This window comes from Cylindrospermum stagnale PCC 7417 (assembly GCF_000317535.1).
GTDB classification, from domain to species: domain Bacteria; phylum Cyanobacteriota; class Cyanobacteriia; order Cyanobacteriales; family Nostocaceae; genus Cylindrospermum; species Cylindrospermum stagnale.
The window spans coordinates 3805172-3862842 of the sequence record NC_019757.1 but is presented as its reverse complement, the minus strand read 5'-3'; the positions used below and the strand labels follow the sequence as shown (position 1 = coordinate 3862842).

The window sequence follows — 57671 nt, the reverse complement described above, 5'->3', positions numbered from 1 at the left end:
AACCGCTATAAGCTAATAGTATTGCTTTGTTAAAATTGTATTCTCTAGTTAGATTGGTTTAAGCTGCGGTGACTGTTTTGGCAACGATGTTAACTTTCTGCTAGCAGCAAAACCCTAATATTCGTTCACATCTCGATTAATTTATTTTGTCAAAGCCTATGAAACCTGCCCTTACCCAATTTGGCGCTCAAATGTCTAACCTGACTGGCGTTAGAGCAATTATGAAGGACATTAACGAAACCCTAAAAGCTGGTGCAGGGCAGGAATTAAGTAATTTGAGTGCTGGAAACCCGTTGATTTTACCGGAGGTAGAACAGTTGTGGCGGGATTGCACGGCGGAACTTTTAGCTAGTTCAGAATATGGTGAAGTCGTTTGTCGTTACGGTTCAAGTCAGGGCTATGCACCATTAATTGATGCGGTTGTCAATGATTTTAATCAACGCTATGGGTTAAATTTAACCGATGCCTTCGGCGGCGGTTTAACCGAACGCAATATTCTGATCACCCCCGGCAGTCAAACCCTCTACTTCTATGCTGCCAATAGCTTTGGCGGTTACACCAAAAGTGGCGAACTTAAGCAAATTGTTTTGCCTTTGAGTCCTGACTACACTGGTTATGGCGGTGTTTGCTTGGTTCCTGAAGCCTTAGTTGCCTACAAACCAACTTTGGATATAGATGCATCTGCCCACAGATTTAAATATCGCCCCGATTTTAGCCAACTATCAATTACAGAAAAAACAGGTTGCGTGATTTTCTCTCGTCCCTGTAACCCTACAGGTAACGTTCTCTCAGATGATGAAGTGAGAAAAATTGCTGCCCTGGCTGCGCCTTACGATGTGCCAGTGTTGGTTGACTCAGCTTATGCTCCTCCCTTCCCAGCGTTGAATTTTACGGATATGTCGCTGATTTTTGGGGAAAATATCCTTCATTGTACGAGCTTATCGAAGGCAGGGCTACCAGGTGAAAGAATTGGCATTGCGATTGGTGATGAAAAGCTAATTCAAGTCCTGGAATCCTTCCAAACCAACATTGGTATCCATTCTTCACGTTATGGGCAAGCGATCGCCGCTAGGGCAATTAACTCTGGTGCTTTAGCAGACATTGCTGAAAAAGTCATCCGTCCCTTTTACCAAAATAAATTTGCTGTGCTGGAAGGTACTTTAGATGCCGCTATGCCCAAAAATTTACCTTGGTTTCTCCATCGCGGTGAAGGTGCAATTTTTGCTTGGTTATGGTTGCAAGATTTACCAATTACTGATTGGGAATTTTACCAGGAACTCAAGAAAGTTGGTGTCATTGTTGTGCCTGGTAGTACTTTCTTCCCCGGTTTAAAGGAAGAGTGGCAACACAAGCACCAGTGTCTACGCATCAGCTTAACAGGTAGTGATACAGAGATTGTGACTGGTATGCAACGTTTAGCAAAAGTGGCTGAACAGGTTTATCAAAGTTCTGCTGTGAGTGCATAAGAGGAATGAACCACGAAGACGCGAAGAACGCGAAGAAGAAGAAAAAAAAGGCAGTGGTAGGGGAAAAGGTCAAAATTCCCCCATCCGCAATCCCCAGTACTGATGATTGGTTAGCAATTGGGAAGATTGTGGCACCTCAAGGATTAGCTGGGGAGGTGCGGGTTTATCCTGAGTCCGATTTCCCCGAACGCTTTGAGGAACCTGGAACCCGCTGGTTATTGCGTCCCGGCCAGACGCAACCGCAACCGATAGAGTTGTTGTCAGGACGTTACATTGAAGGGAAAAATTTGTATGTTCTGCAATTAGCTGGTGTGGAGAACTGCAACCAAGCAGAAGCGTTGCGTGGATGTAAGTTAATGGTTCCGGCAAGCGATCGCCCCGAATTAGGCGAAGATGAATATCATGTGATCGATTTGATCGGCTTGGAAGTCTTTATGCAAACATCTGGGGAACTTGTGGGGGTGGTAGCGGATATCATCCCCGCTGGTAATGATTTGTTAGAAGTGAAGTTAGATCCGTCCTATGCCAGTGATAGCAAAGAAAAAACCGTTTTGATTCCCTTTGTCATGGCGATCGCACCTGTGGTAGATTTACAAAATCGTCGCATTGAAATTACACCACCACCAGGGTTACTAGAAATCAACAATTAGTTTAGAAATCCCCAGCGCTAATATCTAGGCAGCGTTGGAATTCTTCCCTTAATGTTTTATTGTTTAGACATCTCCGGTAAATAACGTAGAGCCAAAAATCCCTACCCATAAAACGGCTCTACAAGGATTCTAGAAAATGCACATTTAAATTTAGTTGATGTCTAATCATCGTTCATGTCATCAACGAAAACATCATCCGGTTCTTGGCTCAATAGTTCGGCTATTTCTGGAACTATTAAAACATACATATTATCTATCCAATACTCTAGTTGTCGCTCTATCAACTCTAAATTAACTTCATCAGGATAATTCCAAATCTCCTTTTCTCTGAGCCATTTTACCACCTCTTCCCATTCTCTAGCAAAAACAGCATATCCCGCTGCGTTAAATACAGGCATACGGTCTTTGGGAACATATTCTCTTTTTTGGGTCTTTTCCCACGCTTCAGGATCGTCAGCTTCCCACACATTAGTTCGACGAGCATCAATTACAGAGTCAATAGCGCAAGTACAAGATGAAGTGACTGTAAATAAATCGTTTTGATGAGAATAAGCCAGCAAGACACCATCACAGCTAGTTACATAGAGACCTTCTGCTGTAAAGGATTTTACGGTACGCATATCTACTCCTCTAGCAAATGTCTCAAAATATTTGGAGATATCACTGGTAATTTGCCTTGGTACTGTGATATCAGGATACTTCCTCTCAAAGATAGGAAGATAACGTAACATCATAAAGTAGGCAAGTTCTAGTTGCAAATCTGTAGGTAGACCATAAAGAATACGAAAGCAATTTTGGAGGCAAGTACCTCCATAAGGGTCATCGATACCTGCGATAATATCATCAAGCAATTTTTGTCTTCTTTGCATGGTTGGCTAATTAATAAAAATCGGCTTTTCATGACCTGCTATGCCAAATATTAGCTTATTTAACCGCGAAAAATTTATGTATAACGGTATAACCCAAAATTCTCAATAAATTTGTAGGGAAACAGCAATGCTCATTGGTGTCAACTTAACGTTAAAACCTGGTAACGGCGGTATAACAACATTTACCCAATTACCAATTAATCCAGAAGAACCCCACCCCGGTTTTGCTGGCGCAAAACCTCCCCTCCCCTCATGAGGGGAGGGGATTGAGGGGAGAGGTCAAACGGCTGTGGGAAAACGGTTTGAGCTTAAGTTGACACCAATGAGCAATGCTGTCTCCCTACGAAAATCTGCAATTAAACCGCAAACATCTGTTTCAAGAAAGCGATTATTTCCCCCCAAGCCGCAGTGGTAGCAGCAGCATCATAACGATATCCATCATCTCGCATAAAAGTATGTTCTGCTTCATAAGAAAAAACTTTGTGAGGTATTTTCCCATTCTCTAAAGTGTTAATTATCATCAGACGGTCATTTTCGGGAATATGTGGGTCTTGAGTACCAAAAACTAACAGCATCTCTCCCTTAATTTCTCCTATTCTGTGAATAGTATCCGCTACTCCCTTACCCAATTTACCGCTAGGAATCCCAGTAGGGTAACAGCAAACCGAGGCTTTAATTTCATTTTCAAAAGCTGCCCTAAAAGCTAAATGTCCACCAATACAAAAACCCAAAGTTCCGATTTTATCAGCAATAACTGAATTATCACTTTTCAAAAAATCAATCACCGCTCGACAATCAGCATCATATTCAGATATAAGCGTGCGTCGTGCATCATCATTACCTCGCATTCTGCCAAGATCATCAGGTTCAATCACAGAACCCACAGGTTCAATCCGGTGAAAAATTTCTGGTGCAGCCACAACATAACCAAATCCGGCTAAGTAGTTAGCTAGACGCAGTATTGCCCCACCTAACTGATAAATATCGCTGTAAAAAACAATGCCTGGATATTTTCCGGCTGCTTTAGGAGATGCGACATAAACACGCATTAAACTATCATCGACTCTCAATTCAATATTGCGTTTAACGATTTGCATTTTTTATCTTTTGCTAATGTGTTAACTTCTTTTTCCAAAGATTTAGTAATAATCAGCAAATTTTACTAAAAAAATAGCAATTATCTATCATTCGTGGAGAACAAGATCCCCGACTTCTCTAAGAGGATGTTTTAAAAGTCCTTGGTGATGTATCAAAAATATTGAGATCCCCCTAAATCCCCCTTAAAAAGGGGGACTTTGACTCCAATTCCTCCCTTAAAAAGGGGGACTTTGACTCCAATTCCTCCCTTAAAAAGGGGGACTTTGACTCCAATTCCCCCCTTAAAAAGGGGGGCTAGGGGGGATCTCGATACGACTTGATACTTTACAAACATCCTCTAAGAAGTCGGGGATCTGAAGAGAAAAATATTTAACTTCCTACAAGGAAAATTTATCACAGGTAAGATGACGCTAGAGACATGGACTGACATACTGAACCCATTGGTGCAGATACTTTTTAATGGAGTTGGATATGACTTTAGCTAGTACAACCCAATCAAAGCCTTTAACAGATCAAGAATTACATAAGATCAACGCTTACTGGCGTGCAGCTAACTATCTTTCAGTTGGGCAAATATATCTATTAGACAATCCACTGCTGCGAGAACCGCTAAAGCTAGAACACGTCAAACCCCGACTCTTGGGACACTGGGGAACAACTCCAGGGCTAAACTTTATTTATGCTCACCTCAACCGGGTGATCAAAAAGTATGACCTGAATACAATCTACATTGCTGGGCCTGGTCATGGAGGCCCCGGACTCGTCGCCAATACCTATCTAGAAGGCACTTACAGCGAATACTACCCCAATATTTCCCAAGATGCCGAGGGGATGAAGAATCTCTTCAAACAGTTCTCTTTCCCTGGTGGTATTCCTAGTCATGTTGCACCAGAAACCCCTGGTTCTATTCACGAAGGGGGAGAACTCGGTTATGCTCTGGTTCATGCCTACGGTGCTGCTTTTGACAATCCTGATTTGATTGTTGCTGCTGTTGTTGGTGATGGTGAAGCGGAAACTGGCGCTTTAGCTACTAGCTGGCATTCTAACAAGTTTCTCAACCCTGTTCATGATGGCGCAGTTTTACCCATTTTGCATTTGAATGGGTATAAGATTGCTAACCCAACCTTACTGGCAAGATTGCCTCATGATGAGTTAGAGAGTTTATTTATCGGCTATGGTTATAAGCCGTATTTTGTGGAGGGATCTGATCCCGCAGATGTACACCAGCAAATGGCGGCGACTTTAGACACAATAATTGTAGAGATTCAAGGTATCCAGCGGGAAGCACGGGTGCATGGTTTTAGTGGGCGTCCCCAGTGGCCGATGATTGTTTTGAGGACGCCCAAAGGTTGGACAGGGCCGAAGGAAGTTGATGGGAAGAAAACCGAAGGTTATTGGCGATCGCATCAAGTCCCCTTTGGGAATATATCTGGACAACCAGAACACCTGAAACTTCTAGAAGATTGGCTGAAGAGTTACAAACCAGAAGAACTCTTCGACAGCAATGGTAGACTGGTTTCTGAACTCGCAGAATTAGCACCAATTGGCGATCGCCGCATGGGTGACAATCCCCACGCCAACGGCGGCATTTTGCTGCGTGACCTAAAAATCCCCGAATTCTCAGAATATGCCGTAGATGTTCCCCAACCAGGAAAGGTAATTTCTGAAGCCACCAAAGTCACCGGCAAATTCTTGCGGGACATCATGCAACTTAACCAAGAAAGCCGCAACTTCCGCCTTTTTGGCCCAGACGAAACCGCATCGAATCGCCTAGATCCCGTATTAGAAGTCACAGACCGTACTTGGGTTGCCCAGATCCTCCCAGAAGACGAACACCTATCCCCCAACGGTCGGGTGATGGAAATTCTCAGTGAAACCAATTGCCAAGGATGGTTAGAAGGCTACCTACTTACGGGTCGTCATGGTTTATTCTCCTGCTACGAGGCATTTATCCACATAGTAGACTCGATGTTCAACCAGCACGCCAAATGGTTGAAAACTACCCGTGAAATTCCCTGGCGTCGATCTATTGCTTCCCTTAACTACCTACTCACCTCCCACGTTTGGCGGCAAGATCACAACGGCTTCTCCCACCAAGACCCCGGTTTTATCGATCATGTAGTTAACAAAAAAGCCGAGATTATTCGCGTCTATCTCCCCCCCGATGCCAACACCTTGCTATCAGTAACAGACCATTGCCTAAGAAGCCGCAACTATGTCAACGTCATTGTTGCTGGGAAGCAGCCAGCATTACAATACCTGGATATGGACGCAGCGATTAAACATTGCACCAAAGGCTTAGGTATTTGGGAATGGGCCAGCAACGACAGAGACAGCGAACCAGATGTAGTCATGGCCTGCGCTGGGGATATTCCCACCTTAGAAACCTTAGCCGCTGTCGATATTTTGCGCCAAAATTTCCCAGATTTAAAAGTGCGGGTAGTGAACGTCGTAGATTTAATGACACTACAGCCAAAAAGCGAACATCCTCACGGTTTAAGCAGCAAAGACTTCGATACAATTTTCACCACCGACAAACCGATTATCTTTGCTTTTCACGGTTATCCTTGGCTCATTCATCGCCTCACTTATCGTCACACCAATCACAATAATCTACACGTGCGCGGCTACAAAGAAGAGGGAACCACCACCACCCCCTTTGATATGGTCGTCCTTAACGATCTCGATCGCTTCCACCTGGTGATCGATGTAATTGACCGCGTGCCGAAATTAGGTTATAAAGCGGCTTATGTCAAACAGCAGTTGCAAGATAAACTAATCGAACACAAGCACTACATCGAAAAATACGGCGAAGACATGCCAGAAATCCGCGACTGGAAGTGGCCTTACTAAAAATACGGGTTTTTGCTTCTGGCTAAAGACAAAACCTTAAAAGATGCCAAGTAAATGAGCTTTAGGCGTCTGGTGACTGTCACGATCATCTCAGTCAGGCCAAAATTAACCCATCTAAGTGCAGCATTAAAGGTAGGGTAATAGCCTTGGGCTGAGATGACAACAACAGGAGGTTTAATTTTGACGAAGTTAAAAATCGGGATTAATGGATTTGGTCGGATCGGGCGACTTGTACTTCGTGCTGGCCTCAATAACCCAAACATTGAGTTTGTGGGCATTAACGACCTAGTACCACCAGATAATCTCGCTTACCTATTAAAGTACGACTCTACCCACGGTAGGTTAAACAACAAAATAGAAGCTAAGGAAGACGGCATCCTCATTGATGGACACTTGGTTCCTTGCGTGTCGGTAAGGAATCCGGCAGAACTACCTTGGGGTAAATTAGGCGCAGATTATATCGTGGAATCTACAGGGCTGTTCACCGACTATCAAGGAGCCGAAAACCATCTCAAGGCTGGTGCAAAGCGTGTAATCATTTCTGCGCCCACCAAAGAGCCAGATAAGGTGAAAACTTTGCTCATGGGTGTTAACCATCACCTATTTGACCCAGCGAAGGATTTGATTGTTTCTAATGCTAGCTGTACCACAAACTGTCTGGCTCCCATAGCTAAGGTGATCAACGACAACTTTGGCTTAACCGAAGGGTTAATGACCACAGTTCACGCGATGACTGCCACCCAGCCAACCGTAGATGGACCCAGCAAGAAAGACTGGCGGGGCGGTCGGGGTGCATCTCAGAATATCATTCCCTCTTCTACAGGTGCAGCGAAAGCCGTGGCATTGGTTTTACCAGAGTTGAAGGGAAAGTTGACTGGTATGGCCTTTCGAGTTCCTACTCCCGATGTCTCGGTGGTTGATTTAACTTTCAAAACTGCTAAAGCTACCAGTTACAAAGAAATCTGTGCTGCTATGAAGCAGGCGGCGTCAGGCTCGTTAGCAGGTATCTTGGGCTATACCGACGAAGAGGTGGTATCTACTGATTTTCAGGGCGATACCCACTCGAGTATTTTCGACGCAGGTGCTGGCATTGAACTGAATGCCAACTTCTTCAAGGTGGTTGCTTGGTATGACAACGAGTGGGGCTACTCCAATCGCGTAGTTGACTTGGTGTTGTCGATGGCACAGAAAGAAAAACTGTATTAGTCCCTGGTCAGTAGTCAGTGGTCAAATGATCACTGACTGTTGCCTCGATATTGATCACAGGCTTGCCGGGGTGCGTTCCGTTGTCGTTACTCCCTACGCCTTATGCGTCGAACCAAAATTATCAAAAGTGTAAACTAAACACCGTTGTTGAGATGAATCTGGTCAACCAGGGGGATAAGGTGGTAATTACCTCCGGCGTCCCAGTTGGTAAGTCAGGAACAACAAGTTTAATTAAAGTGCATTCTATCGGACAGCCAATTACAGCAGAGCACACCTAAAATAAGGCTGAGGCTGAAGAGGGCACGCAAACTTAGGCAGCGGTGAGTATAATTTGCCAGAATTGAAAATTCATGAACCGCAAAGAAACAAGAGGGGAATAGGTACGCCCTCAGCAAATCAAATTCACGGAGAATTATAATATGTCTAAGAATTTACTGGAACAATTGCGGCAAGTAACCGTTGTGGTGTCAGACACAGGCGATATTCAAGCAATTGAGCAGTTTAAGCCCCAAGATGCTACTACTAATCCTTCCCTGATTACTGCTGCGGCGCAAATGCCGGAATATCAGGGAATTGTTGATCAAACATTACTTCAGGCTAAAAAGGATGCTGGAGCCGGAGCAAGCCAAGCACAAATAGTTTCTCTGGCTTTTGACCGTCTGGCAGTTTCTTTTGGGTTGAAGATTTTGCAAATCATCCCCGGTCGCGTTTCTACGGAAGTCGATGCCCGTTTATCATACGATACGGAAGCGACTGTAGCTAAGGCGCGAGATTTGATTGCCCAGTACAAAGCTGCTGGAATTTCCCCAAATCGAGTGCTGATTAAAATAGCTGCTACTTGGGAAGGGATTTGTGCGGCGGAAATTCTGGAAAAAGAAGGTATTCACTGCAACCTGACTCTTTTGTTTGGACTTCACCAAGCGATCGCCTGCGCGGAAGCTGGTATCACTCTAATTTCTCCTTTCGTCGGTCGGATTCTCGACTGGTACAAGAAAGACACCGGAAAGGATTACACGGCTACGGAAGACCCAGGCGTGTTGTCAGTGACTAAAATCTATAACTACTACAAGAAATTCGGCTATAAAACCGAAGTTATGGGAGCTAGCTTCCGCAACATTGGCGAAATTACCGAACTTGCTGGTTGTGACTTGCTGACTATTTCTCCGGGGCTGTTGACCGAATTGAAGTCAACTGTGGGCGAACTACCACGCAAACTTGACCCCGCTAAGGTAGCAAGCTTGTCTATTGAAAAAATCTCCGTTGATAAAGCTACCTTTGACAAGATGCACGCCGCTGACCGGATGGCATACGACAAACTGGCTGAGGGGATCGACGGCTTTACCAAAGCTCTAGTTGCTCTAGAAAAACTATTGGCAGAGAGACTAGCTCGTCTTGAGGGAGAGAACCTAGTAATAGCTGGTTAAAAATCTGAAAGGTGAAAGTAAAAAGTCAAGGAAATTTCTTTTTACTTTTTACCTTTTACCTATAAATAATAAAATTTTTTGGTTATTTAGATTACTACAATACACATTTACGACGATTCGTCAATATGGCAAACCATAAAAATCCCGTCTCCCCCCACCTCGGTAAGGTTGACTGGGTTGCTCTGGTTGCCTCATCCCTTCGGTGCTTGGATGATGAGGTTTTTGTGCGAATGAGGGGGCAGCCACTGCAATCAATAGTGGCACGGCTAACGCTAGAATTTTCATGATTGATTCCTTGGCTAGGGGTTAATTAGGGGCGATCGCTAAATTCTTGGACGGAACTGCGATCGCTTCTCTCATAATTCAATTATCGCTTTTTGGCGGTTAATCGATATTGATTTCTGGGATGGACGCCACGATCAGAGCGGGGAACACTTCCCACGGTCGGTATTGCAGCGCAGTCTAGGTATCGGAAATCTTGAAATTAGCCCATAGCCTTTAATTATCAAGACGTTACTCATTTCAGGGATCACAAGAAGCAGGAAAATTAGCGTTTTCAGGATACTTTATCCCCAAATTGGCAAGGCGTACTTGCTAGGCGATAGCTTAGGATAGTACATCTATACCTAGAAAAGAAATCCTCCACCCCTCTAAGCTGTGGGAGCAAATTTTCCACTTTTGCTTGTAATTCCTCGTCTCAAACCAGTTCAGACAGGGCAATAGTCACTTTAATATGAGAAGTCGTTGCCATTCTGAAGCGTCCAAATACTGTCAACAATCTGTTTGATCAAGTGTAATCAAGAACCAGCTAAAAAATTAGTAACACTAGGCACAAATAGAATTTACTTAAAGATTAAGTAAAATACCAGACTTTTCACACCAGCACAATACCTTCGCAACAAAAGCATCAAAAATAATATCTACACTATTAGTAACTCTAAATATCCTTCCAGACAGCAATGCAAAACCAACCACGGGACGGAGAAAATTTATCAAACAGCACTTCATCCAACATCGCTAACACCAAAAGCCATGATTATGCACCCTGGAAAAAGGCAGCCGCCTCTCTATCGTTGGTGTTGCTGGGATCGGGTATGACCTTGTCTGGTGGCTATCTAGCTGGTCACAAACAGCAGATATCTGAGAACGCATCTAGCTTGGCAGTGAGTCGAGTAAATGCTGCCCCCCCAATCACAGCCGCCACAGATCCCAACTTTATTACCCAGGTTGTACAAAGAGTCGGGCCCTCTGTAGTGCGGATTGATTCTTCCCGCACCGTCAAAACCCAGTTACCAGATGAATTTAACGATCCGTTGTTCCGCCGCTTCTTTGGCTCCCAACTACCTTCCCCAGGACAAAATCGGGTGCAACGGGGTTCAGGATCAGGTTTTATTATTGGTGGTGATGGTCGGATTCTCACGAATGCTCACGTAGTTGATGGTGCTGATACGGTGACAGTAACCCTTAAGGATGGGCGCAGCTTTAAAGGTAAGGTGCTGGGGAAAGACGAGTTAACAGATGTGGCGGTGGTGAAGATTCAGGCAGACAATCTGCCAACAGTTAGCTTGGGTAATTCCGACCAACTGCAACCAGGACAATGGGCGATCGCGATCGGCAACCCTCTCGGTCTAGATAATTCCGTAACTACAGGCATTATCAGCGCCACCGGACGCACTAGCAATCAAATTGGCGCACCCGATAAGCGAGTTGAATATATTCAAACCGACGCAGCCATTAATCCCGGTAATTCCGGCGGACCCTTACTCAATGCCCGTGGCGAGGTAATTGGCATGAATACAGCCATCATCCAAGGGGCCCAAGGATTAGGCTTTGCTATTCCCATCAACACAGCGCAGCGCATTTCCACTCAACTAATATCTACAGGTAAAGTCCAACATCCTTATTTGGGAATTCAGATGGTGGGGTTAACACCTGAGTTAAAGCAAAACATCAACTCAGACCCCAACAGTGGATTGAGTGTGAATGAAGATAAAGGTGTGTTAGTTGTGAAAGTTGTGCCCAATTCCCCAGCTGCTAAAGCAGGAGTACGTGCTGGTGACGTTATCCAGAAGCTCAACGGTCAATCAGTCGCAGATGCCGCTAGTGTTCAAAAGGCAGTAGAAAATAGCCAAGTCGGGGGAGATTTGCGCCTAGAGTTGCGTCGCAATGGGCAGAATATTAACTTAGCTGTGCAACCTGGTGCTTTCCCCACGCGAGTGCAATAAGTTTTTTACTTTTAATTTCTGTAGTTGCATTTCATGGGATGGGTATCTTAACCTATCCCTATTTTTTGCATTGTAATTCAAGTCTAATCTAGAATTTGGAACCGCAAGTGGACGCAGATAATCTTTAATTTTTAATTTTTAATTTTTAATTCCCCGTTCGCCTTTGGCGTCCCGTAGGGAAGGGGTTGACCACTATAGTTATGCTATCAAACAATTTGCCAACAAGGTGGTAAGACGATATTGTTTTCTACAAGGTGAAGAGGTAGATGCAATTTTATCCCTGGATAGAATCGATTTTCTTTCTTTTATTGGGTGAGATTTATGACTGGGGAAATTTTGAATTGATTGAGGAATAGCAATACCTCAGCGTTTCAGTAATTTTACTAATTGAAAATGGCATCTTTCAGGCATCTATTCCAACAAAAAAATCCTCCCATCATGAGGCATAAGGACAAAGTAAATCGTAATAGCACAACCAATTTACATGCCAATAACTCAAATAGTAGGAAATACTAAAAGCAAATATTGTCAAGAGAACAGGAATCACAGTATTAAACTCCAGCCTTCGCTGCTGAAATATTTCCAAACAAGAAATGGGAATAATTAATGGCCAGAAAATAGTAGTTATCAAAAACATCACAAAAGATAAAAATGTATCTTCTGGAGAAGATAAAGGGTGACTGATAGTAAACTTTAACCAGGTGCTAAAAAAATAGCATGTCATGAGCAGGTAACTAATTACTAAAGCCAATTGGATCTGACTCACTGTTAGCACTCCTTAAGTTATGTGAGATTCAGCAAAAATCATTTGCATGAAGTTATTACTATAGTTGGTTCAATGGAGATGCAGATAATTGAACAGCAACTTTCAGAGTTAATAACTCTAATGCCAGCTAGACGTCTCTCAATGAGATAAATCTTAATCGAATTCTGAAAACACAGTAATCAGTACACCCCAATTTCAAATAGAAATGCATAGGCTGGCAATTATACTTGTCAATTTCAGCAATTCTGCCCCTGGTATAGCATAGATCTTAAAACATTGGCAAATAAAATGCAGCCTATGTTACATACAGCATTAAAGGTAGTGTAAAAAGTATATGTAGAGAAAGTAAAATAACTGTGAATTATCCAAATGTGCTCAATCTCGTTGGGTTTGCGATCTGGTCATCTCAAGACTTACTAGTACAGCACGGCGCAAATAAACAGACCATTCCAAATTAACAAAACGCTTACGCTGTAATCATTTTGAATTTTGAATTTTGTATCCCTTACGGGAGCCGTAGGCTCTATTTTGAATTCTGCCTTGCGGTACTAGCCTATAAAAACTAGCATGGGGGAAGTCAACGTTATTACTGCCATGTTCAACAGTAGACATTCCACAACATCGATATTTGCTTAGTCTTGAGAATTATTTTGCAGAAACAGGTAGGTGATCGCAGCGTAACCAGAAGTTGTAAGTAAACTGACCAATCATGCAACGAGTAGATAAGCTAATCATGCGGTCAATTTCCTCACCCTTAGCTGTCAGCATCAAAATATAGGGATCTTTTACACCTGGTTTCTGGCGAATTCTGGCGCAAACTTCTAGCCCATCCAAACCGGAAAGTATTAAATCTAGGATAATTAAATCTGGTGGTTGCTCCTGAAATAACCGTAAAGAGTTGATCCCATCACGGCTAATGCGATAGGAAAATCCTTCTTTTTCTCAAGAAAGTTGGATTAAATGACCAATTTCTGGTTCATCTTCAACTATTAAAATATCCATCTTGATCAGGGTTAAACAAAAAATGTAGGATCATTTTCTGGCTTGTTATTTTACTCCAGAAAGCTACTACAGGTCTTGTAGTAATTCAGTGTAGACTTTGATGGATTTGAGATTTGAATTTAAAAGCTAGAGTTGGACGGCGTGCGATAACTATAGCCGACATGGGAATCTTTTTGAATGTGTTGTTTAATACTGTCAAAGTCAATGAAGTAGTCAGCAACATCAATTAGGCTGTCACTGGTGATTGTTCGCAGACTTACCACTTCCACGCGAGATCCCAACCTGCTAACAGCATTCACCGCATAGGCTAAGTCTCCATCCCCACTGACTAAGACAGCAGTATCATAGTAGGGAGCTAAAGTGATCATATCTACAGCTATTTCAACATTCAAATTTGGTTTTTTAAAATTCTCTGCAACTGGCACTATATCTTTGGTAACTACACGATAGCCATTCCGACGCATCCACAATAGAAAACCCTGTTGTTTTTCATTACTGCTATCAACTCCAGTGTAGAAAAAAGCACGTAACAGCCGCGAACCATTAGTTAAACGACATAGCAATTTAACATAGTCAATTTCCATGCCGAGTTGTAAGGCTGTATGAAAGAGGTTTATACCATCAATAAAAATTGCCACTCTACCGCGATTTAAGCCATCGAAAATAGCACTGTCATTTACAGTTTCTTGAATTTTAGTTTCTCGCCCTTTGACACTAGGATTTGTCAATGCTGGCCCTTGCCAATGGGGTTTCTCCCTAAGTTCTTTATATTCATTTGTTTTTATGCTAAGGTTAGTAATACTCATTGATACCTCTGGATGTTAAATTTAGGAAAGCTTTTGGTTAAATTGGCAATAAATAGTCGGTGCTGATTTATAACCGTAGCAGGAAATGGTATTAATACACTAGATGCAAATAATCTTAACTAGATGAGACTGTGCAGAATTCCAAATCTGGTGGTTAATGGGTTCCCTCGTCTAGCCAGAGTGGATTTAACGATATAGCCCCTATACCTAAGTCAGATGCTGATCTCTACCCGCATCTACTATACGCAAAAAGCAAGTGTTTGGACAATAACAGCTTCCAAGTTGAACTGATAATGCAATTGTCTGCGGTACACCGATGCGATTGGTTGCGCCAGTGCCGCCGGAGGCAATCGCCATTTTCCCACCGCTAACATCGTCAAATCCGAACTGGGAAAAAAATGAGGGTAACCCTGGCAAATCCCAGAATTACCCCGAATTTGGGTTTTAGATTGCAACTACAAGCATTTATGCGAATGCAGCAGTTTTTACATCGTTATTTCCTAGAATTTCTTGCAATTCTTCGGCGTCTACGGTTTCTTTGTCAACCAGCATTTGCGCGATTTGATCGAGAATGTGGCGGTTGTTAACCAACACTTCTTTAGCGCGTGTGTAGGCTACCCGCACTAGTTTGTCTACTTCATCATCAATTGCGGCTGCGGTTTCTTCTGAGAAATCACGCTCTGACATAATATCGCGACCGAGGAACATATTGCCTTGCTGACGACCAAGGGCGACTGGTCCCAAGCGATCGCTCATCCCAAAACGAGTGATCATCTGTCTAGCAACTCGCGCTACCTGTTGCAAGTCGTTGGAAGCGCCGGTGGTAACTTCTTCGTCACCAAAGATTAATTCTTCAGCAATGCGACCACCTAAAGCCACTGCCATTTGATTTTCCAGATAAGCGCGGCTGTATAAACCGGTATCCATTCGGTCTTCGCTGGGGGTAAACCAAGTTAAACCACCTGCGCGACCACGAGGAATAATGCTAATCTTTTGCACTGGGTCATAGTCGGGCATCAACGCACCAACTAAGGCGTGACCAGCTTCGTGGTATGCCACCAGGGTTTTGCGCTTTTCGCTCATTACCCGGTCTTTCTTCTCTGGCCCAGCTAGTACGCGGTCGATGGCGTCGTTGATTTCGTCCATCGAAATTTCGGTCAAGTTACGCCGTGCTGCCAAAATTGCGGCTTCATTCAGCAGGTTGGATAAATCTGCGCCGGTAAAACCAGGGGTGCGTCGGGCGATTTTATCCAAGTCCACATCTTTGGCTAAGGTTTTGCCACGGGCATGAACTTTGAGAATTTCGCTGCGTCCGGCATAGTCAGGACGGTCTACCACGACTTGACGATCAAAGCGACCAGGACGTAACAAAGCTGCATCTAGAACGTCAGGACGGTTGGTGGCGGCGATGATGATGATGCCGGTGTTACCTTCAAAGCCGTCCATTTCTGTGAGCAACTGGTTGAGGGTTTGTTCCCGCTCATCGTTACCACCGCCTAAACCTGCACCCCGCTGACGTCCTACGGCGTCAATTTCATCGATGAAGACGATGCAGGGAGCATTGGACTTAGCTTGCTCAAACAAATCGCGGACGCGGGATGCACCCACACCCACGAACATTTCGACAAATTCTGAACCAGAGATAGAGAAGAAGGGCACACCTGCTTCCCCAGCTACAGCACGAGCTAGGAGGGTTTTACCAGTACCGGGAGGTCCAACTAGCAGTACACCTTTAGGAATTTTTGCGCCCACTGCGGTAAAGCGATCGGCGTTTTTCAGAAAGTCTACAACTTCGTTTAGTTCCAGCTTGGCTTGGTCGATGCCAGCGACATCACCAAAGGTCACCTGGGTTTGTGGCTCCATTTGCACTCTAGCTCTAGACTTGCCAAAGTTCATGGCTTGGCTGCCTGGCCCATTTTGAGCGCGGCGGAGCAAGAAAAATAAGCCTACAAGAAGCAATACTGGGAAAAATAAGCTGCTGAGTGCCTTAACCCAAAATCCTTCGTCGGTTTGTGGCAATACAGAAATATCAACGCCTTTGGTGGTGAGTGTGTTGATCAGGTCAGGGTCGTTGACCAAGGTTACCAGCTTTTTATTGGGGTCATATTTGGGTGTTACCAGTGCTGTAGAACGGTCTGAACTCAGACTGACTTTTTCAACTCTGCCTTTTTCAACTTCTTGAATAAATTGACTGTATCGCCATGTTTCTCGGCTACTTTGAGGTTTGTCAAAGAATGCTGTGCCTAGGGCAATGACAACAATAAACAGCAGCGCATATAGCCCCGCATTTCTCCATCTTTTATTCACCGAGGTCAATCCTCCCGTATTTTTTGTTTGTTCGCGTAGTGTCTCTAGTCAGAGAGGGCATTATTAAGAATTATGTTAACTTATCTTAAGATATACCAAAATCCCATTCCTGTCATGGTACAAATAACCCTCTAAGTAGCCGAAAACTCGGATGGTAAGGATTATATTGTAGCGACCCTGTTGGCTGCTTAACGGTATGAATGGGGATAATTTCTACCACACTATTAGTGTAGGCGATCGCATCAAACTCCTGGACTAACGCCGCACTCCAAGGTTCCTCCTGCACTGCCAGTTGGTGGTTTTGCAGCCAGTGGATAATTTGCTTTCGCATCACTCCCGGCAAAATCCCCGCAGTTAAGGGCGGTGTCCACCAACTGCCATCCCGCCAGCCCCAAAGGTTACCTGTGCTGGTTTCTAGCCAATTGCCTGCGGTATCCACTAAAATCGCTTCTTGGGCATCTAAGGGTTGGACACTAATTTTTGCTAACCAAGGACTCAGATAGTTACCAGTTTTATGAGAAGGAAGAGAGCGAGCCAATTCTGGTGGAGCTAGGGCGCACATAATACCATTTTTTTGCTGTTCTGTCAAATTTGGGGGAATGAACCTGCCAATTATCCACTCGCGTCCATCTGCAAAGAGGGTGATTCTCAGGACGGGAAAGTGTGCCAACATAATTTGTGCGCCTTGACGGACAAGGTTCCAGTCTGGTTGCTGCCAACCAAAAGTTTGTAAACTAAATTTTAGGCGATCGCAGTGCGCTTGCCAGTTAGTTAAACGACTATCGAGGGAGTTGCCATAAACCCGCAGCGTGGTAAAAATTGTTGCTCCATAAAGTAACCCCGGATCGTAAATATCTAATTCCAGAGTTTGGGACTCGATTAATTTTCCGTTGTACCAAAAAACTTTATTAGTCATTATGCTATGAGTTCTTATGACCTTTTTTGAATTGGAGCGAAGCGACTTGACTCTTGAGAGTTCCTTTGCTCCCATTCAAAATTCAAAATGGATTGACTAACTGATCAATCTTTTGGGGGAAATATAATTTTTGAATTCCCTTCAGGAGTTTGAACTACCTTCCCTCCCAAAACCTCGATTTCGCTGATTGCTCTTTTACGAGTTTTCTCATCAATCTTATTATTTAGAACCATTGCCCAAGTAGAAATTCGCGCAGATTTGCTATCAGGATTGCGCTTCAAAAATTCAGCAGTTTGTTGGGAAAGAAAAGCTGTGTTTCTACTCTCTTCATCAGTAAATTTACTAGACCAATTTGCTGCCTTAGTAAATGATTCTTGGGCGGCTTGAGCATTGCCTAAAAATAATAACTCATCAATTGCTTTATAACGCCATACATAATAAGACTTCTCAGGAATCCCAGGAGATAGTGATTTTAAACCTTCTTCCATTATTGCTATAGACCGTTCTGGCATACCAGCATATAACGAAGTACTGGCAGAAAGATTAATATAAGCTTCTAAAAATCGTGGGTCACGAGTTAATATAACTTCAAAGTATTCTGGACTTAGGCTGTAACCTGTTTTTTCACGGACTTCATCATCACCGAAGTATTGTAAAAAATTAATAAATGTCCAATCTGCAATGAAATTATCATAACCAAAACTGGGCAGTTTTTTGAGTAAATTGAGATGCAGATTCTCAGATTCAATATCTTTTTCTAGAGTTTCTAAAGATGCAGATTGTTTACCAGTTAAGAGTTTTTCCAGTCGGGGTAATTGTATTAAACCAACTCCCAAAATACACAAACAGAATATTACTGGTGTAACCAACCCTTGACGAGATACCAACATATTTTGTTAAACTTTATAAAATAGATGTATATTATACAATATAATCAATATAGCTTACTTGTCCAGAACATTTCCTAGCATATATATTGCCATTTTAATGTTTGATAAAGGCGTCTGCATTTCCTGAGAGATGGGCAGCAAAAAATCATCTTTCAACTGTTTTAATTTTTGGAGTTCTGCCATTTGAATTTCCAGTTGACGGGCGCGTTCAGCGGCGCGATTTTCATCTTCAGTTAGCCGACGTTGGGTGTCGTCTCGGAAAAGCATTATGGCTCCTGTAATTAGATTGCTCTTGTCTATTAGAGGAGTAGCGCTATGAGCAACTGGAGTTTTTGTTCCATCTCTAGCAACAAGTAGGCAGCGTTTGCCTTGACAGATAGTGGTTTCTTTTTGGAAAGCTAAGATGATGGGATTATCTGCTCTCATCTGAGTTTGTTCATCAATGAAGTTGAAGAGGTCATCGGTTAATATTTGGTCTTTCACTTCATCTAATCGCCACCCTGTTAGCGCTTCAGCTACCCGATTCAGGTACTTGACGCGCAACTGACTATCAACTATGACCACTCCGTCCCCCATTCCTCTCAGGACAGAACTCAAGAATTGCTCACGTTCATAGCGGTTGAGTGCTGTTTGAATAGCGACATAGAGTTCTTGTTCCTTGATGGGTTTGAGGATGTACCCAAAGGGTAAGGTTAGCGTTGCCCGCTCTACAGTACTCTTATCAGAATGTCCTGTGATGTAGATAATGGGGATTTGGAGCCGATTCCAGATTTGCTCTGCTGCCTGGATACCGTCCATCTCGCCCCGCAGCCGGATGTCCATCAAAATCAAGTCTGGGAGCAGTTCAGTTGCTTTCTCAATTGCTGCTTCCCCAGAATCTACGATATCGATAACTGTGTAGCCTAAGGTCTCTAAACTTTCTTGTAGGTTTACAGCCAGGATAAACTCATCTTCAACAATTAGGAGCCGAACTATCTTTAGTATGTGCGTGTTTGATGAAATGCCCATGATATAGCTGATGATTGTTACTTTAGTCCAACAAAAAACTCAAGAAATCGCTGAATTAGGCAGCGACTAAACTAACTAAAAAATGGCAAGAATCATTGATGATGCCAAGTAACTTGAGAAAGGGCCTATTTAAAATATCCGGAACGAAGGTTGGAGAAGAGTTTGCTTGATCTTACTCTAATCAAAGTACAATACGGCAGGATGTTCATACCCTGTTTTTGGTGAAAGTAATTTTGAACTCTGTTCCCTCCTGACGGTTAATCTCGATTATGCCCCTTAGCTGCTTGACTAAACCCTGAACAAGGGTTATACCAAGTGTTTTAGCCTTTTTGCTATCAAAGTCTTCAGGTAGCCCAACACCATTATCTCGAATAATGAGTTTCAAAGTGCGATCGCATTCTTGATAGAACCTGACTTGAATTTTACCTTCACAATTACTAGGAAAAGCGTATTTTAAAGCATTGGAAACCAGTTCATTGATAATCAAGCCACAAGGAATAGCGGTTTCAATGTCTAGGCTAGCATGATCAACTTGAATATTCAGTTGGATCAGGCTATTACTGACATTATAGGAATCAAATAAATGAGTTGTTAAATCGGGAATATATTGTGCGAAATCAATATCAGAAAGTTCGTCAGAACGATAGAGTTTTTCATGAACCAGGGCAATTGAGGAAATTCGGTTTTGGCTATCGCGCAGGATGGCATTTGCTTGAGGATCTTGTGTACGTCTGTACTGCATCTGCAACAAACTGCTAACAATTCCTAAGTTGTTCTTAACGCGATGATGAATTTCCTTGAGTAATACTTCCTTTTCTTTGAGAGATGCTTTAATTTTTTCCTCTGCTTGCTTGTGTTCGGTGATGTCTTGTTGGACAGCTACAAGGACGGTGCCATACTCAGTATGCTCAAAAACGGATGTGGTCGCACTACACCAGAAGGGAGTGCCATCTTTCTTAATATTGTGGATTTCATAGGTTGCCTCACCTTTTTGGGTAACGGCAGATGCGATCGCTTGGTGAACTGCTTCAGGATTAATATTTTCGTTGGTATAGTTGACGATAGATATATGCTGACCGACTAATTCATGAGAGTCATAGCCGAACATTTGCTCGAATTTAGGGTTGGTATAGACAATCATGCCATCAGCGCGGCGAACAAGGCAAATGCCCTCTGCCATGTTCCGGGTAATCACTGCTTGCAGATCTAACATCTGTTCAGCGCGGTTGCGATCGGTGATATCTCTAATGCTCAGTACGACGCCTGAGATGGTTTGATCTACTTCTAAATACGGTGCATAGGTAACACTCAAAAATTTAGCTTCTTTGTCTGGATTGTCAAACCACATTTCGTACTGAATCTTCTGTCCAGCCAAACACTGATCGAAGCGAGGTTTGATCACCTGCTCAAATACCTCCTGTCCCAGAATGTCACTCATAGAATAGCCGACAATTTCGTCACGAGATTTGTGACGCCAGGTCTGATACGCCTGATTAACGACCTGATAAATGTAGTTGCGATTAACCAGTGCCATCCCGTCCATCGTTGTGGAGACAATTCGCTCATATCTCCGTAGTGATGCTTCTGTCAGTTTCCGTTCGCTAACATCAATGATCACACCCAGCATCCGGACTGGGTCATTTACTTCGTTGTAAATCCCTTGTCCTTTGCCAATGAGCCAGTGAATCTTGCCATTGGGATGAATCACCCGATATTCAGCTTCATAGTTAGTATGCTGTGCCAGGGCGTTTAATAAAGCCTGTTCAACTCGGTCAACATCCTCTGGATGAATAGAATTGAGCCATAGCTGATACATATCTGTTGAGGTTTCTGGTACTAACCCTAGCAAGCGATAATGGTTGTCGTTCCAGATGACTTCACCTGTTTGAACATTCCAGTCCCAGATACCGATGTGGGTAAATTCCAAGGTTAATCTCAGTTGCTCTTCACTTCTGGCTAAGGCTGCTTCTGCCTGTTGGTGCTCTTCTTCGACACGCTTACGGGCGGTGATATCCTTGACTCGTAACAAATTCATCGCCTGACCAGCAACCTTAATTTGCTTAATGGCGATGCTTCCCCAAAAGGAATTACCCTGCTTGGTGAGGTATTCGATTTCTCGACTCCAAAGCCTTTGCTGCTGAGTTGCTTCTATAATGGTGGCTAACTCATCGGGGGTGAATGGTAGTTTATGTAGAGTTGAACCCACAATATTAATCAGTTCAGCTTTGCTAGCAGCTTCAAATAGTTCCACTGCCCGATCATTGCAGTCAGTGGTGACTAATGTTTTTGTATCCGCCAGAAACAGAGCATCAGCAGATTCGTTATAGACGGCTTCTAGCAGGTCGCGGCTGTGGATGATTTCTAACTCGGTTTGTTTGCGCTCTGTAATATCCAGAATAGCTCCCAACAGCTTAACTGCTTGCCCTTGAGCGTCCTTAGCTATCTCTGCTTTGGACTCAATGTAGCGCACAGAGCCATCGGGTCGAACTACTCGATATTCAATATTGTAAGGAGTTCCGTCAGCGATCGCTAATTCCAGGTAGGTCTGTAACGGTGAACGATCATCTGGGTGAACCATCTGGAGAAATTCAGCTTGGGTTGGTTCTGGTTGAGTCGGATTTAGACCAAAGATGCGAAAGGTTTCGGTTGACCAGGTGCGCTGCTGAGTTTCCAAGTTCCATTCCCAACTGCCGATATGGGCGATCTGTTGAGCAGAAGCTAGCTGGGCTTCACGCTGGCGGAGTTTTTCTTCAGCCTTTTGCCGTTCGCGTAGGGCGGTTTGCCGTTCGGTGATGTCTTGGGCAGTTCCATAGAGACGAATCACTTTTCCCTCGGCGTTGAATTCTGCATATCCAATGCCCTCGAAATAGCGATCAGAAGCATCAGGCTGAGGCACACGGAGAACCTGTTTGTAGGACTCACCAGTGGCGATCGCGATCTCGACGGCTTGGGCTAATTTTTGCCGATCCTCTGGGTGGTACAACCCAAGATTTTCCTCATAGTTCGGCTCCCCTAGGGCTAAATCTCGGTTGAAGAGGTCGAATAGCTTCTTTGACCAGCTAATTTTGCCAGTGGTCAGGTCAAACTCCCAGTTACCAAGACGAGCGACTCGCTGGGATTCTTCTAGCAGGGCTTCACTTTTACGTAGTGTCTCTTCAGTGCGCTTGAGGTCGGTTACATCTACAACTAGCCCATTCCAAGCTACACGACCATCATGTAACTTTTGCGGGGTGGAACGAAAATGGAACCATTTAAGCTGACCACTGGGTGTTCGGATTCGCAGTTGAATATCAAATACAGATAGATGACGGTGGGACTGATCAACGGCTGCCTGTAAGCGGAGTGAGTCCTCTGGGATAAACTGGCGATAAAGTAGAGTTGAATCTCTAAGTGCCTCTTGGGCGCTGACTTCCATTAATCTTTCAATCCCAGCACTGAGGTAGGTGAAGCTATCACACCCATCCAGTTCACGGATCACCTGATAAACTGCGCCATTGGGTAGGTTATCACCAATTACCCGCAACATCGCTTCCCGCTCTTGTAAGGCTAGTTCTGCCCGTTTGCGTTCGCTGATATCTGTGACTCGTACCAAATTCATCACCTGACCGGCAACCTGGATTTGCTTGATTGCTAAATTTCCCCAAAAGCAATTGCCCTGCTTGGTAATATATTCAATTTCTCGACTCCAAAACCCTTGCCGATTAATTGCTTCCACAATGGTGGCTAACTCATCAGGGGTGAAAGGTTGTTTTTGCAGGCTTTGACCCTCAATATTAATCAGTTCAGCTTTGCTAGAGGCGGCAAATAGTTCCACGGCGCGATGATTGCAATCAGTGGTCAGCAATGTTTCTCTATCCACTAGAAAAATCGCATCAGCAGATTGGTTAAAAATAGCTTGTTGTAAGTCTCGGCTGGGAATGAGTTCTAACTTGTCGGCTGTTTTACTTTGGCGCAGTGCAGCTTGTTGTTCGATCTTTAACAGACGCAATTTAGGAAGATTCATTTGCGTGATTACTCTGTGGCATTTGTTTCTTTTGTAACTTATATTGTTAGTTTTTTAACAGTTGCCAACATTGTTGCGCGATCGCCCAATCTTCTTGCGTCTGAATCACTAATACATCCACTGCTGAGTCGGGTGTGGCAATATTCTCATCCATCGGCTGCTGCTGATTTTTCAGAGAATCTATGTTTAACCCCAGAAATCCCAAACCTTCACAGACAGCTTGGCGAATTCCTGGAGATTTTTCGCCCACACCTGCGGTAAAAACTAAGGCATCCAATCCCCCCAGGCTGGTAAGCATCGCCCCAATACCAGCCCGCAAGCGATGCACATACATATCCCAAGCCAGTTGAGCGCGTTCATTACCTTGTGCGATCGCCTCTATGACTGAGGGTAAATCGCTAGATACCCCCGAAATTCCCCGTAATCCTGAGGCTTTATTTAAAACATTATCTAACTCTTCAATCGAGTAATGAGATTCCCGCAACAGGTAAATTAAAATCCCCGGATCAATTGAGCCGCAACGACTACCCATCATCAAACCATCAAGGGGCGTGAATCCCATAGTGGTGTCAATACTGAGACCATTTTTAACTGCTGCCAAAGAGCAACCGTTGCCCAGATGGCAGGTAATTATCCGCAAAGATGATAAATCTCGACCGAGGATTTGCGCCGCACGGGCCGATACGTATTGGTGACTGATGCCATGAAAGCCATAACGGCGGATACCTTGTTTAAGCCATTCATAAGGGCCGGGATAGATTGCTGCTGCATCGGGTAAAGTGGCATGAAATCCCGTATCAAATACTGCCACTTGGGTGATATCTCCCAAGCTTTCTTCAATGGCTTCTATCCCTTCTAAGGCGGCGGGGTTGTGTATGGGAGCTAAACTAGAATATTGTGCGATCGCCTTTAAGACATCTTCTGTAACTATCACAGGATGGCGGTAATCTTGTCCACCATGCACCACACGATGTCCCACAACATCAATTTCCGACACTTGATTAATGACTTTGGTAGCACCGCGACTGAGAGCGTAAAGCATATATGCGACGTGTGCTTGTCGAGAGTCACCATAGATGGTTTCTTGCAGCGTTTCACCCGTGGCGGTTCTCACCTTAATTTCTGCCCCACCCCGGTCTTGAGTCCAGGTGACTTTTCCCGACCATAGAGGCTGGAGTGCTTGATTAGGAAGAGCCTCATCTGCAATTTCATACAGACAACTTTTCTGACTACTTGATCCGGCATTTAATACAAGTATTTTCATAGAGGATAAAGTATAACGAAATTGCCAGTTTTCTTATGTTATTACATTAATTTACTTGCCTCACGGCGACTTAAGTCGCCGTGAATTGTTCATTAATCAACAAACTTAGGTCGTGCTTGTTGATTAATCAGCATCTTTTCCGCTAAAACAGCCCAATTTTCCTGCTCAATCAGGTGAATAAGTTCGTCGAGGTTGTGGCGATATTGTTGCAGTGAAACCAGTAATGCTTGGCGATTATATTGGGCCATCATCAGCCCCAATTCTGGATTTCCACCACCGACACGACTGGTATCGCGAAAGCCTGAACTGGCTAGATTTTGGGCTAATTGCAAAACGTCGGCATCAGTTTCACTCAAACAAGCCGCAATCAACGAACCGCTAACCATTACGGGTAAATGGGAGATCCAACTCACAGCGCGGTCATGTTGCTCTGGGCGACAATGGTAGATAGTTGCACCAAGCGATCGCACAATTTTTTCTACTACCTGAATAGCGATGCTGGGTGTTGTTGCTATCGGTGTGAGGACATAAGGCCGATCCACAAATAAATTCCGCTGCGCTGCTTCTATACCACTATCGGCTGTTCCCGCCATTGGATGACCGCCGATAAAATGATCCCACAGGGGAGCTATTGCTTCGACTATGGGTGCTTTCACCGAACCGACATCAGTCACCACTGTACCGGGAGACAAATGAGCGATCAATTGTTCAACTTGGGGAACAATCAGCCCTATAGGCGTGCAAATAAATACCACCTCTGCATCTGCCAATAGGCTGAGTTCAACTGATGCCTGATCCACATTACCGAGTGCGATCGCTTTTTCGCAGGTTGATTGCCGACGACTCACTCCGAGAACATCATGTCCTAGCGATCGCAAATCAAAACCCAAGGAGCCGCCTATCAGTCCCAAACCGACAATCCCAATTTTCATTTTTGACATACTATTGTTTATTTATTTTCTGCATACTTTACCAACTATTAAAATTGCCATCTGAGGAGTCGGATTCATGGACTTTAGAGGAATTGCTAGCACAATATGCGGCAGGAGTCTTAGACTTTAGAGGCGTTAACCTCTCGGTTTGGTTTAAAAACTGAAGGTATGACCTGCGAATGGGTTGATCTCTCTCCCACAGGCGATCGCTCCATCATCCAAAAGTTTGATGCTGAAGACTCACGGGACTTTTTTAATGCCACCCCGCCGACAATCCGGATTGTGATTGATGCGCCTCTAGAACACGAAGCCAACTTTGCCCTCGCCGGCGCTGATTACCAAATTGCTCAAGAATACCAACTGCTGAAACAACCCCCAAGCATAGAAAGTGGGCGACGCCGGACTGTGTTCACAGTCCGAGTAGATAACGACGAAGCTTTATTACCCACAGCTTACGTGGCCATTCTGCCCTTTCAAGATGCGATCGCCACCCAAAACAATATTTATGCGATCGCCGAAATAATTAAAAGCCAAGTTATTACTCCCCAAGATATAAAATCACCCCATCTGGTGGAACAATTAACCCGGCTAATAGAAGAAGCTATGAATAAAGCCACAATCATTAAACAAACGAAAAAAAATCTGGAGATAGCAGCCAAATTAAACTTTGTCAAAGTACCTACCCAGACAATCTTAACGAATTCTAGCGCTCACACTTTGATGGTGCATGACAATCCCAACGTTAGAAAGCGATGGATTAATCATTCCAGTCTCGCTCCTTTAGTTTATAATGAGATATCTAGAGAATCCACCAATAACATCATGCCCTCGTTGAATATGATTATAGATTTCGTCAAAGGTTCTCACAATATCAGTCAATAGTAAATCCACAATTAAGCATATTATTTTTCTATACTTATTAAAGTAAAAACAAATGTATGGAGAGGAAAAATGCGCGATACCTTTAATCGAATGATCGGACGAACCCGCTATGTAGTCTTTCGCCTGTTTTTGCATTTAGCAGGAGGTGAAGTAGCACCAATTTTGGGAACATTAAATCGTGCGGCAAGGGAAGCAATTGATTCTGACGGCGAATTGGAAGTTTTGGGAGAAGGATTAGTCGAAATCTGCGAAAGCTTGTTACGATTTGATGAATACTGGCTCTCTGCTGCCAATGAAGGCGATGTATTTTGGGACGAAGGCGAGGCGGGCGATTACGTTAATGAACTATTTAGCGACTCCGCCGAAAGATACGGTGCTGAAACAGATTTAAGTTCTGCTAATAGAGCTGATGAACCTCTTTCTCTCCCTGTAACTCGCAACGTGATTGTCATGATTACAGTCGCTTATAACGGAGAAGTGCCAGAGTTAGAAACTGACCTTTCTAACGTGCAGGCGCTAAAAGAAGGTTTGAAAGCTTTAATAAATTTGCATTACAAACATAAACTCCAAGCCATCCAAGTGCATTACTCACCAGCGCAGTTAGGTGATGAACTCACTAACGATCAGCTGTTGCAGTATTATCCGGAATTGATTCCCTTGTAACTTGTTGGGTAGTCTGTAGTTAATACCCAGATTCAGAACTTTTCTCCTTAACCAGATAGCACAATAATGATCATGACCATACTGCGTAAATTCACAGTCGTTTTTTTAGCCCTGAGTTTGTGCTTGACAACTGTCGCCTGTGGGGGAGGAAACCAAACTAACTCTTCAGCGAAAAATGTTAGCCAAACCTCTACCACCACCAAGCTGAGTGATGGTCAGTATCAAGTGCAACAAGCTACTTACGATGATGGCACTGGGGAGTATACAGTGTTTTTACTCAACAACAAACCCCCAACCTTCACAACCGAAAATTTGCAAATGGCACGGCTGACCGATGAGGAAATCAAAGAAGGTAAGAAAACTTACCTGAAGGTGGATAAGGGACAGCCGAGTTTGTACCTGACGGAAGACTTTAAAATCGAGTACGTTCATAACGTTACCGAGAACAAAACTAATCCCCAAACCGGACAGCAAGAAACAGTGGTAGTGCGCCGAGAAAACAGTTTCTGGGCACCCTTTGCTGGTTCTTTAGTCGGTAGCGTCGCCGGTCAAGCGATCGGTAGTATGTTATTTAGACCCCAGTATTATGTACCCCCTGTCTATCAACCAGGAGGGATAATGACTGGCTACGGTGGGTATGGCTCCAACTATGGTCAAGCAGTTGAAAGATACCAAACTCGCTACAATGCACCACCCGCAGCCGTGAAGAATCGTACTGCTTTCCGCAGTACAGGTTCGATTAGAAGATCATATCCAGGAAGTTCAACTGACCGTACAGCACCGCGCACCAATACAGGAAGCCGCGCCACAGGTTCCGGTTATGGTAGCAGCACACTCAGACCTTCTGGGAACTCCAGCCCAACCCGACGTAATTCTGGTAGTGGTTTTGGTAGCGGGGGCCGTTCTTCTAGCCGTCGCTCATCTGGTTTTGGCAGCAGACGACGTTAGACAATTTGAACATGTAGAGGCACGACAATCTACATAGATGTCAACTTAAGCGAAAACCCTTTTAAAATCTCGTTCCTAGCCTCTGGGCTGGGAATGCCTACTTTAGGGCTGCCGCCTTCCGTATAAGCGGCAGAGCCGCACTGATTGCATTAAGCGTCGGAGATTGGGAACGAGATAATGGCTCAAAGTGTTATTTGGAAAAGCTTTCAGCTTAAGTTGACACCAATGAGCATTGCTGTGCCCCCAATAGGGTTCCGTTAAGATCCCCCCGTCTGCGGCGACCCCCTTGAAAAGGGGGTAAAAGAGAGTCAAAAGTCCCCCTTAAAAAGGGCTAAAAACAGTCTAAAGCCCCCCTTAAAAAGGGCTAAAAAACAGTCTAAAGCCCCCCTTTTTAAGGGGGGTTGGGGGGATCTTCCACAGATTCAAACGTTAACCGAACCGTATTGGCTGTGCCCCTACGAAAGATGTAATTCAAATAATTGACAGTCTCAGGGCTGAAGCCGCTGAGATTCTGCGGACAGAGTAAACTTAGGTAGTTTCCAAAGTCTAACTCTCGCTACGGTTGTCAAAGACCGTCTACCCAGTAAGCCTAAGTCTAAGCTGAGATTGCTGGCTACTTTTCTGAGAATATTTGCTGCACCATTAAGGTCAGCATTAACAATTGAACCGTTTTCTGACCGATATAATCCACGCTCAATCCGCCTTCCCGATGCTTTCCACCCCAGAGGTTTTTCACCGTATTGGGGCAGGGAGTCTCCATCTAGATAGCTGGCTTTTGAGGTGTAAGCTTCTTCAGTTTCTTGAAATCTAATACCGTGCAAGTCACAAAGTTGTTTTAATCGGTCTTTCAACTTGCCTAAAGGCATTTGAACAAACTTTTGATTGTTGAATCTACCCATATTGGCATTAGCTTTAAAACCTTGATTCCAACCGATTACTAATGTTCCGATACTGTAATTAAGACAGTGGTTGATAATTAATTTGGCGGCTTTGTTGATCCCGTCACGCATTTGATGGTTGCGTTTGCGGGTTACGCGGTCTAGCCAATTATCCCAATAATTTTCTGGTTTAGTTTCTTGACGAGTTGATACTTTTTTGTTCCACAACTGATTCATGGCTTTCATGCCACGGGCATCAATCAGCAAAGAATTACCCAATGTATCTACACAAGCCGCTAAATTATCAGCAGTTCCTAGGTCAATTGATAGTGCTTGATTAATATCTATGTCGTGTTTTTGTAGTGCTATCTCGTAAGACATCTCAAGATAAAAAGCCCCATTTTTAGGAAGAATAGTAAACTCTTTAACCTTGGAGTAATCAATATTTGATGGCATGGGCAGGAAAAATTCGGAAACGCCAAACCATCTTTTAACTGTCAGTCCCAAAGAAAATCTAAGTTGACCATCAACAAGAGTTGGTTTTTGTCCCCCAGAGTTTGGATAAGCGACTTTAAAAAGCTTTGAACCTTTGAGGTAATCTGGTGCCTTTGGTTTGAAATGTAGCTGACCTTTGATATATAAATTTCTCAACTCTTTAAAAGATTTGAAAGCTTCTGCTACAGACATCAAAGTTTGTTGCATTGGTGTTGATGGCAATGATTGAGCAGTCAAAGTCTTTGAAACAGATGGTTCAAAGGCCAAATCAAATTTACCAGTCAAGAGTGTTCCCGTCTTAAAAAATATTTGTCGAGCAAAATAAACACCGTTGTTATACAGCTTTCCTGCTTGTTGACAAAGGTACTCTAATAACGCTTTTATCTCATTGTTAGGAGACAGCAAGACTTGTTGCACTCCGATTATTTTCTTGACTTTAGCCACTGGCTCTACTTTCCAGAGTTTCGTTGATATCCATATCATAATCGACTACAAAGTTATTTTGTGAGTACAGCAGGGAATGTTAGCAGCGAAGCAGTTAGGCGTTATATTGAAGACCCACACCACGGATAATATAGACTCATACCACGGCGGTTAAAACCGCTCGTGTCGCTTCCCTCTCAGGTCTAAAGACCCTGACTTTCCCGCATACCGAGTATTTTTATGATCAATGCGGTTCACTTGAGAAAATTGTAAGTTGGGCTTACCGTGTGAGAACCCAACAAATTTATTGATAATATTGGGTTTTGTGCCTCAACCCAACCTACTTAAATACTACTTGCCCCTGGTAACACCCTTGCTAGATTTACCCAGAAAATTAGTTCTTTTAGCGTAATCTGTTGAAGCCTGATTTCTTAATTGCTCCTGGTAACAGGAATCGTAGACTCGCTTACAGATTTCTTTTCAAGAATGCAAAAGCCAATGGCTTGAGTTGCAACAATGTATTTGGTGGTATCTGTGTCATGTAGGAAGTTTCAATCCCTAATAGGGATTTTGATGAATTGCAACCCTTGGCAGATTTGGAAATTCACCATCATATATGCGTTTCAATCCCTAATAGGGATTTTGATGAATTGCAACAGTATAAATCTAGTTTATCTTGTAAGTAACTCAAGTTTCAATCCCTAATAGGGATTTTGATGAATTGCAACAAACTGATACGCATAGATAAAGGATTGGGATCAGAGTTTCAATCCCTAATAGGGATTTTGATGAATTGCAACCTGTGGCAATCGCATTGGCGGGACGAATAGACAGCAACAGCGTTTCAATCCCTAATAGGGATTTTGATGAATTGCAACGTGCTCTTTCCTTCATGCTGAGGAATTAATTCTAAGTTTCAATCCCTAATAGGGATTTTGATGAATTGCAACGCAAGTCTACCTTCGTGCAGGTGGCAGGTCAGGGATATAGTTTCAATCCCTAATAGGGATTTTGATGAATTGCAACTCGCACTTGCATTTCCCAATTTATATTTATGATTTGTTTCAATCCCTAATAGGGATTTTGATGAATTGCAACCAAACTATCTCTTCTTTGCGTCCAACTGGGCTGTTTCAATCCCTAATAGGGATTTTGATGAATTGCAACAGTGCAATAGGAAATCTATTTAAAATCTCGTTTACGTTTCAATCCCTAATAGGGATTTTGATGAATTGCAACGGGACTAACGTAATTTATGCCCGTGCCCTGCAAGTTTCAATCCCTAATAGGGATTTTGATGAATTGCAACAAATAGCAACTTTCCATCTTCTACAAGTTGTTCTAAAGTTTCAATCCCTAATAGGGATTTTGATGAATTGCAACAGGGGATCACTGCTTATAATTTAGAAATGGGAGCGGCTGTTTCAATCCCTAATAGGGATTTTGATGAATTGCAACTAGCAAGGCTTGCCGCTTCATTGACAAATAAAGTTTCAATCCCTAATAGGGATTTTGATGAATTGCAACTGGCTTTGGGTACTCTGCTAGAACTACCTAGCCTAGAAGTTTCAATCCCTAATAGGGATTTTGATGAATTGCAACTTATCCAAACTACTCTCTTATTTCCCACTAGAAAGTTTCAATCCCTAATAGGGATTTTGATGAATTGCAACTTGATTCTCCAGGATTTACCAATGATTCTGGCTTTTGTTTCAATCCCTAATAGGGATTTTGATGAATTGCAACCAACGAGTAATTTTTTCTTCAATCCATGAAAAAGTTTCAATCCCTAATAGGGATTTTGATGAATTGCAACTTTATGGGTGGTTCGCTTGGATGGTAGACATTTCGTTTCAATCCCTAATAGGGATTTTGATGAATTGCAACTGCACATTTGGCTTTTCACTATAGCCGTTATTGGTTTCAATCCCTAATAGGGATTTTGATGAATTGCAACCCAATGAAGAATAGGAGCTAGCTTGTCACAAAGGTTTCAATCCCTAATAGGGATTTTGATGAATTGCAACATGACTCATCCCACCTCCTGCAAGAATCATTGCGTTTCAATCCCTAATAGGGATTTTGATGAATTGCAACCTGCGGGTACTTTGCTTGCAGACCAAGTTTTAGTTTCAATCCCTAATAGGGATTTTGATGAATTGCAACGGAATTGGAGGGTTTTACAATCACATAGCAGTAGTCAAGGTTTCAATCCCTAATAGGGATTTTGATGAATTGCAACAGGAGTACTACATTATCGATGCCGTATCTCTTTACGTTTCAATCCCTAATAGGGATTTTGATGAATTGCAACTGGTAGTTCAACTCTTGTAGAAATAGGAGAAAAGTTTCAATCCCTAATAGGGATTTTGATGAATTGCAACTTAAATAATCTAAAGGAGCTACATTAGCATTAGGGTAAGTTTCAATCCCTAATAGGGATTTTGATGAATTGCAACCAGATCCGTGACTATATACTTATTATGGCTTTCGTTTCAATCCCTAATAGGGATTTTGATGAATTGCAACCCAACGGGGCAAGGAATTCACTAGCAGCACTCGCGTTTCAATCCCTAATAGGGATTTTGATGAATTGCAACACAACGCGGCGGGAATTGTCACAGACTTTAAAGGTTTCAATCCCTAATAGGGATTTTGATGAATTGCAACATACATCGAGGGTTTTTAATTTATGGTTCACGGCGTTTCAATCCCTAATAGGGATTTTGATGAATTGCAACTTGCAGGAATTGCGAACAAGTAATTCTGTATGCGTTTCAATCCCTAATAGGGATTTTGATGAATTGCAACGATCGCAAGTATCTTTTCTGCGGTTTCGTATTTTCTTTGTGTTTCAATCCCTAATAGGGATTTTGATGAATTGCAACTCCAGCTTGCGTCTGAAGTTGATAAAGATCCCACGTTTCAATCCCTAATAGGGATTTTGATGAATTGCAACCCACTACTGTTGTTGTAGGAAAGCCCAAGTATTCGTTTCAATCCCTAATAGGGATTTTGATGAATTGCAACCGCTGGGGTCTGGAAACCTTACCATATTTAGTTTTCAAGGTACAGTTGCGCGGATCGATCATCAATATACCATTACAGCCGTTGGTTTGAAAATAGGGGTCAGAAAAAAAAGGCTGAAACCCTTTAAGGTTAAGGCTTTCAGAGATCGCGCGGATCGATATTGGGCGATTAGAGGCTGAAACCCTTGCAGTGATTGAGATCCAAGCATTTTTTTCCAGCATCGAAATTCTACACCCACCCATCCGCGCAACTAGCATCATGAAATCCAGCTATAAAGGGTAAAAATTCAAAGCAGTTCCCCTCACAAAAGAAAGGTTTACACTAAGGCAACTGCTGGTTGTTCCCAGCGTCCCATCGCTTTAGCAATGACTGCTAATTCTGGCATCAACTTATCAAAACCTTCTGGTGTCAAAGATTGTGGCCCGTCAGATAAGGCTTTGGCAGGATTGGGATGTACTTCAATCATCAGGGAATCTGTACCAGCTGCGATCGCAGCCATAGCCATTGAAGGTACATAATCAGACCAACCTGTGCCGTGGCTGGGGTCAATCATAATTGGTAGGTGAGTCAGCTTTCGCAGCACCGGCACCACCGATATATCTAAAGTATTCCGAGTGTATTGGCGGTCAAAAGTGCGGATACCCCGTTCACACAAAATTACATTCGCATTGCCTGCTGCCAAAATATACTCAGCCGCCATCAACCAATCTTCAATGGTAGCAGCCATACCCCGCTTCAAAAGTACTGGTTTCGCTTGCGCCCCAACTTTTTTTAGCAGCGAGAAATTCTGCATATTCCTGGCACCCACCTGGATCACGTCGGCGACTTCCGCGATTTTATCCAATTCGCTAGCATCCATTACTTCTGTTATTATGCCGAGTCCGCTGGCTTTCCGTGCCCTTGCCAACAATTCCAAAGCACTCTCGCCATGTCCTTGAAAAGCATAAGGTGAAGTCCGTGGTTTGTATGCCCCGCCGCGCAAAAACTTGGCTCCGGATGCCTTAACGCGCTGCGCCGTTTCGACAATCATCTCTTCATTTTCTACAGAGCAGGGGCCAGCAACAACTACCAAAGGGTGGTGTTCACCAAACACAACTGGCCCATTGGGAGTATTTACCACTACCTCAGAAGCTTCCCCATGACGAAACTGGCGACTAGCCCTTTTGTAAGGTAACTCTACCCGCAACACTTGCTCAATCCAGGGGCTAATTTCTTGAATTTGCAGCGGGTCTAAGTCGGCAGTCTCACCCACTAGACCAATGACTACCTTGTGCCTACCGATAATCTTTTCTGGTGTCAGCCCCCAGCTAGCTAGTTCCTCATTAATCCGGTTGATTTCCGCCTCTGGGGAACCGCTTTTTATTACAACAATCATTATGAAATTTCCTGTTTATTTGTATAGATTATTCAATAAAGAGGCTGGAATTAATTGTTACCTATGTACTTAATTACTGAATGAATCGAAAAAATATAATGTATTTATTTAAAAAATTCATCCAGTGCTCAGTTGGATTTTTCTAGATATTGGGTATAAAACAAGCAATATAAATTTTTTATTAGCAATGTTGAAGTGAGAAGATTCAACTTCAACATTTATACTAAAATTTACCCAATACCTTAGTCAGCCAATATCTGAGTGCTGGTCATCATAGGTTTTTTTGCCGAGTTTCGCGCCAAACCTCCGTCATTCTTCCCCAATTGGTGCGGAACTCATCGAAACCCCATAGAGTTCCAGAATTTTCTTCGTCCCAAGAGGCAGATAGAACACCATAGGTTATCCCCAAAACTCCCAAACCAAAGAAGCCCATATTCACCAATAATACGGCGATGGGAGGTAGTTGAATGTCAGTGAAGCTAGCAAGCAGATAGCTAACAACCAGGGTAGTAATTCCCAAAGCTGTGGGAATTCCACAGAATGCAGCTAATCTTTTGACCATCCGCTGGCTGACAACTTGGGGAATTGCCATCTCTTCTTTGGTGAAAGATGGCTTTTTTGCAGTCTGTTTGTCAGTTTCCTGTGGCTTGACTACTGGTTTGCTCGTAGCTTTTGCGGGTTTTTGGCGCTTTTTGGTCGGTTCAAAAGGCAAATGACTACGTTCTGATTCTTCAGCAGGCATAAGCGATAATTCCTAACCACGAATACCGAGGCGAGCAATCAAAGCTTGATATTTTTCCCGGCTTCCTTCTTGAATATAAGATAGGAGGCGCTTGCGCTGACCGATCATCTTTAACAGTCCCCGTCGGGAAGAGTGGTCTTTTTTGTTTGCTTGAAGATGTTCGCTGAGGCGGTTAATGCGGTCTGTTAGCATCGCCACCTGGACATCGGCGGAGCCGGTATCGGTTTCGTGAACTTGGAAGTTGGAAATGAGTTCTTGTTTGCGCTGTTGCGTCAGAGCCATGATCGATTCAAGTTCTATTTTTTCTAGTGTGTGCAGCAGTCTCCCATAATATCACAGCCATTAAGCTGTGGGTTGAATTAGCTTTACCACTGCTGTTAAAGAAAGATTTTGGCTGTATGGCTTGGCTTCTCGGCAATTAAGCAATGGCGATCGCTACATTAAGGTACGCAAGATGGCGATCGCTTTCTTCGTCTTTAGCAATTCCGCAAGCACTCTTGTAGGTAGGGTATAGAGCTTTTTGCGTTTTAGCTAAAAGTTAGGCATTTGCTGAACCGGCTGGGACAGGGACATTCGCCGCCGAGCGATTACTCAGGATAGGCTGGCGGGTTTTTAGGTCAAATTTAAACCCATGCGGCAAAATATGCAGCTTGGCGCCGAAAACAGCCAAAGGCTCATCCTTTAAAATTTCATCCAGATTATTATATGTAGCTTCTGATTCATCCACAATCGTCACAGCGCCTTCCCCAATCACTTCAATCTGACCGTCGGTGACTATCATCGCGGTATTCTCATCAATCCCAAATCCCAAAACCGCAGGCTGTTGCACCAAAGCAGCAATTAAGCGTCCCAAACGTCCGCGTTGGGAAAAATGCTGATCAATCACCACCCCAGGCAGAAAACCAAGACCAGGCCCCATTTCCACAACTTCAATCCGGGGGTTTGTCTGGGAGTCACCTTCGACGATCATTTGATCTGGCATCACAGCAGCTCCCGCGCTTGTACCTGCTACAACTATGCCTTCAGAGAAACGTTGGTGAATCGCTTTATCAATTTCAGTATCTTTGAGGATGCCAGTGATCCGAGCTTGGTCTCCCCCAGTAAAAAATATTCCAGTTGCCTTACTAATTGCCTCTAATGCCGTAGATGAAGATGCATCTTCACGAGTTTCCGTGTCTATAATGCGAACATCCGCAGCGCCTAAACGAGTAAAGACTTTAATATAATTGTCGCCTACTTCTCTTGGTAGTTCCGTCGCCGCTGTCATAATCACAATGTTTGCCTTGATACTCCCTGAACGGCGCACAAACTCCCGCAAGACTTGGGAATCCCCATCTCTGTCTTCAGCACCGCCAATAATCACTAGCTGCCGCGTGGTTTCATTCTCAGCCATGATGTCTCCTCATTAGTTAATTTAATTGAGCTAGGGAAAACGTCAGATACAAAATCTTCCGTTTGGTAGATGTATCTAAAAATTTGAAGATACATTAGGCTTGATCATCTTGGATTTGCAATTAGAAAATTGTTAAACGGAAACAAGTCTTTTGATCACCTCCGCTAGAAATTATCACCAAATGCATATAGACCTTATAAGCAATAATTTTCTAGAGGGATTGTCTGTAAAATTTATTGAATTTTTGAGATTTTTGGTAAAGGATAACATCCGTGGCAAGGTAACTTATGCCCTGCTGCCAAGGTGACTCTTGGGAATACATCTGGGCATTAACTCTAGCCACGTGCAATTGGATATAGGCAGCTATGTTTTTAACTGAGAACCTCTAATGAATCCGACTTCTGTAGAGCAAGTTAATTAAGAAAAACCTTGCTTGTTCTAGTGGCAGATGCCTGGGTTTTCCCTGGTAGACAATTTGGTATTCTTTGTCGTCTGGCCCATCTCCATGTCCAGAAATCAGCTTACGGTGAAAAGCTTCTTCAGCCAGTTGTCGAACTTCGCTTCTCAGGGCAACTTGCGTGCTATTCATACTCTGCTGTCTCCCTAATGTCATACTTTGCCATACCTTACTTATATAAATTTTGGCAAGGTCTTGCACCTTTCAAAGGTTATATTTTTTTTCATTCATAGATGGAGATAGAGACTGATTTTTATCTTCTAGTGACAACTGGGATGCTGATAAATTTTATTTTATGGAAATTATGTCTTGGGATAGCTGAAAATGCCAAACAATCGCGTTAAGCTCAAGCCAAAGTTACCTCCAATAATGTCAATCAACTGTCAATAAATGAGTTTGAGTAACAGCCACTCAGAGTCCAGAGTTCAGGGTATCTAGCCAAAGGTTTATAATCAATGGTGCAAGAACAAATCACCGATGTAATCCGCATCAATGCCAGAAAAACGGATGTCTTCGATATTTTCGACTTTAAGCATTACATTGGACCGAACCCCTATTTAGATACAGGGGCCCTAGTGTTTAATTTTTCTTTGACTGAATATCGACAGCCCTTACCCATTGAGGACTATATTTCAATTATTAGCGATCGCTATTCGCACTTGGGTGACCAGACATACGAATCCTATGCTCATTTGTTCGCTCGCGTTGTCTCAGAAGTAGGCAAGCTGGACATGGGTTTGCACCTCAACCGTTGGAGTGTCAAGCCATATCCACATTATGTGCGAATTAGCCTCCAATCTTTACATGCACGCACAACTAAAGCAGTAGTTTACTTTGTCTGGGATTGGTTTGAAGCCATTACTCAAGGTGAAGACTTCCTGTTTGACGAACAACTGGTGAGGCTTCAGAACAGATTCCGGTTATCTGTCTACGGTGGCCCCACAGTTTACGCCTTATTGCGAACCGCCTACGAAAAAAGTATACCCGCCTTTTATTTGTGGGAAGAAGGATTAATCCAATATGGCTACGGAAAAAAACTAGTCCGGGGAGTAGCGACGACATTTGATTGTGATAGCCACATAGATTCAGAATTCACCACCCGCAAGGATGACTGCAAAGTTTTTCTAAAAACCTTGGGTTTCCCAGTCCCTGAGGGTGATATCGTCGTTTCCGAAAAAGAAGCCTTCGCGGTAGCCAGAGAAATTGGCTACCCGGTAGCAGTTAAGCCTGTGGTAGGTCATAAAGGAATTGGCGTCACAGCTGAGGTGCAAGACTCAAAAGAGTTAGAGTCTGCCTACAATAGAGCGCTGGCAGCAATACCAGAAGAGCAGCCAACAAGAATAATTGTCGAAAAAAGTATATCTGGAAAGGATTTTCGCTTACTGTGTGTCAATGGCAGATTTGTCGCCGCCACAGAACGCCGTCCAGCATCCATTGTCGGTGATGGGTACTTAACAATTGAGGAGTTAATTCACCGAGAAAACCGTAAACCTGCACGTCTGGACTCACCAACCTCGCCGATGAGCAAGATTCAGATTGATGAGGCGATGGAACTTTACTTAGAAGAACAAGGTTTATCCTTAAACAAAGTCATTAGCAAAGACCGCATCATTTACCTCCGCAAAGTTGCTAATCTTTCAGCTGGCGGGTTGAGTATTGATGCAACACAGACAATTCACCATGACAATATCATCCTAGCCCAAGATATTGCCCAATACTTTCGCCTAACTTGTCTTGGCATTGATGTCATTACTAAAAGTCTCTCAGAATCTTGGAAATCTAGTAACTTTGCCATTTTAGAAATCAACGCTGCACCAGGCATTTTGATGCATCTTAACCCGGCAATTGGTGAAAGTGTTGATGTACCTGCTCATATTTTGGAAACCTTTTTTGAGTCTGGTATAAATGCCAGGATACCAGTGATTACCTTTAATAAAATCTCCGTTCAGGAACTGCAAACTACAATTGACCATATTCTTTTACAGCATCCTGAATGGACAATTGGAGCAGTTTGTCGTGATGCAGTTTTTGTAAATCGGTCAGCAAAAGTATTGAACCAAGATTACAACAGCAACGTGCAACTTTTACTACGTCATCCTAAACTAGATTTGCTGATTGCCGAATACACAGGAGATATCCTAGAAGATGAGGGGATGTTTTACCAGGGGAGTAATATTGTAGTTTTGGATAATCCTAGTGAAACCGAGATGATGCTAGTAAGGAATGTCTTCGATGGGTCAACTGTAGTAATTAGGAAAGAAAACGACATTTCTATTAGAAGCAAGGGGTTGATTGAAGATTACACCTTGGGTGAAAACGAACCATTTACACGGGTTTACTTGAAAGAAATTAGTACGATTTTGTAGCTTCTTCACCGCAGATAAACTCTGATTCAGCGCAGAGGATATACAGATAAATAAGTCTGCATATCCTCTCTGTGTAAATTACTGAAGTTTTGCGTGGGCAGCCAAAATAATTTTTTCTGTTTCTTCCCAGCTAATACATTTGTCAGTTACCGAAACCCCATATTGTAATTTCTCACGTTTTCCAGTAATCGGTTGATTACCTTCATACAAATTAGATTCCAGCATCATGCCAACAATTGAAGTATTACCTTCGACTATTTGTTGAGTAACATTTTCCAATACAGCAGATTGTAATCTGTAGTCTTTATTTGTATTGCCGTGGCTACAGTCGATAACAATCCTGGGGGGCGAATTAGCCTCTTTTAATTTTTCTTCCACCAGTTTGACATTTGCTGCATCAAAGTTGGGTTGATTACCCCCACGCAGAATTACGTGGCCATAGACATTACCTTTAGTCTGAAATACGCTTACCTGTCCTTTTTGATTAATTCCTAGAAAATTGTGCGGGCTTTTAGCTGATTGTAAGGCGTTCAAAGCCACTTGAATATTGCCATCAGTACCGTTTTTAAAACCCACAGGCATAGAAAGTCCACTGGCAATTTCTCGGTGAGTTTGTGACTCAGTTGTGCGGGCGCCAATTGCTGACCAAGAAATCAATTCACTGATATACTGAGGAATAATCGGATCAAGTGCTTCTGTCGCAGTAGGTAATCCCAATTCCGTAATTTTTAACAATAGGCTACGAGCAATTAATAAACCATTTTCTACATGGAAAGAATCGTCCATATCTGGATCATTAATTAATCCTTTCCAGCCCACAGTTGTTCGGGGTTTTTCAAAATACACCCTCATGATGAGTAGCAGTTTATCCTTGACTCGTTCCGCCAGAATTTTCAACCTTTGAGAATATTCTAGTGCAGCATTAGGATCATGAATTGAGCATGGGCCAAGTACGATAAATTTTCTGCTGTCTTTAAAATCTAGAATATTTTCTATTTCTTGGCGAGATTTCAAGACCGTCTGTTCAGCCGATTTTGTTAAAGGTAATTTTGACTTGATTTCATGGGGAGTTAACAAGACATGAGAACTCTTGATGTTAGTGTTAATTAATTTATTGAGCATAGAGCAAAACTCTTGATTTGTGATATGATATTTATGGATAATAGAATAATATACCTACTTTTAATCAAAAATACAAGATAAGCTCATATAGCGTTTCCCTATCACGTGAGGTACGCTTTACACCTTTACAGCGATTTTCAGGTAAATAGACCATACTGTAGTAGGGGCACAGCACTGTTCCCTACGATAGATGTGGTTCAAATAGATGAAAACTGCTGTAAAAAGCGAAAGTCTTGGTATACGAAATTTTGATGTACCTCATTAGCTTGGGAAAGGGTATATAAGTTAAAAAAGCAATCTGTTTGCTCAAGAAATTTATAATTCTATTTTATTAAAGTCATAACTATTGTTCATAACTCATGAACTGCTAATAGCTTCAAAAAGGGAAGATTTCCCCCCTTTTGAAGCATTACTTAGCTGCTATTTCAACGTTAGCGTATTTCATTATTGCCAAACAAATACTTTGGCTTCGTATGGGCCCAAGTCAGTCATGATACTATCATCACCAGATTCAACATCGTAATTACCTGTCCATTCATGCCATGTACCACCGCAGGGGAAGTTATCAATCTGATAACCAGCCAGGAAATTCTCAGAGAAATTCGCTACAACAACTACACGGGAACCTTGCTCATTCCAACGGCTGTAAGCTAGCACCTTTGTCTCTAAATTTTCGTGGATGAAATCAATATTTTCTGTGTAAAGAGCATGATTTTCTTTACGCAAGTTAATCAAGCCTTTGTAGTATGCAAATAAGCCTTGATTTAGGTCATTTCCTAGCAAACTCCACTCAATTTTAGATGATTCTGATTGTTTGGGTTTGTATTCGCCAAATTCTTCCCCCATCCAAATCAAAGGTACACCAACAGATGTCATGAGAATAGCTGCGCCCAATTTAGCCCGCGTAAAGGCTTCTTCATTAAAAATATTTCGATTAGCCAGTTCTACCATGATATGGTCATGGTCATGGTTGGTGAGGTAATTGACTACATTAGTTGCACCCATAAAGCCTTGGCGTTTGGCGTCAATGGCATCTTTGAGGCTTTCTATATCAAAGGTGTCACCGCCAATATGTACCGTAATTGTATGGCGGAAACTATCATGCCAGCAACCATCCATTGGCCCGTCTACATTAGTGATACTGGTAGTTTCTGGAATATGTTCGGCAATGTTATAAAAAGGTTTAGCACCAGCAGTATTTTTAGCTTCCTGAACAACCCAGTGCATGAAATCGTAGTTGGCAATTTGCCTGGCTGCATCATAGCGAATACCATCTATATGATATTCTTCAATCCAAAAACGGATCGTATCACCAATAAATTTCCGCGCTGGATAGATGTCTAATTTGTCGTCGTAATGTTCGTAATTAAACTCTGGACCCCAGTTATTATCAGGGTCACGGGGAGAGTGGTGATACCAATAATCATGGTCAATTTGGGTTAAGGGACTGCTGGCTTCTGAGTGGTTAAAAATACCATCCATAATGACGCGAATGCCTCTAGCATGACACTCGTCAATCATGTTTTTCAACTCTGATGTAGAACCATAACTAGATTCTGTGGCAAAAAAATAGCGGGGGTTGTAACCCCAGCTATAATCACCTGGATATTCTTTGATGGGCATCAATTCAATAGCATTGATTCCCAAGTCACATAAATAATCCAATTTCTCAATTACATGCTTATACTTGCCTCGTGCATAAAGGTCATCCTCACCACCAGAAAAATCTCCAACATGTAATTCATAAATTACTAGTTCTTTGTCAGCCGATAAAGGTTGATCATCATGTCTCCAAACATAGGTATCGGTTATTTTTTCGCCATCTTTAACCAGCAAAACAGCATTATCTTTTCCGCTCAATTCATCAATATCGGTTGCATAGGGGTCTGTGACATCAACCCATTGTCCTGGTTCAAAAAACCATGAGTTAGTTTGAACGCGGAATTTATATTTATAAACACCGTCTTCTAAGTTCACTGTCGTTTGAAAGTGTCCATCATCATCTTTTTCCATTTCAATCTCTTGCCAATCGGAAAAAGAACCAATTAATTTTGCTCCTTGATTGTAAGGTGCAAATAACTTAAATTCAATTGGTTTTGCCATAATTAAAATATTTTGCATGGAGAATTCCTAGTTGAGTTATTCTCCGATAGTTAATTTAACTTTGTCAATCATTCTAGGGAAATAGATTATATGTAGATAAATATTATCTCCATCTTTGGACATAATTTGTGAATTTAAATTGCTTTTTCTGTGATTTTTGACTATTTTATAATTTACGCTTTTCCAATTAATTCTATAATTCTGTGAGCGTTACCGAAGGTATTTTTTCGGCATAGTGTCTAGGGATATCAGTGCAATGCGCCTTCAGGTGTTCCCTTTCAGCAAAGCTGTTGCCGAATGGTATGGTGGAATCTTGCAAATGGTTTGCTACACTGATACTCGCTCAGTATGACAAAAAAATATTTGCTTAAATCCTGTATTTACAACAGTTTTTAATTGGCTGCCATCCTAATTTAGTATGAGGTGGGCATTACTCACACTGCGGGATACAAAACGTATTGCATTTAATTACAAGCCTTTAATAATCAGCAAATTATATTTGAATGTGAAAGCAGTAGATATTTGGTTGGTGGAAAATATCAGAATACCCACCAAATATCTGTTGCTGGATTTTATTCTATTTTACCAGTAGTTTCTTGCAGATAACTTAATAACCAATTTGCTGCTGTTGCTCTGCGAGTTTGTCGAGGTCCAAATTCACCAATTTTATAACCTTTAAAACCCAGTTTTTGTTTCATTATTTGTTTGTTTTCTTGGGGAATAGAACGGGTTAACTTGACTGTTGCAGGGCGAGAGTCTATGAAATCTGGTGGTTGTGGATATTCATCCCGCCATGCTGGTAAAACTTCGCTATTATCCCATTTTTCTGTTGAGGCGTCATAGCGATAGCCTAAGTAGTACCATACCAATTGGTTGACGGTAGTATCATCAATTTTCTCGTTGACGATTGCCCAAATGGTTTCTGTATTAAGCGGTGGTAGGTTAGACATAAGTAATTCAAAGAGAATAAATTGCCTATTGGTTGTTGTCAGTGCCAGAATAATTACCACTGACTCATGACTGTGTACAATTTAAATGCACAGCAGTTAATAGGTAGTCAAAAGTGATTAATTACCAGCCTGCTAGATTCCTAAATAAATATAGGGACAATTTTATCCTTTTCTAAACAAAATAAAAGATTTATTTGTAACAACTGAATAAAGCTAGAATTCACAGATACGCTAACAAAGAATAAAAATTATGAGTTGCAGTTAAAAACTTGCTTGTGCATTCACAAACTAGGTAGACTGGAAATTATCAACAATATACCAGTCTATGCAAAATCCCCGACCAATGCCAAAAATAATCCGTGCTCATGTATTCATTGCTGGCCGGGTTCAAGGAGTAGGTTATCGCTATGCCACTGTGGATACAGCTAGCCAGTTGGGGTTAAGCGGTTGGGTACGGAATCTCCCCGACAACCGTGTGGAAGCAGTTTTTGAGGGGTTGCAGGATATTGTGGAAGAGATGGTTCGCTGGTGTCACTCTGGGCCACCTGCTGCTGTGGTGCAGGAAGTTGTGGTTGAGTATAAAAATCCGGAAGGTTTGCGGGGGTTTGAGGTTAGGCGCTAGCTACCACCAACACGGCTGATCCCTCAATTTTGCCACTACGCAGGGCATCTAGTGCCTCGTTCGCTTGAGTTAAGGGGAAGGGATTTACTTCTGTGCGGATGGGAACTTTGGGCGCTAAGGCGAGAAACTCTTCTCCATCTTTGCGCGTCAAGTTAGCTACAGACCGCAAGATTTTTTCTTCCCAAAGAATATTATAGGGAAAACTCGGTATATCACTCATGTGAATGCCTGCACAAATTACTATACCGCCTTTAGCAACTGCACGCAAAGCCGCAGGTACGAGTCTCCCGACTGGCGCAAATATAATCGCTGCATCTAAGGGTTCTGGGGGTAATATGCTAGAGTCACCAGCCCAAGTTGCACCCAATTGACGAGCAAATTCTTGCCCTTTAACATCGCCATCACGGGTAAAAGCGTATACGTGACGACTTTGATAACGCGCCAGTTGAATTAGAATATGGGCAGCTGAACCAAAGCCATAAAAACCGATTTTTTCGGGATCACCAGTCATTCTGTAAGCGCGATAGCCAATTAAGCCACCACATAGTAGGGGTGCAGCTTGCAAGTCAGAATAGCTAGGATCTAGGGGAAAACAAAAACGGTGGTCGGCTACAGTGTATTCTGCATAGCCGCCATCAAGATTGTAACCTGTGAACTCGGCGCGATCGCACAAGTTTTCACGTCCAGACAGACAATAACGACAGCGATCGCATGTATGACCTAGCCAGGGAACGCCAACACGTTGACCAATACTAAATTTATTAACATGACTGCCGATCATTTCAATAGTACCCACAATTTGATGTCCAGGCACTAAAGGTAATTTCGGTTGCGTCAATTCCCCATCAACTATATGTAAATCTGTGCGGCAGACAGCACAAGCATGAACGCGAATCAGTACTTGCTCTGGATTGGGTTTTGGCACTGGTAAATCAGCTAGCCGCAAAGGCTGACGCGGTGCCTCTAACATCATTGCCTGCATAAGCAATTAAGAATTTGTTAGTTGAGAATTTTTTCACTAACTAATCTCCCACTTCTATAGTAATGAACTACTCACAAGCGGTAATTTGCGATCGCCTCCGGCGGGCGCTCCGCGCCATCGCTCTTAGTGCAGGTGCTTCGCGCCATGGCCTAAACCCAAATCTACAAATTTAAGCGATCTACCCAAATCTAAACCACTGACGGCTGGCTCTACCAATCTAAGTCACTGAGTCAGCCGTCAAAATTTTTTAGCGGAAAATCTCGGCAAAAAACTGCCGCATAGCTAGCCAAGAACGCTGATCGGCAAGCTGATTATAAGCTGCTCCCTTAGGGTTGTTTTTGTATTCTGGATTGGTAAAGGCATGTACGACACCACCGTAAGATATTAATTGCCAGTCTACATTTGCCGATCGCATCTCGGTTTCAAATGCTTTAAGTTGCGTCTCTGGCACAAAGGGATCATCTGCACCATGTAATACCAATACTTTGGCTTTGATGTTTTTGGCATCGTTGGGGTTAGGGGTATCGAGGTTGCCGTGAAGACTCACCACACCCGCTATATTTGCGCCGCTACGTGCTAATTCCAAAACTGTACCACCACCGAAGCAGTAACCAATTGCGGCAATGCGTTGGGCATCGGTGAGCGGGTTTTTTTGTAAAACTTTTAACCCAGCATTAGCGCGATCGCGCAACAATTTTCTATCTTGACGATAAAATGTCGCCTGTGCGCCTGACTCTTGCTGGTTTTTTGGTCTAATTCCTTTACCATAGATATCGGCAGCAAAGGCAACATACCCTAAGCCAGCTAATTGCTCTGTACGTTTTTTAACATAAGACTGTAAGCCATTCCATTCGTGAACCACTAACACCCCAGGGCGCTTGACTTTGATGGCGTCATCGTATGCTAGATATCCTTCTAAAACTGTATTTCCTTGTTTATACTCGATAGTCTTTGTTTTAATGGCTGCCAGTGCATAGGTGGAACTTAACAACACAACCACAGGTGTCAGCAGAACAGAAAGCAAAAATTTCATAACCCTGTAACCACCAAAATACTTATTTAGAATGATTATCCCTGCAAACCTGGTAAAAACTATGTCGTTCGGATAACAACGATGGAAAATAGTGAAAAAAACATAGCAGTTCTCACAATGTAGAGATATTGCGATGTAACCTCCTCTATAGTTTCCTTCTCTAAGCCATAACGTAACAATCTGGTAGCGGCAAATATCAGAAGGCTCAATTGCCGATTACAATCTATTTGTTGGGACTACTCAGCTAAATTGAAAAACCTGGAATTTGGTTAGCCTGTGCTTACTCCTGTGTTACCGACTATTAATGCTCTCAAACAACCCACTAGTGCTGCTTGGGTAGAACAAGCGATCGCTAATTTAGATATTATTTTACTCGACCACTCCCACTGTGAACGCAAAGCGGCAGGTGTAGCCTTAAACATGATGTTTCGCTACCCTTCCAATACTAAAATGGTACGGGAGTTAACCGCGATCGCCCGTGAAGAACTAGAACACTTTGAGTTAGTTAATCAATGGCTAGAACGTCGGCATATTCCCCTAGCTCCCCTATCACCGCCTCCCTATGGTGCCGGTTTAAAAGCTCAAGTTCGTCCTCAAGAACCGCAGCGTTTTTTAGATTCGTTACTAGTTACTGGCTTAATCGAAGCTCGCAGTCATGAACGCTTGGGATTGTTAGCCACTCACTGTCCAGAGCCAGAATTAGCCAAATTTTATCGCGGTTTAATGGCATCAGAGGCCCGACACTTCGGTATATATTGGGTTTTAGCTGATACATACTTTGATCGTGAAACGGTAAGCCAACGGCTCGATGAATTGGCATTTACGGAAAGTGAGTTGCTAGCGACTTTGCACCCAGAACCTAGAATTCATAGTTAGTAGACCAACGCACAGAGATTATGAAGCTTCAGTTAACACATCTAAGACTGCTAGTTGCCAACTATAAAGATTCCTTTTTATTCTACCGAGATTTACTGAGTTTTGATGTCGATTGGGGTGATGAAAATTCTGGATATGCTGAATTTAATACTGGTTCTATCCAGCTGGCTGTATTCAACAAAGAATTTATGGCTGAAGTCGTTTCCAGCAATGAGCCACCCTCATCTTTCCTCGTCCAAGACAAAATATCCTTGATTTTCGCCGTTGATAACGTGGATGAAATATATCAACAGTTACAAGATAATAATGTGATAGTCGTGACACCACCTCTAGACCGTCCAGACTGGGGAATCCGAACAGCTCATTTTCGCGATCCTGACGGCAATCTCATTGAAATCTACACCAATTTAGCTTAATCAAAAAGAAGCCCCACGTCTGACCCGAAGGGCAGTGTGGGATGAATTTTTGGGCGATGACGAATATTGACGGCGCTGAGGTTGATATTGGAGATTGCCAGTTTATTTTTGGCGTAGGCGTAGCCCGTCGTAGACCGTTTTACAAGTTGTTGCTAAATATCACGTGTGATTATTTTACCAACCAGCCACGCCACAGCACTTTCAACATCTGCGACTTGTTCACCTGGGGGGATGGCTGGACGGTTTATCATCACGACTTTGATTCCTAGTTCCCGCGCGGCGATAATTTTGGGATAGGTGGCATCACCGCCGCTATTTTTGCTGACGATCGCATCTATATTGTATTGAGTCAAAATTGCTCTTTCATTATCCAAAGCAAAAGGGCCGCGATCGCACAACAGCATTCCCGGCGGTACGATCGCATCAGGGTTAGGCGGGTCAATCATCCGCATCAAAAACCAGATATCTTTTAAATCTGCAAAAGCAGAAAGTTCTTGTCTACCAACAGTCAAAAATACCCGCTGTGCTTGGGTTTCTAGGACTGTAGCGGCGGCTGTAACATTCTCAACCTTAACCCAGATATCCCCATGTTTCTGCTCCCAAGGCGGACGATTTAACAGCAAACGAGGGATTCCCACGGATGCGGCGGCATCTGCGGCATTGAAAGAAATTTGATTTGCGAAAGGATGGGTAGCATCAATCAAAAAATCAATTTGCTCTCCTCGCAGATAATCAACCAAACCCGCCACACCACCGAATCCCCCAATGCGGAAATTACCAATGGGGGTTGATGGTTCACGGGTACGACCGGCTAAAGATGCGATCGCTTCAACTCCTGGAATAGTCGCCAACCTTGCAGCTAACTCCGCAGCATCACCCGTCCCACCCAGAATCAAAACGCGCATTATCAGCAATTTTGGATTTTATGAAAAAGTCACCACAGATAAATACAGATTGACACAGATAAAGATAATTCATCTGTGTCAATCTCGTGGTCTATCTCTAAATTCTCAATTTTCGCGTTTCCTGGGGATTGCTTAAATCGTCGGTAAAGCCGGAATTCTGGCCAAAAGTCCCTTTTTCAAAGCTTCTGGTCTTTTTGCCCAAGGCAGTACACCGTCTGGCTGAATGTAGTATTGATGGGCACATTCCAGCACCGACGAGGCACAGCCATCAACAGTCAAATCACCGAACACATAAGTTAATTTGCCCTTAGCAGTAAAGGCGACGACGCAAGAACGGTTACAAGCACTCATACATTCCACTTCCTCAATCGGGAATTCATCTCGTAAATCCCAATCTTGTGCGAGGTGCTGAAGCTGTTGGAGTAGTTTTTCGCCACCGCTTTCACCGATGCGTTTTCCCTCTTGCCAAACACTGGCACAGACCTTACAAACAAATAAAGTATGTGTGGCGACACCAGGGGAACTGGTTGGATTTGTAGTAGCAGTCATCTGTATCCTCGCAGATTTGTAGAACCCGATAATATAATTCAGTGGGCACGCTGACTTACCCAATTTTAGATTTTGAGCAATCTAGAGATGTTGAATGCAACGTCTTTACTTAAGTATAAATTCTAAAATCGGTTCACACGGGACAGTGACGGATTTACTTGTAAGCTAAAGCCCAGCACACCCAAGAAGCCATAACCCAGTCCCAGAGTTTCTGGGTTAATGCGGTAAATACTTAAAAATTTAGTCATCCTAACTACCTGCTGTAATACTGCATCTCAATCCACATCCGCATTTCAGCTTCAGAGCCAAAACAAGCAGAACGCCCAGTCATTGGGTCATAGGCGTGCCAAGCAGTATCACCGCCACGGTGGGTTTGCCAAACTTGCAATTCAGAACTAGTTGTCAGCAACCTAACTAAGCTTTGCCAAACGCTTTGGCATTTTGACCCGACCAGCAACCATGTATAAAATATCTTCATAACCAAAGTCTCTCCTGGCTCGATTGAGCATCAGATACTTTCTAGCTTCCCTCAGTAACAGCTTGATGAGAAGGTACAGATTCAGACATTTTATTCTGGTACAGTGGCAGCGATTTCAACTGTTATAGTCAAATTGCCCGCAACTGTACTGGTTCAGTCCAAGAAAAATCCCTTAAAATGCCCGTAGTCCCTGCTGTCATCGTGAAGGAAGGGTTCGCTGTGAATATTCCCCTAGATAAACACTCACAAACACCTATTTATCTACAGATTCGCGATTATCTGAGTCGTCTGATTCAATCAGGCAAAATGCCAGCCCTACAAAAACTTCCCTCTATTCGGGCTTTATCCACGAGTATTCAAGTTAACAAGTTGACTGTGATTGAAGCTTACAGTCTCCTAGAAGCCGATGGACTGATTCATGCTCGTCAAGGTTCAGGATATTTTGTCAACCCTACAGCAACTTCTAATTTTACCTTGCGCTCCACCTTTGCCCCGTCCCAAGAGGTGATCATTTCCCAAGGAGGAGGGGCATTTTTTGAGCAATATACAGCTTCAATTCAAGCTCGACAACAGCGAGACATTGTTGATTTCAGTTCAGGTTTTCCCCCAACTTCTAGCTCAGATAATTTTCAACGGGTTGCTAAACGGGCATTTACGAAAGCAGGAGATATCTTATTTCAAGAAGACTTTCCTCAAGGACAAATCAGCCTACGGCAGTTGATTGCTCAGATGTTAGTGCAGCAAGGATTGGAAGTTCTCCCTGATGAAATAATTATTACCAGTGGCTCACAGCAAGCTTTATCGCTAGTAATGCAGTACTACTTGCAAAAGGGTAATGGTGATTGGGTGATTGTGGAAACCCCTACTTATCATGGCGTATTGGGCATTCTCGAAAATTTGGGAGCTAAGGTGATCGGAATTCCCATGACTGCGGGGGGGATGAATTTGGAGTTACTGGAGCAGTATCTTAAAAGTCACCGCCCAAAATTAATCTACACCATCAGTACTTTACACAATCCGACGGGTATCACAACTTATATAGCCCATCGTCAAGCTTTACTGGCTTTAGCTCAACAGTATGAGTGTCATATTTTGGAAGATAATGCCTATGAAGGCTTAAATTTTGAACCTGTGCCTGCTCCGATTAAGGCACTCGATACCGATGATTTGGTGACTTACATCAGTACATTCTCAAAAACCCTGATGCCTGGATTACGAGTTGGTTACATAGTGGTGAAGGGTGAGCATTATCGGCATTTGGTTAAGCAGAAATTACTGAACGATTTACACGTGTCTACGGTATCGCAGACAATTGTGAGTGAGTTTTTAGCATCGGGACATTACCGCCGTCACCTTAGTCGCGTGCGGACTAGTAATCTGCAAGGTCGAAATGTGATGCTGCAAGCACTAGAGCGTTATTTTCCCGATGTCGTTTCCTGGACTATTCCCAAAGGTGGTTTATTTCTCTGGACTCATCTACCAGACTATTTACCAATTCAGGCAATTTGTCGAGAAGCTTTAGCTCAGAATGTCCTAGTTGCTAGTGGTGCAGCATTTTTCCCCGGAGGTGGCTATCCAGCGATGCGGTTAAATTTTTGCCACACACCAGAGGATATTGAACAAGGAATCGAAATTCTTGGTCGTCTGCTTAAAAACTATTTAACCCCCAGTTTCCTAAAATACCAAGGTTTTCCCCTAGCTTCAATGTAATATGACAACAATTTGCAGCCGATCTCATTTGGGATGAAACCCAGATGTGATTGCAAAGGCAGCGTTAGCCGAGTGAAGCCAGATCAAATTCGCTTAGGCTGCCAGGATTTCCGATCATGAATATGATACAATGCCATCAAATACTAAAAAATTTGATGTTATTTGGCAGCATTTTCAAAGTCTGTTAATGCACAAGCAAACTCACTAAAGGCTGTTTTAATAATCACCTCTTTCATTCCCCTTTCAATTGCCGAATTGCGGACAATATCTGTTAATTCTATAAACAGCAGAGAAAACATAAAACGCTCTTGGCGGTCAACCTGTTTCAAACAACACAATATAAATTCATAAAGCTCTGTTTTTCTAGGTTTAGTTTGTTCTTCCCATATTTGTAACCCAAGTCGGAAGGTCTTCAAGCGGATCTCATTAATGTTGTAGGGCACATCTTTGTAGCGAATTGATATGCGTTGGGGCATTTCCATAATTTTGAGCAGAGAAATTCTAGATAAACTCCTATTCAGTTGGATTTCGATTTGTCCGGATTAAACGTAAGTCGGATTTTATTTACTTCTGGATAGTGCAGTAATAGGTAGTTATCGCGTTGGTTTGAAGTTGGGTGATTTCTGATTGATGTCAGGAAGAGATATAAAGGTTGAGCCGAGATCCGGATATTATTGGCGTGGCAAGAATATCACCTCTGTACTTGACAAAAGGTGCGACAACAAATTAATGTTTTTAGTCTCTGTAGTATTTTGATTTCCGATAGCGTGGTAAATTTGCCAACGGTATCGATTCATTTCACCCCTTAATGTGCAAATCATCAAGATTTAAAAAAGCATGAGACTCATCAAAAAATCTGAAAAGCTTCTCCTCGATCAAATCAAAACAACAGAGGAGTCAAAAGAGCTAAACCTTGAAGCGGAGAATCTTAATATTGAAGAACCAACAGTTGAGGAACAGCTAGAACTGGATATAGAGTATGAAGAAACTAACTATATTCCGTCGCGTGATAATCCTGTAGTCCTATCTGTTGGGAGAACAGGGTGGCAGGTTTCTGATATTTGGAAGGATATTAGATTGGATAATTTCTAGTTTTGTCAGAGTCAGATTCAATTCGGGTAAGTGCTTGCAAGAGTCAGACGATGAATTTGAAGCACTTGTCCTCCTTCCTAGATGGTGTTGTTGTCAAAAACTGACACCTGTGAGAGCTTGGGGGTGAGGTTCTTACATACCCTGCAACACTTGCCGAATGATATCTGATGGAACTTGGTCGGTAACTGTCGCTGCACCAATTTGTGTCGGTAAAACAAAGCGCACTTGACCGGATTTGACTTTTTTATCCGATTGCAAAGCATTAATAATTGCTTCAATATCCACAAGAGCAGGTAACTTAGTCGGTAAACCTGTTTTTTGAATTAGGGCGTTTTGCCGTTCTGTATCTTCTTTTTGCCAAAGTCCCAGTTCTACAGCAATTTGTCCGGCGGCTACCATGCCAATGCCCACAGCTTCACCGTGTTTTAGTAGGCGATAACCTGTCAAGCTTTCTACTGCATGACCGATGGTGTGACCATAGTTGAGAATTGCCCGTAATCCAGATTCTTTTTCATCTTTGCCAACTACATCGGCTTTGGCTTGACAAGAATAAGTTAATATGTTGTTTATCAGGTCGGTCTTTACGTAGCGGAGTTGGTCGAGATGTTTACTCGCTTCCAACTGAGCAAACAAATCGGTGTCCCAAATGACACCGTACTTGATCACCTCTGCCATTCCTGCCCGAAATTCTCGCGTCGGTAGTGTTTTTAATAGTTCTGGGTCAATTAATACTCGGAGTGGCTGATGGAACGCCCCAATTAAGTTTTTGCCGTGGGGATGATTTACGCCAGTTTTACCGCCAATTGCCGAATCTACCATTGCTAAGAGTGTGGTGGGCACTTGGACAACATTAATCCCCCGGAGCCAGGTAGCGGCAGCAAAGCCTGTCATATCACCTATAACGCCTCCCCCCAAGGCTACCATCGTCGAGGAACGTTCTAGGCGGTTTTCTAGGGCGATATCATAGAGTTTCTGGATGGAGTTGAGGGTTTTGTAGCGTTCTCCAGGTGGTAGGTTGCAGCTAGCAACGGAAAAGCCGGCATTTTTCAGGGATGCGATCGCTCTTTCCCCATAATGCTTAAATATCATCGGATTAGAAACTAGCAACACCTTCTTACCAAGCGGCAATTCGCTCATCTGTTGACCGAGTTGATCTAAGCTAGCAGGTGCGATCGCAATCTCATAAGACAATTCTTGTAGATTTACATTAATCACAGAACTCATTCCCTAACCCCAAACAATTGCTGTGGGCGTATTCTACCGCAATCTGAAGAAATGGTGGCAACGGGAAAAATAACAACTGATAACCGAATCTAATGATTCAATAGATATTAGTGAAGTAATTTGGAGAAAGATCAATGTTTGCTGCGATCGCTTACGTCGTCTACTTGGGTGCGTTCTTGGCTATATCCGTAGGTTTGCTATTCGGTTTACGTGCTGCCAAGATCATTTAATTGAAAGAATGTAGAGAGGTTGCCTGCAACGTCTCTACATTAATCTTACTTAGCCGATGTTTAACCCACAACAGCCGGCGTTGGTACTGTCTGCTGTTTTTGGTGCGGTGGACGCATCGACAAACCCAGCAAATTCAGCATTTCCCGGTCAGTATCATAATCTGGACAAGGAGTTGTTACCGTTAACATCTTTTTGTCATCGCTAGAAAAAATAGAATTGGCCCCAGCCATAAAGCAAAAAGCCTGTTCCACCTGAGAAAGTTTAGCCCTACCAGCACTCAAACGCACATCAGAAGCTGGCATTAAAATCCGCGCAGTAGCAATCATCCGCACCACATCCCAAATCGGCACATCGGGTTGATCTGCCAAAGGTGTACCGGGAACTTGGGAGAGAATATTAATCGGCACAGACTCTGGATGGGGGCTGAGGTTTGCCAAAGTGAATAACATCCCCACACGATCATCGACGCTTTCGCCCAGTCCCAGAATACCGCCAGAACACACTGTCACATTAGTTTGGCGGACATTTTCAATCGTATTTAAGCGATCGTCATAAGTCCTGCTAGTAATAACAGTGCTGTAGTAGTCCCGTGAAGTATCCAAATTATGGTTATAGGCATACAGTCCCGCATCTTCCAAGCGCTGGGCCTGATTTGCAGTCAGCATACCCAAAGTGCAGCATACCTCTAAACCCATCGCCGTTACGTCCTTAACCATGTCCAGGACATCCTCAAATTGCGAGTTATCCCGCACCTCCCGCCAAGCAGCACCCATACAGATGCGACTAATACCCGTTGCTTTAGCTTTTTGGGCAATGCTAACCACCGTTTCTTTTTCTAAGAGTGCTTCCGCCTTTACCTCTGTTTTATAGCGAGAAGATTGGGCACAGTAGCTACAATCTTCTGGGCAACCGCCTGTTTTAATAGAGATCAGCTTACAGACTTGTATTTTTGTTGCGTCATGATATTGGCGATGCACGCTAGCAGCTTGATAAATAAGCTCTAGCAATGGCGTATTATATATCGCCCGAATCTCTGATTCCTGCCAATCGTAGCGTATTCCCGACATCACTATCCTTCTTGTAAACTAGATTTATCAAGAGCTAACAAGTACAGCTTTTGGACAAAGAAATGGCATCAAAGTTATACCATTCGGCTTTGATTCCAGCGGCCGTAGATATTAGAAATCAGCTTATCAAGATTTTGGTTAACTGGCAGATTCACAGCAAAAATCATCACCTTAACTGGTGTTTTTGGCATAATCCCACATCCAGACGGCTGTTTCTTCTCATAACAGCATCTTAGGGATTTCCAAGAAACAAATTACCCAATCTTGTGGGATGGGCTAGAAGCCCATCCCATATTCCGGGCGGGCTAGAAGCCATTGGTGTCAAGTTAAGAAAAATGGATTTGTGTCAAGAGAGGGAAACCTAATGGTAGAAGTCAACACAGGGGTGTTGAAAAGAGCCATGAGTAAACCACGGAAAAAGCAAGGGAATCCAGATTTTCGCCATCGAGTCAACGTACCGGCTCCGGCAAGTGAAGAGATAGAATCAAGGTTGTTTGAGTTGGTAAGTCCAGGCACATTTACCAACCTCAAAGAAGTAAAAGATAAAGAACGGAGCTTGCGCTCACGAGTACTGACCCTACCAGTAATGGCAGCAATAGTGTTGAGTATAGTGTATAGACAAGTACAGCACTTAACAGATGTATTGCGAATCCTAGAAGTAGAAGGATTGATGTGGGTAGAGGCAACGAAAGTGAGTAAGCAAGCTTTGTCTCAAAGACTCAACAGCCTACCGGCTCATCTATTTGCCAAACTGTTAGAGCAGGTCATAGAGTGCCTAGCAGCTAAAAGGAGTGTAAGGGAATTAGCCCCAGCCTGGGCATCAGTGTCCGAGAAATTTCCCGCCATTTGGATTGGAGACGCCTCGACACTCGAAGCCATGAAAAAACACTTCGGACAACTGCAAGAAAAAACAGGTGCGGTGTTGGCAGGAAAAATGCTGATGGTGGTTGAAGCTTTCACTCACACTCCCGTGGCAGTTTGGTATGATGCCGATGTCAAACGAAATGAGACTCGTTGGTGGCAAGCACTGTTAGAACGTTTACCTTCAGGCGGTTTACTCGTAGTAGACATGGGATTTTATGGTTTTGAATGGTTTGATTCTCTGACTACAGCTAATAAGTATGTGCTGACACGCCAAAAGGAAAAGGTGAGATATAAGGTAGCACGTGTACTTTCTGACGGCTCTCACTACAAAGACGAAATTATTCAAATGGGATGGCATCACACCAACCCATGTCGCCATCCCATGCGCCAAGTTTCCGTATTGTGGGGCAAGACTTGGTATCATTACTTGACTAATGTTCTTGACCCACAACAACTTTCGGCACAGGAAGTTTGCGAATTATACCGTCGACGCTGGCGCATTGAGGATGCATTTTTATTGACTAAGCGTTTATTGGGATTGTCCTATCTGTGGGTTGGTGGCACTAATGGTGTGCAGATGCAAATATATGCTACTTGGATTTTCTACGCTGTTCTTAATGACTTGTGTGCCGATGTCGCAGTAGCTTTACAACAGCCAATTGAGCGCATTTCTGTAGAAATGGTTTTTCGCAGTTTCTATTTTTTCCACCGCGCACTTTTACGTAACCCTGGGTTACAACTTATTCCTTGGCTCGTAGAACATCATCGTTCGATGGGGTTGGTCAAAGCCGTCCGTCAACGTCACCGACGAACGGCTGCTCGGTCACTTGACATCTGGGCTGATGCCTTAACTTGACACCAATGGCTAGAAGCCCACCCCACAAAAAAATTTGGGATGTTTTATTATTTGCAAGTCCCTTAGTTAAATCAGAGGGACAGCTGCTCAATTGATCCAGTCTGAGCAAGGCTCAACAGATTTCTGTAAACTGCGGCACATATTTTCCACTAAAATTCACCAGATCAATGAATACCCAGCATTACAAAATTATTCAATTGTCTTCAGCCAAAGTTTTAAGCCCATTATGCCCAGTGCCGCAGGTATGAGAAAATTTACCAAATCCTTAGAATGTATTTGGAAGATATCCCGATGAAATCAGAACTGCCACTAATTACAAGCGATCGCCTGTTATTAAGAGTGGCGACCCCAGAAGATATACCCCAAATTGTCAAATATTTTACCGATAACAAAACCTATCTCACCCCATTTTACCCCCTGTGGGCTGATGGTTTTTTCACCGAAGAGTATTGGGAATATCAAGTTGAAACCAATTTTTTAGAATTCATCAATGATCATTCATTAAAGCTATTTATGTATCTCAAAAACCAGCCCACAAAAATTATTGGCACGATAAATTTTAGCAACTTTATCCGAGGATCTGCCCATTTTTGCTATGTGGGATATGGTCTGGCGTCGGCTGTACAAAATAAAGGATATATGACAGAAGGGCTGGGAGCAGCAACTCAGTATGTATTTCAAGAATTAAATTTTCACCGCATCATGGCAAATTATATGCCGCACAATCGCCGCAGTGGTAACGTCCTCAAAAAACTCGGTTTTGTAGTAGAAGGATATGCAAGAGACTACTTGATGATTAATGGAAAATGGGAAGATCATATCCTCACAAGTCTCACCAATCCTCACTGGCAACCAAGTAATATAATCAACTAATCCCATTTCTTGATGAAGACGCACATAATTAACTGGCTTTGGCAGGCTTTGTTCTAGAGCCAGTGACTTTAGTCTGTGGGAGAATAAAGCACAACTTCATAAAATAAACTATAGTATTTTTAAGCAAAAATGGCATAAAAACACACACTTAATCAAAACAGCAAAGACAAGACAGTCCCCGCCCCCGCTCCCCGAACGGGGGACTTTGAGAAGTTTTTGCCCCCCGTTCGGGGGGTTGGGGGGATCTACGAGTGTTTTATTTATCACAAACAACTTTGAGGAAGCCCAAAGAGCAATCTTTGGAATCCCGCCCTATACCTGGTACTCCAGGTTAGCGGCGGGAGGATGTCAAACGGACTGACGAATTTGATATAAACTGCG

51 protein-coding genes, 2 pseudogenes and 1 CRISPR repeat array (1 of these 54 cut by a window edge) are annotated in these 57671 nt (G+C 43.0%); of the genes and pseudogenes, 21 read left to right on the top strand and 32 right to left on the bottom strand.

All coding sequences use genetic code 11. The annotated features are described in order from the left end of the window. The first annotated feature begins 158 nt into the window (after nt 1-158). Nucleotides 159-1466, top strand: a complete 1308-nt coding sequence (locus CYLST_RS16035) for a valine--pyruvate transaminase (RefSeq protein ID WP_015208773.1) — start codon at nt 159-161, stop codon at nt 1464-1466. Nucleotides 1467-1471: 5 nt separating this feature from the next. Then, entirely contained in the window at nt 1472-2116 is a 645-nt protein-coding gene (gene rimM / locus CYLST_RS16030; protein WP_015208772.1) for a ribosome maturation factor RimM, read from the top strand. A 161-nt stretch (nt 2117-2277) separates the two neighbouring features. Here rimM and CYLST_RS16025 read toward each other — a convergent pair whose 3' ends face one another. Beyond that, nucleotides 2278-2985: a hypothetical protein gene (locus tag CYLST_RS16025; RefSeq protein WP_015208771.1), complete on the bottom strand. Its 708-nt coding sequence runs from the start codon at nt 2983-2985 to the stop codon at nt 2278-2280. 127 nt (nt 2986-3112) lie between these two features. On the opposite strand from CYLST_RS16025, the gene CYLST_RS36370 reads away from it, so the two are divergent. Continuing rightward, the gene (locus CYLST_RS36370; RefSeq protein WP_015208770.1) at nt 3113-3241 is read left to right on the top strand and encodes a hypothetical protein; all 129 of its coding nucleotides are present in this window, start codon (nt 3113-3115) and stop codon (nt 3239-3241) included. Between the two features lie 100 nt (nt 3242-3341). On the opposite strand, the gene CYLST_RS16020 is transcribed toward CYLST_RS36370, so the two are convergent. Beyond that, nucleotides 3342-4082 carry a dienelactone hydrolase family protein gene (locus tag CYLST_RS16020; RefSeq protein WP_015208769.1) on the bottom strand — a complete coding sequence of 247 codons (741 nt, stop codon included), beginning with the start codon at nt 4080-4082 and terminating at the stop codon, nt 3342-3344. 472 nt (nt 4083-4554) lie between these two features. Here CYLST_RS16020 and CYLST_RS16010 point away from each other — a divergent pair, with 472 nt between their 5' ends. From CYLST_RS16010 to CYLST_RS16000, 4 genes are all read left to right on the top strand, one after another. Continuing rightward, on the top strand, nt 4555-6936 hold the full coding sequence (locus CYLST_RS16010; RefSeq protein WP_015208768.1) for a phosphoketolase family protein: 2382 nt from the start codon (nt 4555-4557) through the stop codon (nt 6934-6936). A gap of 180 nt (nt 6937-7116) precedes the next feature. After that, nucleotides 7117-8142, top strand: coding sequence for a type I glyceraldehyde-3-phosphate dehydrogenase (gene gap, locus CYLST_RS16005; protein ID WP_041233678.1), 1026 nt, complete (start codon nt 7117-7119; stop codon nt 8140-8142). A gap of 50 nt (nt 8143-8192) precedes the next feature. Further along, nucleotides 8193-8420, top strand: a complete 228-nt coding sequence (locus tag CYLST_RS36365; protein WP_342663836.1) for a pyruvate kinase alpha/beta domain-containing protein — start codon at nt 8193-8195, stop codon at nt 8418-8420. Between the two features lie 141 nt (nt 8421-8561). Next, nucleotides 8562-9566 (top strand): transaldolase, encoded by a 1005-nt coding sequence (locus tag CYLST_RS16000; RefSeq protein ID WP_015208766.1) that lies wholly within the window; start codon nt 8562-8564, stop codon nt 9564-9566. 120 nt (nt 9567-9686) lie between these two features. Here the strand turns inward: CYLST_RS16000 and CYLST_RS34575 are convergent, their stop codons facing one another. Then, entirely contained in the window at nt 9687-9851 is a 165-nt protein-coding gene (locus CYLST_RS34575; RefSeq protein WP_015208765.1) for a hypothetical protein, read from the bottom strand. 674 nt (nt 9852-10525) lie between these two features. Between CYLST_RS34575 and CYLST_RS15995 the strand changes: the two genes are divergently transcribed. Continuing rightward, nucleotides 10526-11791 (top strand): HhoA/HhoB/HtrA family serine endopeptidase, encoded by a 1266-nt coding sequence (locus CYLST_RS15995; RefSeq protein WP_015208764.1) that lies wholly within the window; start codon nt 10526-10528, stop codon nt 11789-11791. 1483 nt (nt 11792-13274) lie between these two features. Here CYLST_RS15995 and CYLST_RS15985 read toward each other — a convergent pair. The 10 genes and pseudogenes from CYLST_RS15985 to CYLST_RS15940 all read right to left on the bottom strand — a co-directional run. After that, nucleotides 13275-13559 (bottom strand): annotated as a pseudogene (locus CYLST_RS15985) (response regulator); the annotation flags it as partial. 119 nt (nt 13560-13678) lie between these two features. Then, nucleotides 13679-14365 (bottom strand): LabA-like NYN domain-containing protein, encoded by a 687-nt coding sequence (locus CYLST_RS15980; RefSeq protein ID WP_015208762.1) that lies wholly within the window; start codon nt 14363-14365, stop codon nt 13679-13681. A 207-nt stretch (nt 14366-14572) separates the two neighbouring features. Next, nucleotides 14573-14722: a hypothetical protein gene (locus CYLST_RS34570; RefSeq protein WP_157162592.1), complete on the bottom strand. Its 150-nt coding sequence runs from the start codon at nt 14720-14722 to the stop codon at nt 14573-14575. A 108-nt stretch (nt 14723-14830) separates the two neighbouring features. After that, complete coding sequence (ftsH3, locus tag CYLST_RS15970; protein WP_015208761.1) at nt 14831-16672, bottom strand: ATP-dependent zinc metalloprotease FtsH3; 1842 nt, start codon at nt 16670-16672, stop codon at nt 14831-14833. Nucleotides 16673-16784: 112 nt separating this feature from the next. Further along, the gene (locus tag CYLST_RS15965; protein WP_015208760.1) at nt 16785-17588 is read right to left on the bottom strand and encodes an aminotransferase class IV; all 804 of its coding nucleotides are present in this window, start codon (nt 17586-17588) and stop codon (nt 16785-16787) included. A gap of 104 nt (nt 17589-17692) precedes the next feature. Then, nucleotides 17693-18478, bottom strand: a complete 786-nt coding sequence (locus CYLST_RS15960) for a hypothetical protein (RefSeq protein ID WP_015208759.1) — start codon at nt 18476-18478, stop codon at nt 17693-17695. A gap of 54 nt (nt 18479-18532) precedes the next feature. After that, the gene (locus CYLST_RS15955; RefSeq protein WP_015208758.1) at nt 18533-19486 is read right to left on the bottom strand and encodes an ATP-binding response regulator; all 954 of its coding nucleotides are present in this window, start codon (nt 19484-19486) and stop codon (nt 18533-18535) included. A 205-nt stretch (nt 19487-19691) separates the two neighbouring features. Continuing rightward, nucleotides 19692-23489 (bottom strand): PAS domain S-box protein, encoded by a 3798-nt coding sequence (locus CYLST_RS15950; RefSeq protein WP_015208757.1) that lies wholly within the window; start codon nt 23487-23489, stop codon nt 19692-19694. A 46-nt stretch (nt 23490-23535) separates the two neighbouring features. Further along, nucleotides 23536-24753 (bottom strand): acetate kinase, encoded by a 1218-nt coding sequence (locus CYLST_RS15945; RefSeq protein WP_015208756.1) that lies wholly within the window; start codon nt 24751-24753, stop codon nt 23536-23538. A 92-nt stretch (nt 24754-24845) separates the two neighbouring features. After that, complete coding sequence (locus CYLST_RS15940) at nt 24846-25685, bottom strand: prephenate/arogenate dehydrogenase (protein ID WP_015208755.1); 840 nt, start codon at nt 25683-25685, stop codon at nt 24846-24848. A 168-nt stretch (nt 25686-25853) separates the two neighbouring features. Here CYLST_RS15940 and CYLST_RS15935 point away from each other — a divergent pair, with 168 nt between their 5' ends. The 3 genes from CYLST_RS15935 to CYLST_RS15925 all read left to right on the top strand — a co-directional run bounded on the left by CYLST_RS15935 (nt 25854) and on the right by CYLST_RS15925 (nt 28178). Further along, nucleotides 25854-26567, top strand: coding sequence for a hypothetical protein (locus tag CYLST_RS15935; protein ID WP_015208754.1), 714 nt, complete (start codon nt 25854-25856; stop codon nt 26565-26567). Nucleotides 26568-26636: 69 nt separating this feature from the next. Further along, the gene (locus CYLST_RS15930; protein ID WP_015208753.1) at nt 26637-27230 is read left to right on the top strand and encodes a DUF1517 domain-containing protein; all 594 of its coding nucleotides are present in this window, start codon (nt 26637-26639) and stop codon (nt 27228-27230) included. A 66-nt stretch (nt 27231-27296) separates the two neighbouring features. Continuing rightward, nucleotides 27297-28178, top strand: a complete 882-nt coding sequence (locus CYLST_RS15925) for a hypothetical protein (RefSeq protein WP_041233129.1) — start codon at nt 27297-27299, stop codon at nt 28176-28178. A 488-nt stretch (nt 28179-28666) separates the two neighbouring features. Here CYLST_RS15925 and CYLST_RS15920 read toward each other — a convergent pair whose 3' ends face one another. Next, complete coding sequence (locus CYLST_RS15920) at nt 28667-30034, bottom strand: RNA-guided endonuclease InsQ/TnpB family protein (protein WP_015208751.1); 1368 nt, start codon at nt 30032-30034, stop codon at nt 28667-28669. 12 nt (nt 30035-30046) lie between these two features. Between CYLST_RS15920 and CYLST_RS34565 the strand changes: the two are divergent. Continuing rightward, nucleotides 30047-30124 (top strand): annotated as a pseudogene (locus tag CYLST_RS34565) (IS200/IS605 family transposase); the annotation flags it as partial. A 398-nt stretch (nt 30125-30522) separates the two neighbouring features. Further along, a CRISPR array of direct repeats spans nt 30523-33004; the repeat unit is 37 nt; unit sequence GTTTCAATCCCTAATAGGGATTTTGATGAATTGCAAC. Between the two features lie 316 nt (nt 33005-33320). Here the strand turns inward: CYLST_RS34565 and aroF are convergent. The 5 genes from aroF to CYLST_RS15890 all read right to left on the bottom strand — a co-directional run bounded on the left by aroF (nt 33321) and on the right by CYLST_RS15890 (nt 37103). Then, a complete protein-coding gene (gene aroF, locus CYLST_RS15910; protein WP_015208750.1) occupies nt 33321-34379 on the bottom strand; it encodes a 3-deoxy-7-phosphoheptulonate synthase in 1059 nt (352 codons plus the stop codon). Nucleotides 34380-34650: 271 nt separating this feature from the next. Next, complete coding sequence (locus CYLST_RS15905; protein WP_015208749.1) at nt 34651-35121, bottom strand: PAM68 family protein; 471 nt, start codon at nt 35119-35121, stop codon at nt 34651-34653. Between the two features lie 12 nt (nt 35122-35133). Beyond that, nucleotides 35134-35403: a 30S ribosomal protein S15 gene (gene rpsO / locus CYLST_RS15900; protein WP_015208748.1), complete on the bottom strand. Its 270-nt coding sequence runs from the start codon at nt 35401-35403 to the stop codon at nt 35134-35136. 256 nt (nt 35404-35659) lie between these two features. Then, entirely contained in the window at nt 35660-36514 is an 855-nt protein-coding gene (locus CYLST_RS15895; protein ID WP_015208747.1) for a cyanophycinase, read from the bottom strand. Nucleotides 36515-36899: 385 nt separating this feature from the next. Continuing rightward, nucleotides 36900-37103, bottom strand: coding sequence for a hypothetical protein (locus CYLST_RS15890; RefSeq protein WP_015208746.1), 204 nt, complete (start codon nt 37101-37103; stop codon nt 36900-36902). Between the two features lie 323 nt (nt 37104-37426). Between CYLST_RS15890 and CYLST_RS15885 the strand changes: the two genes are divergently transcribed. Next, nucleotides 37427-39337: an ATP-binding protein gene (locus tag CYLST_RS15885; protein ID WP_015208745.1), complete on the top strand. Its 1911-nt coding sequence runs from the start codon at nt 37427-37429 to the stop codon at nt 39335-39337. A gap of 78 nt (nt 39338-39415) precedes the next feature. Here the strand turns inward: CYLST_RS15885 and CYLST_RS15880 are convergent, their stop codons facing one another. From CYLST_RS15880 to CYLST_RS15870, 3 genes are all read right to left on the bottom strand, one after another. Then, the gene (locus CYLST_RS15880; RefSeq protein WP_015208744.1) at nt 39416-40459 is read right to left on the bottom strand and encodes a 3-deoxy-7-phosphoheptulonate synthase; all 1044 of its coding nucleotides are present in this window, start codon (nt 40457-40459) and stop codon (nt 39416-39418) included. Nucleotides 40460-40903: 444 nt separating this feature from the next. After that, the gene (locus CYLST_RS15875; RefSeq protein ID WP_041233674.1) at nt 40904-42562 is read right to left on the bottom strand and encodes an alpha-amylase family glycosyl hydrolase; all 1659 of its coding nucleotides are present in this window, start codon (nt 42560-42562) and stop codon (nt 40904-40906) included. A 572-nt stretch (nt 42563-43134) separates the two neighbouring features. Continuing rightward, complete coding sequence (locus tag CYLST_RS15870) at nt 43135-43512, bottom strand: DUF1823 family protein (RefSeq protein ID WP_015208741.1); 378 nt, start codon at nt 43510-43512, stop codon at nt 43135-43137. Between the two features lie 325 nt (nt 43513-43837). Here CYLST_RS15870 and CYLST_RS15865 point away from each other — a divergent pair, with 325 nt between their 5' ends. Then, nucleotides 43838-44134, top strand: a complete 297-nt coding sequence (locus CYLST_RS15865; protein ID WP_015208740.1) for an acylphosphatase — start codon at nt 43838-43840, stop codon at nt 44132-44134. Here CYLST_RS15865 and CYLST_RS15860 read toward each other — a convergent pair. Further along, the gene (locus CYLST_RS15860) at nt 44124-45116 is read right to left on the bottom strand and encodes a zinc-dependent alcohol dehydrogenase family protein (RefSeq protein ID WP_041233127.1); all 993 of its coding nucleotides are present in this window, start codon (nt 45114-45116) and stop codon (nt 44124-44126) included. The genes CYLST_RS15865 and CYLST_RS15860 overlap by 11 nt on opposite strands. A 247-nt stretch (nt 45117-45363) precedes the next feature. Then, a complete protein-coding gene (locus tag CYLST_RS15855) occupies nt 45364-46149 on the bottom strand; it encodes a dienelactone hydrolase family protein (protein ID WP_015208738.1) in 786 nt (261 codons plus the stop codon). 276 nt (nt 46150-46425) lie between these two features. Between CYLST_RS15855 and CYLST_RS15850 the strand changes: the two genes are divergently transcribed. Both CYLST_RS15850 and CYLST_RS15845 read left to right on the top strand, forming a co-directional pair. Then, nucleotides 46426-47025 carry a MiaE family protein gene (locus CYLST_RS15850; RefSeq protein WP_015208737.1) on the top strand — a complete coding sequence of 200 codons (600 nt, stop codon included), beginning with the start codon at nt 46426-46428 and terminating at the stop codon, nt 47023-47025. A gap of 20 nt (nt 47026-47045) precedes the next feature. Continuing rightward, nucleotides 47046-47441, top strand: coding sequence for a VOC family protein (locus tag CYLST_RS15845; protein WP_015208736.1), 396 nt, complete (start codon nt 47046-47048; stop codon nt 47439-47441). A gap of 152 nt (nt 47442-47593) precedes the next feature. Here the strand turns inward: CYLST_RS15845 and CYLST_RS15840 are convergent, their stop codons facing one another. From CYLST_RS15840 to CYLST_RS15830, 4 genes are all read right to left on the bottom strand, one after another. Beyond that, on the bottom strand, nt 47594-48346 hold the full coding sequence (locus tag CYLST_RS15840; protein WP_015208735.1) for a cobalt-precorrin-6A reductase: 753 nt from the start codon (nt 48344-48346) through the stop codon (nt 47594-47596). Between the two features lie 132 nt (nt 48347-48478). After that, nucleotides 48479-48895, bottom strand: a complete 417-nt coding sequence (locus CYLST_RS15835) for a DUF1636 domain-containing protein (RefSeq protein ID WP_015208734.1) — start codon at nt 48893-48895, stop codon at nt 48479-48481. A 122-nt stretch (nt 48896-49017) separates the two neighbouring features. Continuing rightward, the gene (locus tag CYLST_RS36360; protein WP_281172776.1) at nt 49018-49143 is read right to left on the bottom strand and encodes a hypothetical protein; all 126 of its coding nucleotides are present in this window, start codon (nt 49141-49143) and stop codon (nt 49018-49020) included. Between the two features lie 5 nt (nt 49144-49148). Continuing rightward, nucleotides 49149-49373, bottom strand: a complete 225-nt coding sequence (locus CYLST_RS15830; protein WP_015208733.1) for a hypothetical protein — start codon at nt 49371-49373, stop codon at nt 49149-49151. A 177-nt stretch (nt 49374-49550) separates the two neighbouring features. Here CYLST_RS15830 and CYLST_RS15825 point away from each other — a divergent pair, with 177 nt between their 5' ends. Next, a complete protein-coding gene (locus CYLST_RS15825) occupies nt 49551-51083 on the top strand; it encodes an aminotransferase-like domain-containing protein (protein ID WP_015208732.1) in 1533 nt (510 codons plus the stop codon). Nucleotides 51084-51241: 158 nt separating this feature from the next. Here the strand turns inward: CYLST_RS15825 and CYLST_RS15820 are convergent, their stop codons facing one another. Beyond that, nucleotides 51242-51565, bottom strand: coding sequence for a hypothetical protein (locus tag CYLST_RS15820; RefSeq protein ID WP_015208731.1), 324 nt, complete (start codon nt 51563-51565; stop codon nt 51242-51244). A gap of 355 nt (nt 51566-51920) precedes the next feature. Here CYLST_RS15820 and CYLST_RS15815 point away from each other — a divergent pair, with 355 nt between their 5' ends. Then, nucleotides 51921-52175 (top strand): hypothetical protein, encoded by a 255-nt coding sequence (locus CYLST_RS15815; protein WP_015208730.1) that lies wholly within the window; start codon nt 51921-51923, stop codon nt 52173-52175. 132 nt (nt 52176-52307) lie between these two features. Here CYLST_RS15815 and aroB read toward each other — a convergent pair whose 3' ends face one another. After that, nucleotides 52308-53399, bottom strand: coding sequence for a 3-dehydroquinate synthase (aroB, locus tag CYLST_RS15810; protein WP_015208729.1), 1092 nt, complete (start codon nt 53397-53399; stop codon nt 52308-52310). Nucleotides 53400-53533: 134 nt separating this feature from the next. Between aroB and petL the strand changes: the two genes are divergently transcribed. Then, nucleotides 53534-53629 carry a cytochrome b6-f complex subunit PetL gene (gene petL / locus CYLST_RS33425; protein WP_015208728.1) on the top strand — a complete coding sequence of 32 codons (96 nt, stop codon included), beginning with the start codon at nt 53534-53536 and terminating at the stop codon, nt 53627-53629. A 60-nt stretch (nt 53630-53689) separates the two neighbouring features. On the opposite strand, the gene bioB is transcribed toward petL, so the two are convergent. Continuing rightward, entirely contained in the window at nt 53690-54697 is a 1008-nt protein-coding gene (gene bioB, locus CYLST_RS15805) for a biotin synthase BioB (protein ID WP_015208727.1), read from the bottom strand. A gap of 400 nt (nt 54698-55097) precedes the next feature. On the opposite strand from bioB, the gene CYLST_RS15800 reads away from it, so the two are divergent. Together CYLST_RS15800 and CYLST_RS15795 are read left to right on the top strand one after the other, a co-directional pair. Further along, nucleotides 55098-56417 (top strand): IS4 family transposase, encoded by a 1320-nt coding sequence (locus CYLST_RS15800; RefSeq protein ID WP_041233351.1) that lies wholly within the window; start codon nt 55098-55100, stop codon nt 56415-56417. Between the two features lie 291 nt (nt 56418-56708). Further along, nucleotides 56709-57290, top strand: coding sequence for a GNAT family N-acetyltransferase (locus CYLST_RS15795; RefSeq protein WP_015208725.1), 582 nt, complete (start codon nt 56709-56711; stop codon nt 57288-57290). Between the two features lie 348 nt (nt 57291-57638). Here the strand turns inward: CYLST_RS15795 and CYLST_RS15790 are convergent, their stop codons facing one another. Further along, on the bottom strand, nt 57639-57671 hold the 3' portion of the coding sequence (locus CYLST_RS15790) for an SMI1/KNR4 family protein (protein WP_015208724.1). It continues 639 nt past the right edge of the window; only the last 33 of its 672 coding nucleotides appear in the window; its start codon lies beyond the right edge, outside the window — the gene reads right to left on this strand; it ends in the stop codon at nt 57639-57641.

What these genes read in the sequence shown, in the direction of transcription:
- CYLST_RS15880 (WP_015208744.1), bottom strand. Translation starts at nt 40,459, where the DNA reads ATGCTCAATAAATTAATTAACACTAACATCAAGAGTTCTCATGTCTTG.
- CYLST_RS15935 (WP_015208754.1), top strand. Translation starts at nt 25,854, where the DNA reads ATGACCTGCGAATGGGTTGATCTCTCTCCCACAGGCGATCGCTCCATC.
- CYLST_RS16025 (WP_015208771.1), bottom strand. Translation starts at nt 2,985, where the DNA reads ATGCAAAGAAGACAAAAATTGCTTGATGATATTATCGCAGGTATCGAT.
- CYLST_RS15860 (WP_041233127.1), bottom strand. Translation starts at nt 45,116, where the DNA reads ATGCAGGCAATGATGTTAGAGGCACCGCGTCAGCCTTTGCGGCTAGCT.
- CYLST_RS15920 (WP_015208751.1), bottom strand. Translation starts at nt 30,034, where the DNA reads ATGATATGGATATCAACGAAACTCTGGAAAGTAGAGCCAGTGGCTAAA.
- CYLST_RS15995 (WP_015208764.1), top strand. Translation starts at nt 10,526, where the DNA reads ATGCAAAACCAACCACGGGACGGAGAAAATTTATCAAACAGCACTTCA.
- CYLST_RS34570 (WP_157162592.1), bottom strand. Translation starts at nt 14,722, where the DNA reads ATGGCGATTGCCTCCGGCGGCACTGGCGCAACCAATCGCATCGGTGTA.
- CYLST_RS15930 (WP_015208753.1), top strand. Translation starts at nt 26,637, where the DNA reads ATGCGCGATACCTTTAATCGAATGATCGGACGAACCCGCTATGTAGTC.
- CYLST_RS34575 (WP_015208765.1), bottom strand. Translation starts at nt 9,851, where the DNA reads ATGAAAATTCTAGCGTTAGCCGTGCCACTATTGATTGCAGTGGCTGCC.
- aroF (WP_015208750.1), bottom strand. Translation starts at nt 34,379, where the DNA reads ATGATTGTTGTAATAAAAAGCGGTTCCCCAGAGGCGGAAATCAACCGG.
- CYLST_RS15940 (WP_015208755.1), bottom strand. Translation starts at nt 25,685, where the DNA reads ATGAAAATTGGGATTGTCGGTTTGGGACTGATAGGCGGCTCCTTGGGT.
- CYLST_RS15795 (WP_015208725.1), top strand. Translation starts at nt 56,709, where the DNA reads ATGAAATCAGAACTGCCACTAATTACAAGCGATCGCCTGTTATTAAGA.
- CYLST_RS15845 (WP_015208736.1), top strand. Translation starts at nt 47,046, where the DNA reads ATGAAGCTTCAGTTAACACATCTAAGACTGCTAGTTGCCAACTATAAA.
- CYLST_RS15925 (WP_041233129.1), top strand. Translation starts at nt 27,297, where the DNA reads ATGATCATGACCATACTGCGTAAATTCACAGTCGTTTTTTTAGCCCTG.
- aroB (WP_015208729.1), bottom strand. Translation starts at nt 53,399, where the DNA reads ATGAGTTCTGTGATTAATGTAAATCTACAAGAATTGTCTTATGAGATT.
- CYLST_RS15890 (WP_015208746.1), bottom strand. Translation starts at nt 37,103, where the DNA reads ATGAATAGCACGCAAGTTGCCCTGAGAAGCGAAGTTCGACAACTGGCT.
- CYLST_RS15905 (WP_015208749.1), bottom strand. Translation starts at nt 35,121, where the DNA reads ATGCCTGCTGAAGAATCAGAACGTAGTCATTTGCCTTTTGAACCGACC.
- rimM (WP_015208772.1), top strand. Translation starts at nt 1,472, where the DNA reads ATGAACCACGAAGACGCGAAGAACGCGAAGAAGAAGAAAAAAAAGGCA.
- CYLST_RS15855 (WP_015208738.1), bottom strand. Translation starts at nt 46,149, where the DNA reads ATGAAATTTTTGCTTTCTGTTCTGCTGACACCTGTGGTTGTGTTGTTA.
- CYLST_RS15835 (WP_015208734.1), bottom strand. Translation starts at nt 48,895, where the DNA reads ATGACTGCTACTACAAATCCAACCAGTTCCCCTGGTGTCGCCACACAT.
- CYLST_RS36370 (WP_015208770.1), top strand. Translation starts at nt 3,113, where the DNA reads ATGCTCATTGGTGTCAACTTAACGTTAAAACCTGGTAACGGCGGTATA.
- rpsO (WP_015208748.1), bottom strand. Translation starts at nt 35,403, where the DNA reads ATGGCTCTGACGCAACAGCGCAAACAAGAACTCATTTCCAACTTCCAA.
- CYLST_RS15885 (WP_015208745.1), top strand. Translation starts at nt 37,427, where the DNA reads ATGGTGCAAGAACAAATCACCGATGTAATCCGCATCAATGCCAGAAAA.
- CYLST_RS15825 (WP_015208732.1), top strand. Translation starts at nt 49,551, where the DNA reads ATGCCCGTAGTCCCTGCTGTCATCGTGAAGGAAGGGTTCGCTGTGAAT.
- CYLST_RS15980 (WP_015208762.1), bottom strand. Translation starts at nt 14,365, where the DNA reads ATGAGTATTACTAACCTTAGCATAAAAACAAATGAATATAAAGAACTT.
- CYLST_RS15815 (WP_015208730.1), top strand. Translation starts at nt 51,921, where the DNA reads ATGAGACTCATCAAAAAATCTGAAAAGCTTCTCCTCGATCAAATCAAA.
- petL (WP_015208728.1), top strand. Translation starts at nt 53,534, where the DNA reads ATGTTTGCTGCGATCGCTTACGTCGTCTACTTGGGTGCGTTCTTGGCT.
- CYLST_RS15895 (WP_015208747.1), bottom strand. Translation starts at nt 36,514, where the DNA reads ATGGCTGAGAATGAAACCACGCGGCAGCTAGTGATTATTGGCGGTGCT.
- CYLST_RS16035 (WP_015208773.1), top strand. Translation starts at nt 159, where the DNA reads ATGAAACCTGCCCTTACCCAATTTGGCGCTCAAATGTCTAACCTGACT.
- CYLST_RS15840 (WP_015208735.1), bottom strand. Translation starts at nt 48,346, where the DNA reads ATGCGCGTTTTGATTCTGGGTGGGACGGGTGATGCTGCGGAGTTAGCT.
- CYLST_RS15950 (WP_015208757.1), bottom strand. Translation starts at nt 23,489, where the DNA reads ATGAATCTTCCTAAATTGCGTCTGTTAAAGATCGAACAACAAGCTGCA.
- CYLST_RS15955 (WP_015208758.1), bottom strand. Translation starts at nt 19,486, where the DNA reads ATGGGCATTTCATCAAACACGCACATACTAAAGATAGTTCGGCTCCTA.
- CYLST_RS16010 (WP_015208768.1), top strand. Translation starts at nt 4,555, where the DNA reads ATGACTTTAGCTAGTACAACCCAATCAAAGCCTTTAACAGATCAAGAA.
- CYLST_RS36360 (WP_281172776.1), bottom strand. Translation starts at nt 49,143, where the DNA reads ATGACTAAATTTTTAAGTATTTACCGCATTAACCCAGAAACTCTGGGA.
- bioB (WP_015208727.1), bottom strand. Translation starts at nt 54,697, where the DNA reads ATGTCGGGAATACGCTACGATTGGCAGGAATCAGAGATTCGGGCGATA.
- CYLST_RS15865 (WP_015208740.1), top strand. Translation starts at nt 43,838, where the DNA reads ATGCAAAATCCCCGACCAATGCCAAAAATAATCCGTGCTCATGTATTC.
- CYLST_RS15960 (WP_015208759.1), bottom strand. Translation starts at nt 18,478, where the DNA reads ATGTTGGTATCTCGTCAAGGGTTGGTTACACCAGTAATATTCTGTTTG.
- CYLST_RS16020 (WP_015208769.1), bottom strand. Translation starts at nt 4,082, where the DNA reads ATGCAAATCGTTAAACGCAATATTGAATTGAGAGTCGATGATAGTTTA.
- CYLST_RS15875 (WP_041233674.1), bottom strand. Translation starts at nt 42,562, where the DNA reads ATGGCAAAACCAATTGAATTTAAGTTATTTGCACCTTACAATCAAGGA.
- CYLST_RS15830 (WP_015208733.1), bottom strand. Translation starts at nt 49,373, where the DNA reads ATGAAGATATTTTATACATGGTTGCTGGTCGGGTCAAAATGCCAAAGC.
- CYLST_RS15870 (WP_015208741.1), bottom strand. Translation starts at nt 43,512, where the DNA reads ATGTCTAACCTACCACCGCTTAATACAGAAACCATTTGGGCAATCGTC.
- CYLST_RS15945 (WP_015208756.1), bottom strand. Translation starts at nt 24,753, where the DNA reads ATGAAAATACTTGTATTAAATGCCGGATCAAGTAGTCAGAAAAGTTGT.
- CYLST_RS16000 (WP_015208766.1), top strand. Translation starts at nt 8,562, where the DNA reads ATGTCTAAGAATTTACTGGAACAATTGCGGCAAGTAACCGTTGTGGTG.
- CYLST_RS15965 (WP_015208760.1), bottom strand. Translation starts at nt 17,588, where the DNA reads ATGACTAATAAAGTTTTTTGGTACAACGGAAAATTAATCGAGTCCCAA.
- CYLST_RS15820 (WP_015208731.1), bottom strand. Translation starts at nt 51,565, where the DNA reads ATGGAAATGCCCCAACGCATATCAATTCGCTACAAAGATGTGCCCTAC.
- CYLST_RS15800 (WP_041233351.1), top strand. Translation starts at nt 55,098, where the DNA reads ATGAGTAAACCACGGAAAAAGCAAGGGAATCCAGATTTTCGCCATCGA.